This window comes from Streptomyces piniterrae (assembly GCF_005048155.1).
GTDB classification, from domain to species: Bacteria; Actinomycetota; Actinomycetes; order Streptomycetales; family Streptomycetaceae; genus Streptomyces; species Streptomyces piniterrae.
This window is the reverse complement of the sequence record NZ_SUMB01000011.1, coordinates 228084-284791: the sequence shown is the minus strand read 5'-3', so window position 1 is coordinate 284791 and position 56708 is coordinate 228084. Positions and strand designations below refer to the sequence as shown.

Genomic DNA, 56708 nt, shown 5'->3' with positions numbered 1-56708 from the left:
CGGGGAAGTCCTTGACGCGGGTCGATGACGAGCCCTTGCCGGCGCCCGGGGGGTCGGGCAACTGGCGGAGCCGATAGCCCAGTTGGCGCGCGGCTTTGGCCTGGGCGGGGTCGGCGGTGATGACGACCTTCCCGCCGTGCACCTCGTCGATGGAGGCGCCGGTCGCGGCGAGCACGGTGCGCGCGGCGCGGGTGGCGAGGCCGGTCACCTCGTACTGGTGCGGCCGTTCGGTGGCACGGGAGGTGCCGGAGGCGGCCGCCTCGGTGGTGGGGGAGCCCTGTGCCGCCTGTGCGGTGAGGGGGGCGGCCAGTGCGAGGGAGAGGAGTGCGGCGAGGACGGTCCTGCGTCCGCCGGGTATTCGTGGTCGCATGCGGTCTCCTGTGGTGGGGGTGAGAAGAAGCGACGGCGCCAGTTTTGGCGGTTGGCATGGGCGGGTCAAGATGCTTGGTGGCCAAAGATGCCGGGGCGTGGGCAGGTTGGCCGTCCAGAGCGGCCGAATCCGGCAACTTGCCATCGATTTACGGAAATTCATTGCCTGGCGGCGCTCTGGCACTAACAATGCGCACGACAAAACCGGAGGGACACAAAGGACCTTCGGTGACAGAAGCGTGAGAGGACCCCCCACATGAATCGACCTCTCGTCGGCACCCTGGCCACGGCCGTTCTGGGTGCAGCGGCCCTGGTGGGCACCGCCGGCACGGCAGGTGCGACGACCCATCCCGGCAAGGCGGCGCAGACGCAGGAGCAGGCGCAGCAGCAGGCGCACCGGCTCGTGGCCAAGGCTCCGTCCCTGGGCAAGTCCAAGGGCAAGCACAAGACCAAGGCGGTGGACTTCGCCGGCACGGTCGCGTTGAGCAACTGCTCGGGCTCGATCGTCAAGATGCCCACGTCGCAGGAGAACGACCCGGCCCTGGTGATGTCCAACGGCCACTGTCTGGAAGAGGGCATGCCCGGCGCGGGCGAGGTCGTCGTCGACAAGCCGTCCAGCCGCAGCTTCACGGTGCTCGACGCGAACGCCGGTGACCTGGGCACGATCAAGGCCACCAAGATCGCGTACGCCACGATGACCGACACCGACGTGTCGCTGTACGAGACCGGCTCCACCTACGCCGAGATCGAGCAGAAGTACAAGATCAAGCCGCTGGAGCTGGCCACCGAACACCCCGCCCAGGGCGCCGGGATCAGCGTGGTCTCCGGCTACTGGAAGAAGATCTACTCCTGCAACATCGACGGGTTCGTGCACACCCTCAAGGAGGGCGACTGGACCTGGAAGGACTCGGTCCGTTACACCCCGGAGTGCAAGACCATCGGGGGTACGTCCGGGTCGCCGGTGGTCGACACCACCAGCGGCAAGGTCGCGGCCATCAACAACACGGGCAATGAGAGCGGTGAGGAGTGCACCGTCAACAACCCGTGTGAGGTGGACGAGAACGGCAAGGTCACCGTGCGCAAGGGCATCAACTACGCGCAGCAGACCTACGGCATACCGAAGTGCTTCGGCGTCGGCAACAAGCTGGACCTGAGCGCGGAGGGCTGCGAGCTGCCCAAGCCGTCGGCCGCCCGACGCTGACCCAGTAGCAAGTAGCAAGTAGCAAGTAGCAAGTAGCGGGAAGCAGGACGCCAGGTCCCGTGCGACCGTGCACGGGACCTGGCGGTGGGGGGTGGCGCCCGGAGCCGCAGGTGCTGAGGCGGGCCGGCTGTAACGGTGTTACGGAAGGCCGTGGACGTGCGCGCCCACCTGCCCGGCGAACTCGTTGCCGTTCGCGGCGTCCCAGTTCGTGGACCAGGTCATCGCGCCGCGCAGGCCCGGGTAGGTCTTGGACGGCTTGAAGGAGCCGCAGTTGCTGCCCTGGGTGAGGCAGTCCAGGGCGGCGTTGACGACGGACGGGGCGACATAGCCGCTGCCGGCCGCTCGGGAGGAGGCCGGCACGCCGATGCCGACCTGGGACGGGTCGAGACCGCCCGCCAGCTGGATACAGGCGAGCGAGGTCAGGAAGTCGACCGTGCCCTGGGCGTAGACCTTGCCGTCACAGCCGTTCATGGAACCGCTGTTGTAGTACTGCATGTTGACGACGGTCAGGAAGTCCTTGATCCCGAGCGCCGTCTTGAAGTACTCGTTCTGCGGCGACTGCATATCGATGGTCTGCGGGGCCATCGTCACCACTACGTCGCTGTGCGCGGCGTGAACGGCCTTGAGCGCCTGTGTCATGTACGTCGAATTGAGGCCATTTTCGAGGTCGATGTCGACGCCGTCGAAGCCGTATTCGTCCATCAGCTTGTTGATGGAGTCGGCGAAGTTCTTCGCGGAGGCGTCGTCGCCGACGGATATCGAGCCCTTCTCGCCGCCGACGGAGATGATCACCGATTTGCCGGCCGCCTGCTTCGCCTTGATGTCCGCCTTGAAGTCGTCGGCGGAGTCGTATCCCACGGCCGGGTCGAGGTTGAAGGTGACGGCGCCGGGCTCGCCGGTGGCGTCGGCGAAGGACACCGCGATGATGTCGTACGCGTCGTCGACGTCCTTCAGCTTCTGCACCGTGGCGCCGTTGTTGAAGTTCTGCCAGTAGCCGGTGACCGCGTGCTTGGGGACCGCGGCGGTGTGCGCGGCCGGCGCGGCGGGGTGTTCCTGGGACGCGTTGGCGGTGCCGGCGGCGACGATGCCGGCCGACGTCAGCACCGCCGCTGCCAGCCCTGCCAGCAGCCTTCTCTTCACTGTTCCTGATCCTGCGCGAACCACGACTGCCTCCGGGTGGGGGGTAGTTGGGGGGGAGTAATGCGGGTGCGCGCTCAGGGGCCCCTGTGCTTGCGGTACAAGTTGGTCCAGACCATTAGTCCTGTCAAGAGCCTTGCCGGAAGCCGTCGTTCCCACGCCATTCGCCTGGGCGGTATGTGTCATTTCCTCGGCGGGTATATGCCAAATCCCCACGGGGAGACGGTCATGACGAGTAGCCCAGAACGTGTTCTCTTGGGGCGTATCTCGTGGATAAAGTGCTGAACGTATGGCGCCGATGGCGCAGAGCTGTGCCGATCCGCGGTCCCGGGACCTCCGGCGGCCGGAGGGAGTGGGGGAGCGACGTGCCGACCGCGATTGCAGTCACCAGCCCTGACCTCGCGCTGCCTGCCACCGACCGGCAGACCCCGGCCGCCGTCATCCTCCGGTCGCCGCAACTCCAGCCGCTGGACGAGGCCCTGACCGAGACCGGCGCCGTACTGGAGCACCACGGCCATCTCGTCGTCCTCTACTCCGCCGCCTGCCCGCCGGACCACATCCGCCGGCTGCACACCCTGCGCGCCCTCCTGGAGAGCGACCGGATCGCCATCCTGCCGCTGGATCTGCCGCCGCTGGGGGTGGCCGTGGTCGCCCGCCAGCTGCGGCAGTTGTCGCTGTGCGACTTCAGCCCCGGGGTGCTCGCCTGTGCGGCGCGGCTGCTGGCCCATTACGTGCACGCCGGCGCGCTGCTCGGCAGTGTCAGCGGCCTGGACCGGGTCGAGGTGGATCTGCGCTCCCATATGAAGTCCTGGCTGCCGGGCACGCATTTCGCGGTGCTCGCCAACCCCGAACCGCGGCTGCTGCATGTGGACCGGCACAGCTCGGAGGCCGGTCTGCCGGCGCCCGGCTTCGCCACCCGGCTCGCCGTCGCCCGCGGCCAGCTCACCGGTGAATGGGTGGGCGGTGTGCTGGCCCCGGCCTGGCGGACGCAGGGGGTGTACGAGGAGCGGCTGCCCGCCGAGTCCGCCCGCTGGTGGGGCACCCAGAAGCTGGTCGAGTTCGCCGCGGCCATCCCGGACCTCTCGGTCCTCTACCAGCTGGTGTCGTCCGTACGGCGCGAGGACTGCCGCTGGTGCGGCCTGGAACTCATCGGCGACCGGTGCGCGTTCTGCGCCGAGCCGGTGGCGCGGGACGGCGCACCGGGCGGGCAGGCGCGGCGGGGCGCGGGCGGCCCCGCGGCCATAGAGGGCAGGGCGGCGGACGCCTCGTGCCCGACGCCGCCCGCCGCCCCCGCCTCGGCCCCCGTCACACAGGCGCCTGCTCCGCCTCCCCCGCCTCCCCCGCCCGCTCCGCCCGCGCCCCCCGCTCCGCCTGGTCCGGCGTCGTATCCCGTGCCCGACGCACCCCCCGAAGCGCTGCGGCAGCGCGGTCTGTCCCCTGTGGCGCCGTCCGGCGTTCCGGGCGGGCGGGGTGCGCGCGGCGGCCCTGGACGGCTGGACGTACGGGGCCCCGACATGACGGGCGGGCCGTACGCCGCGGGGGCGGGGCAGTCGTACGCGGCGCAGCAGCCGTATGCGCCCGGCGGCCCCGGTGGGTACGGAGCACCGGACGTACCCGCCGCCCCCGGCGCACCCTGTGTGCCCGGCGCCGCCGATATCCCCTCCGACCCGCGGACGGTGGCCCGCGTGCGCTGAGATCCTCCGCCGTCCCCGGAACCCCTCGTCCCTTCCGTTCCTCGGCCCCTCCGTCCCCCCGTCCGTCCTCCCTCCCCGTCCCGATCGAGGTCCCTCCCCCATGAACTCACGCCAGCGCCGCGGAGCGATCCTGCTGCTCCTGTCGGTCCTCTGTGCGGTCGGCGCGTTCGTCGGCGTGCTGTCGGTGATCAAGAACGTCGAGTCCAAGGTCGGTCCGGAGAAGACGGCGTACCGGCTGAAGGCCGATGTCGCGGCCTATAAAGCGCTGGATCCCGGGCAGTTCGAAAAGGTGCGGATGCCGGAGCGGTGGCTGCCGCCCACCGCCGTGACCGACCTGGACGAGGTCAGCGGCAAGATCGCGGTGACCCCGCTGAAGAAGGGGTCGCTGCTCCAGGACGACATGATCGTCGAGCGTCCTGCGCTGAAGGCCGGACAGCAGGAGATCGCCATCATGATCGACGCCGCCACCGGTGTGGCCGGCAAGATCAACCCCGGCGCCCGGGTGAACATCTACGCCACGTTCGAGGGCAAGCGCGCGGAGGACAAACCGGTCTCCAAGGTCATCGTCGCCGGCGCCCAGGTCATCGACGTCGGCAAGCTGACGCCGCTGGAGGCCAAGGACCCCGGCGACACCACACCGGGCCGTCCGGGCGGCGAGGCCGTCCCGATCACCTTCGCGCTGGACACCCGGGACGCCCAACGGGTCGCCTACGCCGAGTCGTTCGCCTCCCACGTACGGCTCGCCCTGCTCGCCCCCGGCGACGCGGCCGCCATCCCGCCCGCCGAGCGCACCTACACGCTCGACGGCGACAAGTGAGCTGGAGGCACAGGTGACCATCCGCATCCTCCCGGCCGTCGGCGACCCCGACGCCGCGCGCACCGTGTCCGCGCTGCTCAGCCAGCTGCCGGACGCCGAGCCCGCGCCCGCCGTCGCCGACTCCACCGCGCTGCTGGGCGCCCTGGCGGCCGCCACCGCGCAGGGCGGCGCCGCGGGCCAGGCCACCCCTCCGGCGCCCGCCGTCGAAGGGCTCCCCGAGGTCGTCCTGGTCCATGAACGGATCGGCCCGGTCCCGGCGTTGGAGCTGATCCGCGAGGTGGCGCTGCGCTTCCCCGCCGTCGGCGTGGTCCTGATCACCGCCGACGCCGGACCGGCGCTGTTCTCCGCGGCGATGGACGCGGGCGCCCGCGGCATCGTCGGCCTGCCGCTGGGTTACGAGGAGCTGGCCGCCCGGGTGCAGGCCGCCGCCCAGTGGTCGGCGGGCGTACGGGTCCACCTGGGGGGCGGCGCCGACGCACCCCCAGGGCCGACCGGCACGCTGGTGACCGTGACCGGCGCGAAGGGCGGCGTCGGCACCACGGTCACCGCCGTCCAGCTGGCGCTGGCCTCGCGCGCCGCGGGCCGCAGCGTCGCGCTGGTGGACATGGACCTCCAGTCCGGCGATGTCGCCTCCTATCTGGACGTCCAGTTCCGCCGCTCCATCGTCGACCTGGCCGGAATCCAGGACATCTCCGTACGGGTCCTCCAGGACGCGGTGCACGACCACCACACCGGCCTCGGCCTGCTGCTGGGGCCTGAGGAGGGCGAGCGCGGCGAGGAGGTCGACGACCGGGCCGCCCGCCAGATCGTCACCGCGCTGCGCTCCCGCTACGAACTGGTGATCGTCGACTGCGGCTCGCAGATGCAGTCCGCGAACGCCGCGGCCGTCGAACTCGCCGATGTGGCGCTGCTGGTGACCACCCCGGACGTGGTGGCCGTACGCGCCGCCAAGCGTCAGGTGCGGCTCTGGGACCGGCTGCAGATCCGTAAGGCGGCGGACACCACGACGGTCGTCAACCGCCTCACCCGCAACACCGAGATCCAGCCTCCGCTGGTCGCGAAGGCCACCGGCACCCAGGTGGCCAGGACGACCGTGCCGGCCGCCTTCAAGGAGCTCCAGCCGTGTGTCGACGCGGGCAGGATGCAGGACCTCGACGGCCGGTCGACGGTCAAGGAGGCGCTGTGGGCGCTGGCCGGGGAGCTGGGGCTGGTCGACTCGCCGGCCGCGCGCCAGGGGCGGGGAGGCCACCGGGCGCGTCCGTCGCTGACGGGGCGTAAGCGCAAGGCGATAACGGCGGGCCTGGCTCCCGGACCGGGTGCGGCGCCCGGGGCCGGGGCGGCACCGGGGGCGGCTTCCGGGCCGGCGCCGGGGTCCGGGCCCGGTCCGCGGTTCGGCGCGCGGCGCGGCGGTGCGGCGGCCAAGAGCCCGGGGCCGTTCGACCCGGCCGGTCCGTACGAGGAGCGCTAGATGGGCGGGTCGGCGGTGCGGCGGCCGCTGGGCGGCAGCGACCGGGGCCAGGTCTCGGTGGAGTTCCTGGGGATGCTCCCGCTGATCGCGCTGGTCCTCATCCTGGTCTGGCAGTTCGTCTTGGTCGGCTACACGTACTCACTGGCCGGCAACTCCGCCGACCGGGGTGCCCGCGCCGCCACCGCGACGCAGGGCGGCGGGCCGGGCGCCTGCCGCTCGGCCGCCGAGGACGATCTGCCCGACTCCTGGCGCGGTGGCGCCTCGACCGCCTGCCACACCGAGGCCGGCCTGTGGAAGGCCACGGTCCGGCTCAAGGTCCCGGTGCTCTTTCCCGGTGCGGGCGATTTCCCCTGGACGGTCACCGGCACGGCCGGCGCCGCGGAGGAGGACAGCGGACGATGACGGTGCCGACGACCAGGCCGCCGACGATGACGACGACGATGCCGACGACCAGGACCAAGCCCTCCCGGCTGCGTGGCCGCGGCCGCGACCGGGGCCAGGTCTCCATCGAGTTCCTCGGCTTTCTGCCGATCCTGCTGGTCGTCGCGCTGGCCGTGATCCAGCTGGGCCTCGGCGCGTACGCCGTCCAGCAGGCCGGGACTGGGGCGCGCGCCGCGGCCCGTACCGCCTCGATGGACGAGGCGGACCGCACGGTCGATCCGCAGGCCGCGGGCCGGGCCGCGATGAGCGGCTGGCTCGGCGACGAAGCCACCATCTCGGTGTCCGGCGGCGGCACTTCGGTCCACGCGACCGCCACCGTCCGCATCCCGTCCCTGATCCCCGGCGTCGACTTCGGCTCCGCCCGCCGCAGCGCCACCATGCCGGCGGCGGGGAAGGGCTCTGCGGACGCCCTTGGTGGCGGCCAGCGGACGTACGAAGGAGCTCCCGGAGCACCAGAAGCAACAGGCGCACGAGAAACCCCAGGAGCACCGCTGCGATGAGTCTGAAAGCCCGGATCGTCGCCCCCGAGCCGGCCGGGGAGGCGCGTCAGGACAACCACCTGGTCGCCGTCTACCGCGCCAAGCTGCTCGAAGAGATCGACCTCGCCGAGATGTCCTCGCTGGCCGCCGACGAACGGCGCTCCCGCCTGGAACGCGTCCTCGGCCACATCATCAGCCGCGAGGGACCGGTGCTCTCCACCGCCGAGCGCTCCCAGCTCATCCGCCGGGTGGTGGACGAGGCGCTCGGCCTGGGCGTCCTGGAACCGCTCCTCGAAGACGCCTCGATCACCGAGATCATGGTCAACGGCCCCGACCAGGTGTATGTCGAGCGGTCCGGCCGGGTCGAGCTGGTCCCCGTCCGCTTCGCCTCGCACGAGCAGCTGATGCAGACCATCGAGCGGATCGTCTCCACCGTCAACCGGCGCGTCGACGAGTCGAATCCGATGGTCGACGCCCGCCTGCCGACCGGCGAACGCGTCAATGTCATCATCCCGCCGCTCGCCCTGAACGGCGCCACTCTCACCATCCGCCGCTTCCCCCGCGCCTACACGCTCGCCGAACTCATCGGCATGGGCACCCTCGACGAGCAGATGCTGATGCTGCTGGCGGGGCTGGTGCGCGCCAAGTTCAACGTGGTGGTCTCCGGTGCCACGGGTGCCGGGAAGACGACCCTGCTCAACGCCCTGTCCGGACTGATCCCCGACGGCGAGCGCATCATCACCGTCGAGGACGCCGCCGAACTCCAGCTCCAGCAGACGCATGTCATCCGGCTGGAGTCACGGCCGCCCAACGTCGAGGGCAAGGGCCGGATCACCATCCGCGACCTGGTGCGCAACTCGCTGCGGATGCGCCCCGACCGCATCATCGTCGGCGAGGTGCGCGGCGGCGAGACCCTCGACATGCTCCAGGCGATGTCCACAGGCCACGACGGCTCGCTCGCCACCGTCCACGCCAACAGCGCCGAGGACGCCCTGATGCGGCTCCAGACCCTCGCCTCCATGTCGGACGTCAAGATCCCGTTCGAGGCGCTGCGGGACCAGATCAACAGCGCCGTCGACTGCATCGTCCAGCTCGGCCGGAACGCCGACGGCTCCCGGAGGATCAGCGAGATCGCCATCCTCGACTCGCGCGGCCACGAGGACTACCGGATCGCCACGGTCTGCCGCTTCGACGCCGAACCGATGGGCGCCGACCGTGTCGTGCACGGCCGGTTCCGCTACTTCCCGCTGCCGCGCCGGGTCGCCGAACGCCTCTTCATGGCCAGCGAACCCACTCCGCCCGCCTTCGGCGTCGCGGCCACCGACGACCAACTCGCCACCCGGAAGGCCACCTCATGACCGGCTGGGCCCTGACCACAGCCTCCGGGGGGCCGATCACGGCCACCGGGAACGTCCTCCCCCTCCTGGCCATCGGGGCCACCCTGCTGTGCGGGGTGCTCGCCGTCGCCGGGGCCCGGACCTATGCGGCCGGGCGCGCCCAGCGGCAGGCCGTCGTCGACCGCCTCGCCGACGAGCGCGGGCTGCCGCCGACGGGCAAGCGCCGCCGCTTCCCGTCCGTCGACCGCACCCTGCGCGGCACCCGCTTCGGCCGCCGCCTCGAACTCCGGCTGGCCGCCACCGGCCTGGACGTCACCCCCGGTGAGTTCTTCGTCTACATGCTCGGCACGGTCGTCGCGCTCTGGCTGATCGCGCAGGCCACCCTCGCCCCGTTCTTCGGCCCGATCGCCGCGCTCACCGCCGTATGGGGCGCGTTCGCCTTCCTCAACTGGCAGCACCAGAAGCGCATCGAGAAGTTCATCAACCAGCTCCCCGAACTCTCCCGGATCCTCGCCAACGCCACCCAGGCCGGGCTGGCGTTGCGTACCGCGCTGGGCATGGCCGCCGAGGAACTGGAGGCCCCCGCGGGCGAGGAACTGGCCAAGGTCTCCGACAAGCTCGCCGTCGGCCACTCCATCGACGAGGCCCTGGGCGAACTCGCCGAACGCCTCCCGTCCCGCGAACTCGTCGTCCTCGTCACCACGTTGGTGCTCTCCCACCGCGCCGGCGGCACCGTCGTCGGCTCGCTCCGCAATCTCACCAAGACGCTGGAGGAGCGCAAGGAGACCCGGCGCGAGGTCCGCACCCAGCTCTCCCAGGTCGTCGTCACGGCCTATGTCGTCCCGCTGCTCGGCATCGGCACCCTGCTGCTGATGAACCGGATCGCACCGGGCGCCATCGACCGGATGACCTCCTCCTTCCTCGGCCAGCTCGCGGTCGTCGTAGCCTTCGGCCTCTACGGGCTCGGCTTCTTCTTCATCCGCCGCCTCGCCAAAATCGACGTCTAGGTGTCAGGTACAGATATGGGAATGGGAACAGGGACAGGGGTCCTTCTGGCCCTCGCCTTCGCACTCTCGGTCGGCGGCATCTTCGGCGGGATCGCCCTCTACCGCCGCGAGGCCAGACTCCCGCCCGACCTCGCGCTGTCCCTGGAGGTCGGCTCGACGCGTACGACGGCCGTCGGCTCGGCGGTGGACCGCACCGGTATGCGCTACGCGCCGCTCGTACTACGGCTGATGGGCGACAAGCGCGTAGCCCGGGTACGGCGCCGGATCGACCTGGCCGGCAACCCCGGCGGTCTGACGGTGGACCGCTACGCCGCCCGGCGTGCCGTCTACGGGGCCCTCGGCTTCTTCGGCGCGCTGGTGATGTTCCTGCGCGATCAGCCGGTACTCGGCGTTCTCATGGTGCTGTTCGGCCTTTTCTGGACCGAGGTCGGGATCTGGGCCGCGATCCGCCAGCGCAAGGACACCATCGAACGCACCCTTCCGGACTTCCTGGACGTGCTGGCCGTCGTCGTCAGCGCGGGCCTCGGATTCCGCCAGGCGCTGGACCGGGTCGCGGAGAAGTACGAAGGCCCCTGGGCCGACGAACTCCGGATCACCCTCCGCCAGATGGACATGGGCGTCAGCCGCCGTATCGCCTTCGAGGAGCTGCGCAAACGCAACGACTCCGAACAGGTCGCCCAGTTCGTGACGGCCCTTCAGCAGGGCGAGGAACTGGGTTCCCCGATCGTCGAGACCCTCATCCAGATCGCCAACGACATGCGGCGCACCGACGCACAGAACGCCCGCCGGCGCGCCGCCCGCGCGGTCCCCAAGGCCACGATGGTGATCACCACCTTTATGGTTCCGGCCACAATGATCCTGCTGATCGCCGGGTTCTTCCTGGGCTCGGGCACCAACTTCGGCTCGCTGATGGGCGACTGACCGATGGCGCCACCCGACACCGCGGTCCCGCCCTCCCCGTCCTGGCGCCGCTGGACCGGCCTCGGCGTGCCCGCCCTGGTCCTCCTGGGCTTCGGAGCCAGCCTCCTGCTCGTCACCGCGTTCGCCTCCGACACCTACCAGGACGGTCACTACCTCGGCCCTTCCTTGCGGATGCACATCACCGCGTGGACCGGTCTGGCCTGCGGTCTCGCGGCGCCCGCGCTGTATGCCGCACTACGCCGCCGGGCGGTCCGCCGCGGCTGGTCGCCGGACGCCTCGCGGGCCTCCGGAATCGCCCTGGCCTGCCTGTCCCTGGGCTTGCTGGCACTGCTCTTCGAGGCCTTCGGGGTCTGGACGCTCTACGCCCCGGACCCGGCCGGCGGCAACGACTTCTCGGGGCTGTCGCACGCCCTCGCCGGCGCGGTACCGTACCCGGCCGGATGAGGACGCTGTGTGCCCCGCTTCTCGCCAACGCCTTCGCAGGAGCAACGAGTTGTGCCACAGTGGGTTCCTGGCGGCCTCTCCCGCACCGCGGTGCGGGCGGGCCGGCCGGTCCGTCGAGGTGTCGGAGTGCTGGATGGTCCCGGAGGGGGAACGGGGGTGGTCGGGGTGCGGCTGAGTGGCCGAAACGTACCGTTGGCCCGACAATTCACTTGCCCGACAGAGGATGAGGTTCGGAATCCCTGTTCCGGGAACCCTGTTCCGGCGTACTTTTCTCGTGTCAAGAGCGCTGACCTACGCGCCGACACCACGGGGGCAGACCAGCCGATCCAGCCGGACCAGAGCGGGACGGCCGCCGATGAAGGGGAAGATGATGGCGAAGCGACGGATTTTGGGGAACGACCGGGGACAGACCTCGATCGAATACCTCGGCATCATCGCGGTGGTCGTGGCGATCGTCCTTGTCCTGTCGACTACGGACTTCGGCAGCCAGATCGCGCATGCGATCTCCGACAAGATCTCCGAAGTCGTCGGCATCTGACCGCCACTACGGCCGTGGCGGTCATCACCGTGCGCCGTGGCCGGCGCGACACCGGGCAGGCCTTTCCGCTCTACATCGTGGCGGTCGGGGGCCTGCTCTTTCTTGCGCTCGCGTTCTTCGCCGTCGGGCAGGCGGCGGCGACCCGCAACGGTGCGCAGACGGCTGCCGACGCGGCCGCGCTCGCCGCGGGCCAGAAGTACCGCGATCTGCTGGGCAAGGGCTTCCTGGACGCCATCCGCGACGGCGATGACACGGGCGACGGCGGCGGAACGAGCTGGGAGGACCTGCTGAACGGGCGCGGTATGCCCTCGGAAGCGGCCTGCGACAACGCGGAGTGGTTCGCCGGGCGCAACGACGCGTCCGTCACGGCCTGCACCCCGGATTCGTGGCCCACCTCCTTCGCTGTCACGATCAGGACCCGTAACACCGTGGGTGATTCGGTGATTCCGGGCACCGAGAACAAGCACGCGTCGGCCGAGGCCAAGGCGGTCGTCGCACCCCGCTGCACCCTCGATCCCGCCCCACCGGACGAGGGCAAGGGCGGCGGAAAGCACGGCACGGAAGGCAAGAGAGGTAAGGAAGGCGGGAGCAGTAAGGGCGGCAAGGACGACGAGGGGGGTAAGGGCAAGGGCGACAAGCCGGCGCCCATCGGGATCACCTGCGACGGTAAGCAGTGGACACTCGACCCCGAGGACCTCCACGATCTTCCCGACGCGGCCGACCTGTTCGCCGTACGCCTCGCACACTGACCGGCCCCATGTCCGACCCCCCACCCGAGCAGTCGACGATCAAAGGAATCGCATCCATGAACATTCGGCGCACCACGAAGGCCGCCAAGGGAGCGGTCGCCATGGCGAGCGCTGTCGGCCTGGCTCTCGTCGTGGCCGGCTGTGGTGGCGGCGACGGCGGGGGGCGGGCGACGGACGGCAAGAAGCCGCCGGCCGCCAGCGGCACCGCCCCGAAGGAGACCGGCCCCGGCACCCCGGCGGCTGACTCCGCCCAGGTCATCGGTGAGATGAAGGGGCCGGACGGGATCGTCGTCACGCTGCACTCCGTCGTCCGTGACACCGGCGGCTTCGTCACGGTGAACGGCACCGTGACCAACCGGGGCAGCCGGGTCTTCAACGCCATCGACTGGCGCTCCAATGAGACGGAGATGCAGTCCCGTTCCTCGATCTCCGGGGCGACTCTCGTCGACAAGGCCGGGAAGAAGCGGTATCTGGTGCTGCGCGACACCAACGGGGAGTGTCTGTGCACCACCGGCCTCAGCGGACTACGGCCGGGAGCCAGCAGCCCCATATTCGCGCAGTTCCCGGCGCCGCCCGCCAAGGTGACCGAGGTCGACTTCCAGTTGCCGACCATGCCGCCGGCCTCCGTGCAGATCACGGATTGAGCGGGCCGATGACCGCGACGCAGATCACCCATGCCATCCGGGCGTCCCGTGCCGCCCGCGCGTCCCGTACGGCCGGCACCGTCGCCGCGGCGCTGCTGCTGACCGCGGCGCTGACCGCCCCCGGGGCCCAGGCCGACCCCTCGGCCCAGGCCGCCGACCCGCCCGGCCTGGTCGAGGACTCCACTCCGCCGGTCCGTATCGACCCGAGCGACCCCGATCTCAGGATGGTGCAGGGCGCCAAGCTCGCCCCGTCCAAGGTGCTCAACATCAAGTCCATCGTCGAGACCGACGACGGTTCCGAGCGGCGCCAGGACACCAACGACAATGTGACCTTCGCGCTCCAGGCCGAGGTGCTCTTCGGCAAGGACAGCGCCAAGCTGTCGTCGGACGCGCTGTCGCGGATCGCCGCCATCGCCGCCGAGGCCAAGAAGCAGAACGCGAACAGCCTGCGGGTCTTCGGCTTCACCGACAATCTCGGCTCGGCCGGGCACGGGCTGGTCCTGTCGAAGGACCGGGCCAATGCCGTGCAGCGGGAGCTGGCCAAGGACCTCGGCTCATCGGTCACGTTCGAGATCCGCGGTTACGGCGAGCAGTACCCGATCGCCGACAACGCCACCGAAGAGGGTCGGAAGAAGAACCGCCGGGTCGAGGTCAGCTTCCCGCGCGCCGGGTAGCGCCAGGACGGCCGCGGTCTCCAGAAACGAAGGGGCCCGCTCGCGACCGGGTGTCGCGAGCGGGCCCCTGCATGTCCCGGGCCGGGCTACTTCTTGAAGCCGTAGTCCATCAGCTTCTTGGCGTCCGCGGTGCGGTTGGCCACCGAGGTGGACGCGAGGACCGTGCCGATGACCGTCTTGCCGTTCCGGGTGGCGGCGAAGACCAGGCAGTACTTGGCCTCCGGGCCGGAACCGGTCTTGACGCCGATGGTGCCGGAGTAGCTGCCGAGCAGGGCGTTGGTGTTGGTCCACTCCATGTAGCGATAGCCACCGTTCTTCGTGGTGACCTTCTGCTTGGTGGACTTCGTCTTCACGACCGAACGGAACGTGGAGTACTTCATCGCGTTGCTGGCGAGCTTGGTCAGATCGCGCGGCGTCGAGTAGTTCGCGCCGTGCCCGATGCCGTCGAACGAGTCGAAGTGCGTGTTCGTCAGGCCGAGGTTCTTGGCGGTGGTGTTCATCTTGCCGATGAACGACTTCACGCGCGCTTCCCGCGTGGAGCCGGTGCCGAACTTGTCGGCCAGCGCGTACGCGGCGTCGCAGCCGGACGGCAGCATCAGGCCGTACAGCAGCTGACGGACCGTGACCTTGTCGCCGACGATGAGCCGGGCCGAGGAGGCCCAGTCGTTGTCGACGATGTAGTCGCTGTACGCCTTCTGGACGGTGACCTTGGAATCCAGGTCGAGGTTCTTCTCGGCGAGCACCACCCGGGCTGTCATGATCTTGGTGGTGGAGCCGGTGGAACGACGGGTGTCGGCGGCCTTGGTGTAGAGGGTCTTCCCGGTGCCGTCGTTCATCACATAGCCGCCCTTGGCGGCGATCGTGGGCGTCGCGGGCGCGGCGGCCTGCGCCGGAGCGGTGAACGCCCCGGCCGTCAGGACGGCTCCCGTGGTGATCGCGACCGCGGTCGCACGACGCATCCCTGTCATGCCGATCATGCCGATCTTCAAAATAAGTACTCCAAACGCCCCTGCGTTGCGGCGACATGAGCGCGCCGCTTGGTCATGAGACGCGTGGGGCGGGCGAATGGATGTGCGTCGGGCGGAGATTTTGGAGATTTTGCGATCCGGAGACGGAACGGGCGGGGCCGGTCGGCCCAGCCCGTCACGGCCCCGCCCGCCACCGTGCGTCCCCCTCACCGCGCCCGTCTCACCGTGTGTCCCCGCCCCGTACCGCCACCACGGCCGCGCCCGCGATCGCGAGGGCGGCGACGGCGAGGCCGAAGACGGTGGCGCCCGCGGAGAGCCCGATGGCGTCGCTGAGGTAGCCGTCGGCCACCGGGAGGGCTCCGGCGAGTGCGTAACCGCCCGCGTTGAGGGCCGCGTTGGCCTCCGCGCGGCGGGTGGCCGCGACCTCCCGGCTCAGCAGGGTCAGGCCGCCCAGCTGGCCCGCGCCCTGGCCCGCGCCGGCCAGCAGGGCGGCCGCGATCAGCGGGCCGAGCGAGGCCGTGTGGACGGCCGCGACCAGGGCCGAGGTGCCGGCCAGGGTGGCCGCGCCGGACACCAGCAGGATCGTGCGGACCGCCAGGCGTCGCACCGCGAACTGCACGCCGGTGGCGGTCAGGAACATCGCCAGCGCCAGCGCGCCCGCCACCGTGCGGTTCGTCGTACCGAGCAGACCGGCCAGCAGGGACGGACCGAGCGAGAGGACGAAGGCCGTGGCGCTGATGCCGGGGGCGAACGCGGCGAGACCGAGGGCGAGATGACGGCGGTTGGCCCGGGGGACGGCCGGCAGCCGCACCCAGGCGCCGGGCTCCCGGCCGGCTGCCGTGCGACGTCGCCGGGGCAGCGGCATCCGGGCCACCACCGCCAGCGCCGTCACCAGCAACACGGCTTCGACGGCGAAGACCGTCACGGTCGGGGCGGGCGCGGTCTCCGACAGCACCCCGGCCAGTACGGGGCCGATGCCGGCGCCCAGGACCATCGCCGTGGACGCCAGCAGCGGGCCGAGCCGGCGTCCGGCCGCGATGTCCGTGACGGCGGCCATTCCGGCCGATACGGCGGCGCCGGTGGCCAGGCCGGTCAGTAACCGGGCGGTGGCGAGGGCGGCCACCGAGGGCGCGGTCGCGTAGATGAGGCAGGCGGCGAGGGCCACGAGCAGCGCCGGGACCAGGACGGGCTTGCGGCCGATGCGGTCCGAGGCGACGCCCGCGAACGTCAGCGCGCCGAGCAGGCCGACCACGTAGGCGGCGTAGATCAGGGTCAGGGTGCCGGAGCCGAAGCCGATCCGGTGCTGCCACACCGCGTAGAGGGGCATGGCCGCGTTCGACAGGATGAAGATCGCGACCACCGGCCAGGCGGCGAACCAGATCTCCCGGACGGGCGGTGTTCCGGTCGGCGGGTCCGGTCGCTGCGCCGCCGGGGCGGGCGTCTGGTCGGTGCCATGGGTCCGGGATACGGGTGGCGCGGTCCGGGCTTCGGGCATAGGGGTCCCCTCCTCCTCCGGCTTGTACGAGTTACTTCGTACAAGCAGTACGAGAAGATTCGTACAGGGACTCGCAGTACGATGCAAGTCGTACTGGTGGTGTCGTCGTCGGGAGGGGTGCTCGGAATGCCGGCCGGAGCGCGATCGAAGGCAGGTGCGCGGCCCCGCTTCGCCGCGCGGTGGGACGTACCGGACGACGCGCCCGAGCCGCTGCCCGAACCGGGGCGTGCGGCGCTGCGCCTGGAAGTCGTCATGGGCGCGCTGAGCGACCCGCTGCGGATGCGGATCGTGCGCACCCTCCTGCTGGAGTCCGAGGCGTTCGACCACACCTGCGGCTGGTTCGGCTTCGACCGCCCCAAGTCGTCGCTCACCCACCACTTCCGCACGCTCCGGGAGGCGGGTCTGATCCGGCAGCGGCAGTACGGCCTGGAACGGCGCAGCCATGTCCGCGTCGACGATCTGGAGGCGCGGTTCCCCGGCCTGCTGGCACTGGTGGCCGACTGGGAGGGGTGAGGGTGGCAGGGGCGTTGGCGGCCCAACTCGCGCTCTGTCAGGGCCCGTTGTTGCCCTTGGTCGCCGCGCGCCCTACGCCACCCTGCATCGCCGCGCGCCCTACCTCACCGGACGCCCGTGGTCACCGTCACCCGCAGCCCCGGGCGCAGGCCCCAGCGCGCCATCGCGCCCGCCTCCGCCTCCAGGACGTGCCGCGCGCGGAGGCGGGGGAGCCCCATCCGTCCGGGTGGCATGGTGCGGACGGCGAGCACGGTGAAGTCGCGGCGCAGGTAGGCCACATCGATGGCGAACCGCATCCGGAAGGTGTGCACGCCGCTCGCCGGCGTCAGCAGCAGCGCGCCCTCGATGCCCTCGCGGCCCAGCAGACCGCGCGTGCGCGCCCCGTAGGAGGCCGCGATCTCCACCGGAATCTCCACATCCGCCCCGTGCAGGACCCCCGGACCGTTCTCCCAACGCGCCATGCGCAGCGTTTTATCAGCTCCCTCGTTCTAGGGTCGACGGGTGTCCCTGCTGCTGATCGTTCTCGCCGCCGCCTACGGGGCCGCGGCCGGGCTGCTCATACCGCGGCCCGCCCACCGGATGGCCGTCGAGCCCGAGGAGGAGTGGCGCGCGGTCTGTCCCGGGGGGCATGCGATCACCGGGGTGGCGCGGGGCTGGCTGGGCCGGGGGCGCTGCCCGGACTGCGGGGCGTTCGGGCCGCGCGCGCTGCCGACGGCCGCGGCCACCTCTCTGGCGTGCGCGGCCCTGGCGGCGGCGACCGGCGCGCGCCCCGAACTCGCCGCCTGGCTGGTGGCGGCGCCGGCCGCGGTGCTGCTGGCGGCCGTCGACTGGCGGGTGCGCCGCCTCCCGGACGAGCTGACGCTGCCGCTCGCGGCCGTACTGGCGGGGGCGCTGGGGCTCGTCGGATGGCTGACGGGGGAGCCGGGCGCGTGGCGGCGGGCGCTGCTGGGCGGCCTCGTCCTCGGCGCGTTCTATCTGCTGCTGTTCGTCGTCAACCCGGCGGGCATCGGCCTGGGGGACGTCAAGCTGGCGGTGGGGCTCGGGGTCGCCCTTGGGTGGTACGGCTGGCGCACGGTCGTCGCCGGCGGCGCGGCCGGGGTGCTGGCCGGGGCCCTGTACGGAGCCGGGCTGCTGCTCACGCGACGCCTGCGGCGAGCGGAGCCGAACACCGCCATGCCGCTCGGACCATTCATGATCATTGGGGCGTTCGGCGGCCTCCTCCTGGGCGCCACGGCCTGACCCGCACCGGCGGACCGTGATCCACCCGCCGCCCGCCGAGAACCCCGCCCCCGCCCCGAGCCACGCCGCGATCCGGCCGATGCACGCAGCACACCGCCCACGGGGTTATGGTGGAAACCCCCCCTCGGGCCGGTCCGTATCCCCCCCACGGACCGGCCCGCTTTTTTGTGCCGTGGGAACGCCGGGGGAACGCCGTGGCACGAGGCCCCTGGGCCCGTCCGGCAAGGCAGGGGCGGAAAGGCCCTGGCCCAGCGGACAGCCGCTACCGCCGCGCCCAGATGTTCACACCCTCCGTCGACTTCGCGAACTCGTCGATCTCGGCCAGCTCGGTATCGGTGATCTTGGGGGCGTCGAGGGCCGCGATATTGGCCTCCAGCTGGGCGACGCTGCTGGCGCCGATCAGGGCGGAGGTCATCCGCTCGTCGCGCAGCACCCAGCCCAGCGCCAGCTGCGCCAGCGACTGGCCGCGCCGGGCGGCGATCTCATTGAGGCCGCGCAGCCGGCGGACGACGTCGTCCGACAGCAGATCCGGGTCCAGCGACTTGCCCTGCGCGGCGCGCGAGCCCTCCGGGACGCCGTTCAGGTACTTGTCGGTGAGCAGCCCCTGCGCCAGCGGCGCGAAGGAGATACAGCCCATGCCCTCCGTTTCGAGGGTGTCCAGCAGCCCGTCGTCCTCGGTCCAGCGGTTGATCATCGAGTACGACGGCTGGTGGATCAGCGCCGGTACGCCCATCCCGCGCAGAATCCGGGCCGCCTCGCGGGTCTGCTCCGAGTTGTACGACGAGACGCCGGCGTACAGCGCCTTGCCCTGCTGGACCGCGGACGCCAGCGCGCCCATCGTCTCCTCCAGCGGGGTGTCCGGGTCGAATCGGTGCGAGTAGAAAATATCGACGTAATCGACGCCCATCCGCTTCAGCGATGCATCCAGCGACGAGAGGAGATATTTCCGCGATCCCCATTCGCCATAGGGACCGGGACGCATCAGATATCCGGCCTTCGTCGACAGAATCATCTCGTCGCGGTAGGGACGGAAGTCCTGCGCGAAGATCTTCCCGAAGTTCAGCTCCGCGGACCCGGGCGGCGGCCCGTAGTTGTTCGCCAGGTCGAAGTGGGTGACGCCCAGGTCGAAGGCGCGACGGAGAATGGCCCGCTGGGAGGCCAGGGTGCGGTCGTCCCCGAAGTTGTGCCACAGTCCCAGGGAGATAGCGGGGAGTTTGAGACCGCTGCGGCCGGTGCGCCGGTACTCCATGGAGTCATAGCGCGAATCCGCGGCGCGGTAGTCAGATGTGCCAGTCATGCTCATCTCCCTATCACGGAGTTGTGACACACCTGATTGGGTCGTTGATACACCCGAGAAGTAAAGTTGCCCACTTCAGGCGACGGGGCTGACCGCCATCAGGCACGGAGGGGCTGGACCACACATGCTGCGATCTTCCGGGGTGCGCATCCCGTATCCGCCTGCGCTGCGCAATCTGGTCTACCGGCTGTATGCGCGCCGGGTGGAGGGCCGTCTGGATCACACCCAGGTGCCCAAGCACATCGGCGTCATCCTGGACGGCAACCGTCGCTGGGCGCGGGCCGACGGGCGGACCACCGAGCAGGGCCACCAGGCGGGTGCGGACAAGATCACCGAGCTGCTGGGCTGGTGCGGCGAGACCGATGTCGAGGTCGTCACACTCTGGATGCTGTCGACGGACAACCTCGACCGGCCCGAGGCCGAGCTGACCCCGCTGCTGGGGATCATCGAGAACACCGTGCGCGGTCTGGCGGCCGACGGACGCTGGCGGGTGCACCACGTCGGCAACCGCGACCTGCTGCCCACACGCACGCAGAAGGTCCTGAAGGAAGCCGAGCAGGACACCGTCGACAACAAGGGCATCCTGGTGAATGTCGCCGTCGGGTACGGCGGCCGGCAGGAGATCGCGGACGCGGTGCGCTCGCTGCTGCTGGAACACGCCGAGCGGGGCACCTCCTTCGAGGAGCTCGCCGAGATCGTCGACGTCGAGCACATCTCCGAGCACCTCTACACGCGCGGCCAGCCCGACCCTGACCTGGTGATCCGGACCAGCGGCGAGCAGCGGCTCTCGGGCTTCATGCTCTGGCAGAGCGCCCACTCGGAGTACTACTTCTGCGAGGTCTTCTGGCCCGCGTTCCGCAAGGTCGACTTCCTGCGGGCGCTGCGCGACTACGCGGCGCGGCATCGGCGTTACGGGGGCTAGTCGCTGCGCTTGGCCTGGGCCGACTCGGGTCCCGCCGTTTTTTTACTGCCCGCCGTGGGGGTTGCTCGCCGTAGCGCCTGCGGCGGGCTGTTGTTTGTCGGGTGCGGGGCCGGACCGCAGGACTCCGTCCGGCAGTCCGGCCCCTCCCGTGGGTGGGTGGAGGGGCTGAGTGGGGGCGGGCGTCGCGTGTCCGGTTTCGGTGTGATGGCGCTCACAGTGGCCCCCTGACGCACCCTCTGGCCGGCGGCTTCCGGGGGCGGAACGATCACACGTAACCCAAGGTTCATCGAGCGTGTGTCATATGCCGTGGCATGGGGGCGGGGGTTCGAGGGAATATCCCTTCCAGGTCGGCGTCCGGAATCAGACAACGGGCGTCGTATCTCAGCGGACGGCATGGGGCCGTCCGCCCGGGAGGCCCTTTGCACAGCACGGACGTCCGTGCGTACCGCACGGAGGACGCGGAGGGCCGGTGTTCGGCCCGCGCATTGTGGCCAGAACCCGGTCCGGTCTCTAGATGGCCGGGGTTCCCGGGACCGGCGGCAAAAGCCGCAGAAGTCACGGTCCCCGGGAGCACACCGCCCCGCGACGCCGTCGCACCCCAACCTCATCCGAGGGGGTTCGTCCACCCGTGGTGAACAGCAACAAGCGCCGTGAGAACGGCCGGCGCACCTATGTCCTCGACACCAGCGTCCTGCTGGCGGATCCAGGCGCCATGGCCCGCTTCGACGAGCACGAAGTCGTGCTGCCGGTCGTCGTGGTCACGGAGCTGGAGGCCAAGCGTCATCATCCGGAGCTCGGCTACTTCGCCCGCCAGGCGCTACGTCTGCTGGACGAGTACCGGGTGCAGTACGGGCGACTGGACGCCCCCATCCCCATCGGAGGCCTCGGCGGGACGCTCAGGGTCGAACTGAACCACTCCGACCCGGGGATCCTGCCGGCCTCCTTCGTGAATGGCCGGGTCGGGGACAACGACTCGCGGATCCTCGCCGTCGCGCGCAACCTCCAGGCCGAGGGATTCGACGTCACCGTCGTCTCCAAAGATCTGCCCATGCGCATCAAGGCCTCCGCGGTCGGGCTGCTGGCCGAGGAGTACCGGGCCGAGCTGGCGATCACCGACTCCGGCTGGACGGGCATGGCGGAACTGACCGTCGCCCCCGAAGAGGTGGACGATCTGTTCGCCGCGGAGATTGCGCAGGTATCGGACGCTGCCGAACTTCCGGTGCATACCGGACTGGTGCTCCAGTCGGAGCGCGGCAAGGCGCTCGGCAGGGTCACCGCGGAGGGCGCGGTACGGCTGGTGCGCGGCGACCGGGAGGCGTTCGGGATCCACGGCCGCAGCGCGGAGCAGCGGATCGCGCTGGATCTGCTGCTGGACCCCGAGGTCGGGATCGTCTCCATGGGCGGCCGGGCGGGCACGGGCAAGTCGGCGCTGGCGCTGTGCGCGGGGCTGGAGGCCGTACTGGAGCGCCAGCAGCACCGCAAGGTGATGGTCTTCCGGCCGCTGTACGCCGTCGGCGGGCAGGAGCTGGGCTATCTGCCGGGCAGCGAGTCGGAGAAGATGAGCCCCTGGGCGCAGGCCGTGTTCGACACGCTGTCCGCGGTGACCACCAAGGACGTCATCGAAGAGGTGGTGGGGCGCGGCATGTTGGAGGTGCTGCCGCTCACGCACATCCGCGGCCGTTCGCTGCATGACGCGTTCGTCATCGTCGACGAGGCCCAGTCACTGGAGCGGAACGTCCTTCTGACGGTTCTGTCCCGTATCGGGGCCAACTCCCGGGTTGTGCTGACCCATGACGTCGCCCAGCGCGACAACCTCCGCGTCGGGCGGCACGACGGCGTGGTCGCGGTCGTCGAGAAGCTCAAGGGGCACCCGCTTTTCGCCCATATCACCCTCAACCGCTCGGAGCGGTCGCCGATCGCGGCGCTGGTGACCGAAATGCTGGAGGACGGCAGGATCTGACCCGTTGTGAACCCGCGCCGCCCGGCAAAGCGAAGGAGCTTAGCCGGGCGGCGCCAGTGTGCGCAGCGGATATCCGAAAATACCCGGGCGTAAACGAGGTGTGAGCTTTCACACGCAACGGAGAATTGATTCCCGGGCTCTCGTTCGGGCAGAGTCTGGGTCCTGTCAGGCCCCGCATACGGCACCAACACCCTCAGGGGTGCTCCCGGACGTCAATCCGGGGGCGTTGGAACACCCGAACTTCATAGCGAGTCGCCGTATGCCGCCCGAGCACCACGCGGACCCCTCAGGGGACGTACCGGGCCAGTGCCTCCCGTGACCAGTCGGCCCCTCTCGCTCAACCGGGGTCGGAACAAGGGGAGACCAGCGCCAGGGGCACGATTGCGCCCGCGAGGTCACCTATGCGGGCGACGCTGGAAGGAAAACGTGTGAGCCGGATTTCGGTCCGGGGATTCGCCGTGGCGTCCGCCACCGCGGTCACCACCGTCGGCGCCGTTGTCGGCGTTGCGTCGGGCAGCCAGGTATCGGGCGACAGCACCGAGGCCGCTGCCGCAGGCGCCACGATCGCCGACATCCCCGCGGGTCAGCAGGCCCAGGTGCAGACGGCGTCCCTGACGCAGCAGGCGGACGAGCAGTCGACCGCCGCCGACGCCGCGGCCCTCAAGTCCGCGCAGGAGTCGGCACGCAAGGCCGCCGCACAGACCGCGCAGGACAAGAAGGACGCCGCGGAGAAGGCCAAGGCGGAGAAGGAGGCGAAGGAGCGCGAGAAGGAGCTCGCCGCATCCCGCTCCGCCACGCGCGACGCCGACGACTTCCTCGTCAAGGGCTCGTACACGATCGCCGAGACACAGGCCATGGCGCGCCAGATGATGGCCAGCGACCAGTTCCAGTGCTTCAGCAACATCGTGGACCACGAGTCCGGCTGGAACTACCGGGCCACCAACGCGTCCTCGGGTGCGTACGGTCTGGTGCAGGCGCTGCCCGGTTCGAAGATGGCCTCGGCCGGCTCCGACTGGCAGACCAACCCGGCCACGCAGATCAAGTGGGGCCTGAACTACATGAACGACCGCTACGGCAGCCCCTGCGGCGCCTGGTCGTTCTGGCAGGCGAACAGCTGGTACTAGGCCGCTGAGGCCGCGCCGCCAGCAGCACGGAGTTTCCGAAACCCCCGACCGCGCCAGGGTCGGGGGTTTCGCGCATCCGGCACAGGTAACGTCGTGCCGTCAGGTGCGGTGTGCGGGAGGGGAAGAGGAAGCGACATGTCCAGATTGCCTCAGTGGGTCGGCGGCCTCGGCGCCGGTCTGACGCGGCTCTCGCAGCGGCTGGAGGACCAGCGCCGCCGTGCGGAGGCCGCTGCGGCCGTCGGCGACCCGGAAGAGCTGAGGCGTACCGGGGCCGCCGAAGCGCCGTACGGCGCCGGCCTCTCCGGTCCGGGCGGGGCCCGGGTGGCGGCCGGTACGGCGGTGGCCGATGGTACGGGCGGCCCACTCACCCTCACCCAGAAGCGGGTACCGGACGTCGTGGACGGCGTGCCGCGCACCGCGACGGAGGACGCCGCGGCCGCCGGCCCCCGGCCGCCGGACTCGGTGCCCGCACCGCCCTCGTACGCGCCGGCCGTCGCGGCCCGCCCGGATCCCGTCGACGCGGTGCCGTGGGGCGTACGGGTCGCCGCCGAGGTCGGCTGGCGGCTGCTGGTGCTGGCCGGGACGCTGTGGGTGCTGGCGCGGGTCATCACCACCATCGAGCTGGTGGTGCTCTCGTTCACCGCGGCGATGCTGATCACCGCGCTGCTCCAGCCGACCGTGGCATGGCTGCGCAACCGCGGGCTGGCGCGCGGGCTGGCGACCGCGCTGACCTTCATCGGCGGGTTCGTCGTCATGGGTCTGGTCGGCTGGTTCGTGGTGTGGCAGGTCCAGGACAACATCGAGTCGGTCTCCAGCCGTATCCAGGAGGGCATCAGCGAGCTCAAGGGCTGGCTGCTGAAGAGCCCGTTCCATGTGACCGAGAGTCAGATCAACCACATCGCCAAGAACCTCCAGGACGCGATCGGCGCCAACACCGAGGCGATCACCTCGGCCGGCCTGGAGGGCGTCGCCGTCATCTTGGAGGTGTTCACCGGCATCCTGCTGGCGATGTTCACCACGCTGTTCCTGCTCTACGACGGCCGCCGTATCTGGAACTGGGTGCTCAAGCTGGTGCCGGGGGCGGCCCGCGAGGGCGTGGCGGGTGCCGGGCCTCGGGCCTGGCGGACGCTGACCGCCTACGTGCGCGGCACGGTCATCGTCGCCCTGATCGACGCCATCTTCATCGGCATCGGGCTCTGGTTCCTGGATGTGCCGCTGGCCGTCCCGCTGGCCGTCTTCATCTTCCTGTTCGCCTTCATCCCGCTGGTCGGCGCGGTGGTCTCGGGCGCGCTGGCGTGTGTGGTCTCGCTGGTCACCCAGGGCGTCTTCACGTCCCTGATGGTGCTGGCGATCGTGCTGGCCGTGCAGCAGATCGAGGGCCACATCCTGCAGCCCTTCATCCTGGGCCGCGCGGTCCGCGTCCACCCGCTCGCGGTGATCCTGTCGGTCGCCGCCGGCGGTCTGATCGCGGGCATCGGCGGGGCGGTCGTCGCGGTCCCGCTGGTGGCCGTCACCAACACCGTCGTCGGCTATCTGCGTTCGTACTCCCGGGAGCAGGCGCTGCGGATGGCGCCGGAGCCGCGCGGGGCCACGGCGATCGGGGTGGCGCCGACGCGGCCCCGGGTGCGGACCGAACGACCTGAGGAATAGGGGAGTAGGGTCCGCCCGCTCGCCCCGTATCGTCTGGTACACCGACGCACGAAACCCCGCAGACGCGACGTCTGCGGGGCTTTGTGTTCTCTGCTCGCTGCTGGACTACTCGGCGAGTGCGGCCTCGGCGTCCAGGGTGGCGCCGACGGCCTGCAGGACGGCCGCGATCTTGACGGCCTCCTGGATCGTCTCGCGGTCCACACCGGCCTTGCGGAGCACCTGCTCGTGCGAGTCCAGGCACATCCCGCAGCCGTTGATGGCCGAGACGGCCAGCGACCACAGCTCGAAGTCGACCTTGTCCACGCCCGGGTTGCCGATGACGTTCATCCGCAGACCGGCGCGCAGGTTGCCGTACTCCGGGTCCGACAGCAGGTGCCGGGTCCGGTAGAAGACGTTGTTCATCGCCATGACGGCGGCGGCCGACTTGGCGGCGGTGTACGCCTCGGGGGAGAGGTTGGCCTTGGCCTCCGGCTCCAGCTCGCGCAGCACCTTCGGTGAGCGCGAGGCGATCGCGCAGGCCAGGACGGTGCCCCACAGCTGCTGCTGCGGCAGCTCGCTGTTGCCGATGACCGAACCGAGGTTCAGCTTGAGGTCCTTGGCGTAGTCCGGGACCGCGGACTTCAGTTCATTGAGAGCCATGTCGGATCAGCTCACTCGCCCGAGAGGAGCGCGACCGGGTCGAGGGTCTCGTCGCCCTTGGACCAGTTGCAGGGGCACAGCTCGTCGGTCTGCAGGGCGTCCAGAACCCGCAGGACCTCCTTGGGGTTACGGCCGACGGAGCCGGCGGTCACCATGGTGAACTGGATCTCGTTGTTCTGGTCGACGATGAAGACGGCGCGCTGCGCGAAGCCGTCCTCGCCCTCGATGCCCAGGTCGCGCATGAGCTCGTGCTTGGAGTCGGCGAGCATCGGGAAGGGCAGGTCGGTCAGGTCCGGGTGGTCCTTGCGCCAGGCGTGGTGCACGAACTCGGAGTCACCGGAGAAGCCGAGGATCTGCGCGTCGCGGTCGGCGAACTCCTCGTTCAGCTTGCCGAAGGCGGCGATCTCGGTCGGGCACACGAAGGTGAAGTCCTTGGGCCACGCGAAGACGACCTTCCACTTGCCCTCGTAGGTCTTGTGGTTGATCTGCTCGAATTCCTTGCCGGACTCGAGCGAGACGCAGGCGGTCAGGTCGAACTCGGGGAACTTGTCACCGACAGTGAGCACGCGCTCTCCTTGTAGCGGGAGGAAATCCCAACGCTAAGTCCCCTTTTGGGGGTTGGGGGGATTTCCGTGGGGCTTGGACGGGTTACACAGTGCCACAGCAGTCATTGATCAGGGAAATAGCTAGACTGGTTGATGTTGATCGGAGGTGGTTATCAGTGGCGTCCCCAGTGACCCCCGGCGGCCGGGCCCGCCAGCCCAGCCTGGCCCAGCTGCGGGCGTTCGCCGCAGTGGCCGAGTATCTGCACTTCCGCGAGGCGGCGGCCGAGATCGGCATGAGCCAGCCCGCACTGTCCGGCGCGGTCTCCGCGCTGGAGGAAACGCTCGGAGTGCAGCTGCTGGAGCGTACGACGCGCAAGGTGCTGCTGTCCCCGGCGGGGGAGCGGGTGGCGGCCCGCGCGCGTGCGGTCCTGGAAGCGGTCGGTGACCTGATGGAGGAGGCGGAGGCGGCGCGCGCACCGTTCACGGGCGTCCTCAGGCTCGGTGTCATCCCGACCGTCGCGCCCTATCTGCTGCCCACCGTGCTGCGGCTGGTGCACGGCTCGTACCCGGACCTGGACCTCCAGGTGCACGAGGAGCAGACCGCCTCCCTCCTGGACGGCCTGGCGCACGGCCGCCTCGACCTGCTGCTGCTCGCGGTCCCGCTCGGCGTCCCCCAGGTCGCCGAACTCCCGTTGTTCGACGAGGACTTCGTCCTGGTCGCGCCCAAGGAACACTGGCTGGGCGGTCGCGGCGACATCCCCCGGCAGGCGCTGAAGGAGCTGGATCTGCTGCTGCTGGACCAGGGGCACTGCCTGCGTGACCAGGCGCTGGACATCTGCCGGGAGGCGGGCCGCGAGGAGGGGGCGCCGGTGACGACCAGCGCGGCCGGACTGTCGACGCTGGTGCAGCTCGTGGCGGGCGGCCTGGGCGTGACGCTGCTGCCGCGTACGGCCCTGCGGGTGGAGACGGCACGCAACGATCAGCTGACGACCGGCTATTTCGCGGATCCGGCGCCGTCGCGGCGGGTCGCGCTGGCGATGCGCAGCGGGACGGCGCGGCAGCGGGAGTTCGAGGAGTTCGCGGGGGCGCTGCGGGAGGCTATGCGGGGGTTGCCGGTGCGGGTGGTGGAGGGGGGCTGAGGGTCAGTTACGGGCGGCATCGAGGAGCGCCTTGACGTCCAGGGTCACCTTCGCGCCGATGGACTCGGGCAGGGTGATCCGCTCGCCGGGGGAGTGGACGCGGTGGTCTCCGTATGCGTCGCCGGATGGATCGGTGAGGACGTGGATGCGGTCGTCCCGCCGGTTCAGGATCACGTAGACCGGGATCTTGGCCTGGGCGTACGCGGCCACCTTTGACCTCAGCTCATTGCCGTAGTTGTTCGCGGTCACCTCCAGGACCAAGCGGAAGATCGCCGGGTCGTAGCAGTTGAACTCGATCATGTGGTCGTCGAAGGGTTCGATGACGGAGAGATCGGGGATGGCGAAGTCGGAGGGGCCGCCGGGCAGCCAGACGGCTACCTTCTGGAGGACTTCCGTCGATTCGTTGTCCAGGCCCGCGTCCATGAAGAGAAGCGTCAGGTCGGTCAGTACGCTCTGGTGAGGCCCGTCCGGGAGCGGAGTCACGCAGATCTCTCCCCCGATCACCTCGAACCGGGCGCCGGGCACCCGGTCCATGAGCCAGTCGACCTGGTCGAGCAGGGTGGGCTTGCGGGCGGGCATGCGGTGCCTCCTGACGTCGGTGTCAGGGCATCGTCACAGGACGTGACACACGTCCGCTCCCCGTACGACCACGTTCACCCATTCGTGGGCCGTCACTCCGTGCGAAGCCCCTCCGGCCGCATCAGGCGCCACAGAAGCGGCAGCGACAGGGCCGTCACGCCCATGATCACGACGGCCGCCGTGCCCGTGAGGGTCAGGATCGTGGGCCAGTCCGGCAGCAGGGGGCGGTCGACCATGTGGAGGAGGAGGGTTCCCAGGCCCAGGCCGCAGCCGACGGCCAGGGTGAGGCCGAGGGCGACCGGGATGGTGGTCTGCCAGAGGACGGAGAGGCCGAGGACGGTGCGCGGGGTGCCGAGGGCGTCGAGTGCGGACAACAGGCGGGCGCGTTCCTGGAGTTGTTCCAGGGTGGTGATCAGCAGGCCGGCGCCGATCAGCAGCAGGACGGCGACCGCGCCGGCGGCCAGGGCGCGGCGCGGGGTGGCGAGGCCCTCGGCGGTGTCGGAGTCGTCGAAGGCGAACAGTTGGGCGCGGATGTCGGCCTGTGCGGCGATGTTGCGGAGGTGCTCGACGGCGTCCGGGCGGTCCGGGGCGAGCCGCAGCATGACGTCCACGGAGGAGTCGTGGAGGTGGGTGGCGTCCAGCGCCTTGGGGGTGGCGAGCAGGCCGTTCGCGCCGAGGCCCGGCGGAAGCTCCCGGCGCGGGACGGTGTGCCGGGCGGTGGCCGGGACCGTCCAGGTGGCGGGCCGGTGGCCGGCCTCCTCGCTGCCAAGCGGGTCGAGCACCAGCCGTTCGCCGGGGCGCGGCGCCCGCAGGCCGTCCGTGGAGTCCTTGACGAGGAAGACGTCGCCGTCGGAGCAGTCGGTGAGGCGGGCCAGTACACGCAGGGCGGCGCAGTCGGCGACGGTCACCGGGTAGGGATCGGGGTCGTCGTCCTGGCCGTAGCCGTGTGCCACGGCCCGCTGGTGCCGGGCGGAGTCCGCATAGCCGGAGATCAGGCCGTGTGCCGCGCGGACGCCCTCGGCCGCGCCCAGGCGGGCCTCCATCCGGTGGGCGCGGGCGGCGGGCGCGGTGGCTTCCCAGGCGTTGGCCACGGCCCACCGGGGGGAGCCCTGGGGCGTACCGGAGAGCCCGCCCGCCGCGCCGGACAGCAGCACCTGTACGGCGATGGCGCCGGCCACCGCCACGGTGATCCCGCTGATCGAGCGGCTGGCCGTACCACTCGTCAACTGGAGCCGCCGTACGGCCAGATGCCAGGACTGGCCGCCGCGGCGGCCGAGGCTGCCGCGGCCCAGCCAGGTCACCACGGCGTCCAGCAGCCACGGCAGGAACGCCGCGACGCCCAGGAGGAGCAGGGACACACCGACGATCACCTGGGCGCCGGCCGCGTCGCCGGACCGCAGCCCGCCGATCACCTGCGGCAGCAGCAGCGCCACCCCGGTGGCCGGCAGCAGCGGCCGCCACCACAGCCGGCGGCGCAGCGGCGGCGCCTTGCGGGTGACACCCAGCGGTTCCACGGTGACCCGCCGCATGGTGAACAGCGCGATGCCGACCGCGCAGACCGGGAGGGCCAGGGCGATGACGGCGGTCAGTGCCGGGTCCGGTACCAGGTCGGACGGGAAGGCGCCGAGGTCGAACAGGGTGAGGGAGCAGAGCGGGATACGGGCGGCGAGGAAGATCGCGGTGCCGGTGAGCAGGCCGAGCAGGGAGCCGGCCAGCGCCTCGCCGGCGGCGATTCGGCGGGTGGTGGCCCGGTCGGCGCCCACCAGCCGCAGTGCGGCGAGCCGCAGATCGCGGCGCTCCCCGCCGAGGCGGACCGCCGTCGCGACGAAGACGGCGACCGGCACCAGCAGCGCCACACAGCCCACCAGGATCGCCAGGACCACCAGGGGCTCCAGCTCGAAGGGGCTGTCGGGGGCGCCGAATTCGGTGACCCGTTCGACGTCGCCCGCGGAATGCCGTAGCGCGTCGCTGCCCTGGTAGTAGAGGAGTTCGCCGGGGTAGGTCAGTCCCTCGTCCCCGATGCGGGCGGTGATCCGCAGATGCGGGAAGCGTTCCTTGAGGAGCGCGCCGTCCGGGGAGGCCAGCAGGTCGGCGAGGGCGGGCGAGACGGCCAGCTCGCCGGGGCCCGGCACCCGGGACAGGCCCGGCGGCACGGGGGCGTGCGGGCCCTCCGCCCGCACCACCCGGCCGCTCACCGTCCGGTCGCGGTACCCGCTGTCCACCGAGGCGACCAGCAGCGTGCGGTCGGTGGGCCGGGAGTCCTCCCCTTCGGACACGATCGTGCGTGCGTCGCTGCGGTGCTTGGCGGCGGTCACGGCGTTCGGCAGCGCGGCCGCGAGCAGCAGCACGGCGACGCCCAGGCCGACGCCGAGCGCCGTCAGCGCGGTGCGGAGCCAGCCGCGGCGGCCGCCGGTGACGGCGAATCGCGCGCCCATGGCGAGGTCGCGGCAGAAGCGGACGGCGGGCCGCCCCCGGGGGTCCGGCATCGGTGTGCTCACGTCTCCCCGTCACTCCGTCCGCAGGCCGTCGGGCCGCATCATGCGCCACAGCGGCGGCAGGCTCAGCGCCGTGACGAAAAGGATCACGCCGCCGCCGATGGCGGTCATCCCCGCCACCACCGGCCAGTCCACCGTAACCGGCGTGTCGATCATGGTCAGCAGCAGCGACCCCAGGCCCAGCCCGCAGCCCACCGCGAGGCCCAGGCCCAGGACGACCGGCACGGCGGTCTGCCAGAGGACCGACCAGCCGAGCGTGGCGCGGCGGGTGCCGTGGGCGTCGAGGGTGGACAGCAGCCGGCGGCGCTCGTGGAGCTGCTCGACGGTGGAGATGATCAGGCCGGCGCCGATCAGCAGCAGGGTGACGACGGCGCCGGTGAACAGGCCGTCGCGGACGCTGCCGAGCTGCTGGTCATGCGGATTGTCGACGGCGGAGAACTCGTTCATCGTCGGGTTGATGTGCGCCGCGGTGTTGCGGAGGTGCTCCACGGCGTCCGGGGTGTCCCGGTCGAAGTCGACCTGGAACTCCACATCGGGGTCCTTGAGGCGGGCGATGTCCAGCACCGACGGCGTGAGCAGCAGGTCGTACGAGAAGAGGCCGGGGCCGTGTCCGGGGGCGCGCAGCGCGGTGGCGCGGGCCGCCTCCGGGATCTTCCAGGGGCGGGGGGTCGCCCGGTCGTCCGTGCCGACCCGGGGGTTGAGGTCGATGGTCGCGCCGGCGCGGACGGGGGAGTCGGGGTCGCGGGCGTCGGTGACGAAGACGTCGCCGTCCCGGCAGGATGTGATCCGGGCCAGGGTGCGCAGCTCGGCGCAGCTGCCGACGGCGACCGTGGCATGGGTGTCGTGGGACGGGGCGTTGCCCGGGCCCGTGAGCCGGCCGATGTTCGCGTCGATCGTGCCGCGGGCCGCGGTCACCCCGGGGGTGGCGCGCAGCGCGGTGAGCGCCTTCTGGGTCCGCGGCCAGCTGTCGGCGCCGCCCCACAGGCCGATCCGCGGGACCTTGCCGGACTCCGCGTACGCCTGGGCGTAGCCGGCCTGCATCCCCGTCAGCAGCATGTGGATGGCGATGGCGCCGGCCACCGCGATGGTGATGCCGCCGACCGCGCGGGTGGCCGAACCGCTGCTCAACTGGAGGCGGCGGATGGCCAGTTGCCAGGGGACCGGGCCGCCGCGCAGCCGCCGTACGACCGCGTCGACCAGCCAGGGCAGCAGTGCCGTGACGCCGAACAGCAGCAGCATGGAGCCGGCCGCGAGCCGGAGGGTGTTGGGTGCGGTGTCGGTCCAGGGCCGTTCCCCGGCCAGCGGAAGCAGCAGCAGGGTGCCCACCGCGGGCAGCGCCACCCGCCACCACAGGCGGCGGCGGATCGCCGGCCGGCCGCGGACGATGCCCAGCGGCTCGACGGTGACGCCGCGCTGGGCGAACAGCGTCACCAGCACCGCCGCGGCCGGCACGAGGACGGCGATCAGTGCCGCGGCGAGCGGGCCCGGTGTCACGTCCGAGGGGAAGACATTGATGCCCCAGAGCGTGATCACCGACGCGAGCTGCCGCCCGCCCAGGAACAGCGCGGCACCTCCGGCCAGCCCCAGCAGCGACCCGAACAGCGTCTCCCCGGAGGCGATCCGGCGGGTGGTGGGCACATCGGAGCCGACCAGCCGGAGCGCGGCCAGACGGCGCTCGCGGCGCTCGTTGCCGAAGCGTACGGACGTCCCGATGAAGACCATCACCGGCATCATCAGCGCCACACACGTCATGATCACCAGGAGTACGGCGGGCGCCCGCATCGGCGTCGGGTCCCAGCTCCTGCCGAAGTGGTCGATGCGGTAGGCGTCGGCCTCGCGCAGGGTGGCGCTCTGTGCGAAGTAGGTGAGCTCCGCCGGGCCGAGGAGTCCCGCGTCGCCGATGACACCGGCGACCTCGTAGTCCAGCCGGTCGCGCAGCAGCGCACCGGCGGGGGAGTCCAGCAGCTCCTTGAGGGCGGGCGAGACCAGCATCCGTCCGGGGCCCGGGAGTCGGCGGACGCCGGGCGGCAGGGGCGGCCGCGCGCCGTCGGGGCGCACCAGACGGCCGCGGACCTGCGCACCGCGGTAGGTGGTGTCGACCGAGGTGTGGAGCAGGGTGTCGTCGGCGGGCTTCGGGTCGTGTTCCTGACCGAGGTTCTCGCGTGCCTTCTCCCGGCCGTGCCAGGCGTCCATCAGGGAGGGGACGGAGGCGCCGAGGAGCAGCACCGCCACCCCGAGGGCGACGCCCGCCGCCGTCAGGGCGGTACGGATCCAGCCCGCGCGTCCGCCGCCCGCCGCGAACCGCATCCCCATCGCGAGATCACGGGCCCAGGTGCGCGGTCCGGTGCGCGGGACGGCGGGCGGTTCCCGGTGCGCGGGCCCGGTGGGCCCGCCCGCACCGCCGTCCCGCCCGCCGGCGGGCGAGCGGAGCGGGCTCATATCAAGCCCGCCAGCATGTCCTTCACTCTGCCGTCGCGGACGACGATCTCGCGGTCGGAGTAGGCGGCGACCCGGGACTCATGGGTGACCAGGACGACGGCGGCGCTGGTGTCGCGGGCCGCGTCGGTCAGCAGGGTCAGCACCCGCTCGCCATTGAGGGAGTCCAGGGCGCCGGTCGGCTCGTCGGCGAAGATGACGCGCGGCCGGGTGGCGAGGGCGCGGGCGACCGCGACCCGCTGGCCCTGGCCGCCGGAGATCTCACCGGGCCGCTGGCCGCCGACGGTGTCGACCTCCAGGCGCTCCAGCCACTCGCGGGCCTGCCGCTCCGCCTCCTTGCGCTTGGTGCCGTTCAGCCGCAGCGGCAGTGCGACGTTCTCCAGGCAGGTCAACTCCGGTACCAGCTGGCCGAATTGGAAGACGAAGCCGAAGTCGGTACGGCGCAGGGCGCTGCGCTGGGCGTCGTTCAGTCCGGTGAGCAGGTGCGGGCCGTAGCGGACGGTGCCGGAGTCCGGGCGGATGATCCCGGCGAGGCAGTGCAGCAGCGTGGACTTGCCGGAGCCGGAGGGGCCCATGACGGCGACCACCTCTCCGGGGTGGATGGAGAAGTCCGCGCCGTCCAGCGCGGGCGTCGCCCCGTACTTCTTGTGCAGCCCCTCGGCCGACAGCAGGGATCCCTCCGGCGTCATGCGCGGACCGTCTCGCCCAGCCGGTCCAGGCGTGCGGAGGTCAGCTCCAGCCAGCGCAGATCGGCCTCCAGGTGGAACAGCGCGTGGTCGCAGATCAGCTGGTCGGCGAGGTCGCCGCCGCGCTTGCGCTCGGTCAGTCCGCGCATCAGCCGCAGATGCTCGGTGCGCTGGGTGTCCAGCAGCTCGGCGGCGTCGCGGCCGGTCAGCAGCGCGAGGACGACCTTGGTGTAGAGCGTCGACTGGAGGTAGGGCTCGGGCTTCTCGGGACGGGCGAGCCACTGGGTGACATCGGTGATGCCGGCGCTGGTGATCGCGTACCGCTTGCGTTCCGGGCCCGCGCCGGCCTCCACGGCGTCCACCTCGACCAGGCCGTTCTTCAGCAGCCGGGACATGGTGGAGTAGACCTGCCCGTAGTGCAGCGGACGGTCCTGGCCGAAGTGTGCGTCGAAGGCCCGCTTGAGGTCGTAGCCATGGCGGGGGCCGGACTCCAGGAGGCCCAGCAGCGTATGACCGATTGACATGCCGACCACCTTACTCGTGGGTGTATCGCAGGTGTATACGCACGCTGTATACGCGCCAGGGGGGCGCGCAGTACCTGTATGCCCACGCGACACAGCGCACAAGGGCGCACCCAATGGCGCCCGGTGGTGCGCGGCACCGGCTCAGTCGTCCCCAGGTGGCTCGGGCGGGGGCTCGGGCCGCTCCTTGGGCGGCCGGCCCCGCCGGGGGATCGCCCCCGCGCCCCGGGGTAGCCGCCCCGCCTCCGACAGTGCCTTGCGGAGCAGGAACTCGATCTGCGCGTTGGCGCTGCGCAGTTCGTCGTTGGCCCAGCGGGAGAGCGCGTCATGGATCAACGGGTCCAGCCGCAGCAGCACCTGCTTGCGCTGCTGCGGCTTTCGCGCGGGGGCCCGCCCGCCTTCGGCGCCGGGCCCCTCGGGAGTGCGGGGACTCACTGGTACAGGGAGCCGGTGTTCAGGACGGGCTGGGCGGCCCGGTCGCCGCACAGCACCACCATCAGATTGCTCACCATGGCCGCCTTGCGCTCCTCGTCCAGCTCGACGATGCCCTGCTCGTTGATCCGCTCCAGTGCCGACTCGACCATGCCGACCGCGCCCTCGACGATCTGCTGGCGGGCCGCGACGACCGCGCCGGCCTGCTGCCGCTGGAGCATCGCGGAGGCGATCTCGGGGGCGTAGGCGAGGTGGCTGAAGCGGGTCTCGATGATCTGGACGCCGGCGGCCTGCACCCGGGCGGTCAGTTCGAGGGCGAGCTTCTCGGTGATCTCCTCGGCGTTGCCGCGCAGCGACAGGGCGTTCTCGTCGTGTGCGTCGTAGGGGTACTCGATCGCGATATGCCGGACGGCCGCCTCGGCCTGGGTGGCGACGAACTCCAGGAAGTCGTCCACCTCGAAGAGCGCGCGGGCGGTGTCGTCGACCTTCCACACCGCGATCGCGGCGAGCTCGATCGGGTTGCCGTAGGCGTCGTTGACCTTCAGCACCGCGGTCTCGTGGTTGCGGACCCGGGTGGAGATCTTCCGGGCGCTGGTCAGCGGGTTGACCCAGCGCAGGCCGTCGGTACGGAGGGTGCCGACGTACCGCCCGAACAGCTGGAGCACCCGGGCCTCGCCGGGCGCGACCATCTTCACGCCGCCCATGCAGAAGAACGAGGTGAGCAGCAGCAGGACGCCGAGGATCACCAGCGGTACGCCGACCGCGTTGTTGCCGCCCGAGCCGACGACGCCGCCGACGATGATCAGGCCGATGCTGAGGAAGACGCCGAGCCAGGTCAGCAGCAGTGCGAGGCCGCCGGGGATGCTGTGTGCCGTGTTCTCGCGGACCTGCGGCTCCGGCATCGCGGGGGCGTCGACGGCGAGCTCGTCGGCTGGATCGGCGGTGAGGTCGGCCGCTATCGGGTCGGACATGGGGTCCCCGTTTCTCGTGCGCGGTGGCGTGCGTGATGTCCACCGCATTGTGTGATGTCGCTGGTCTAGCAAACTGATAGCAGATTAAGGGTCGGGCCCCCGGCTGTCCAGTGCGAACGCGGGCCGACGGTTTACCCCCGGTCCCCGGTTGCCCCCAGGTCGGGTGCTGTTTGTCACGTCGGGAAAAGCCTTGATCGATGAGTATTTGTTGACAGATGCGGTGTTAGCTTCGACAGCTGAGTTTTCTGGGGGCGGAACGACTGGAGTTGCTGAAGCGATGGGCCGAGCGGACGCGAGACGGGCGCGACAGGGGAGCGCTCGCCGAGCCAAACCGAAACAGCAGAAGAGCGTCATACGCCGCCTCTTCACCTGGAAGAAGATCCTCGGGACGTTCCTCGGCGTCATCCTGCTGGGCATGCTCGGCTTCATCGGCCTCTACCTGTACGTCGACGTCCCCGAGGACGGCAACGAGCAGGCCACCAAGCAGGGCAACGTCTACAAGTACGCCGACGGCAAGGTCCTGGCCCGGGCCGGCGTCAACCGCGAGAACGTCCCGCTCAGCCGAATACCGCGGAAGGTCCAGTTCACCTTCGTCGCCGCCGAGAACAAGACCTTCTTCGAGGACTCCGGCGTCGACCTCAAGGGCACCTTCCGCGGCATCCTCAACACCCTCATGGGCGAGGGCAAGCAGGGCGGCTCGACGATCACCCAGCAGTACGTCAAGAACTACTACCTGAGCCAGGAGCAGACGGTCTCCCGCAAGCTCCAGGAGATCGTGATCTCCCTCAAGGTGGACAACAAGTTCTCCAAGGAAGACATCCTCGCCGGCTACATCAACACCAGCTACTACGGCCGCGGCGCGTACGGCATCCAGGCCGCCGCCCAGGCGTACTACGGCGTGGACGTCGAGAAGCTCTCCGTCTCGCAGGGCGCCTATCTCGCCTCGCTGCTCCAGGCGCCGAGCCAGTACGACTACTCCAGCGCGACCGAGGCCGGCAGGAAGCGGGTCAAGGAGCGCTGGGCGTACACCCTCGACAACATGGTCGAGATGCACAAGATCTCCCCGGAGGAGCGCCGGAAGCAGGTCTTCGACAAGCCGCAGGACCCCAAGGCGGCGCCGGGCGTCACCGGCCAGGCCAGCTACCTCGTCGACATGGCCAAGAAGGAACTCTTCGCCCAGGGCGTCGACGAGAAGAAGTTCGCGCTCGGCGGCTGGACCGTCACCCTCGGCATCCAGAAGGACAAGCAGCAGGAGCTGGAAAAGGCCGTCAAGCGCAAGCTCACCGACGAACTCAAGCCCAAGAGCCGCAAGGTCGACGCGGACGCCCAGCTCGGCGCGACGTCGGTGGATCCCAAGACCGGCCACATCGTGGCGATGTACGGCGGCGCGGGCTGGCCGAAGCACTACACGAACAACGCGACGCGCTCCGACTACCAGCCCGCCTCCACCTTCAAGCCGCTGATCCTCGCGGCCGCGATGGAGAACGACGCGAAGACCCAGGACAACCTGCCGATCAACCCGAACACGATCTACGACGGCCGTAACCGCCGCCCGGTCGTCGGCGGCACCATCCCCTTCGCGCCGCCCAACGAGGACGAGGAGCAGTACGGGAAGATCAGCGTCCAGACGGCGACCAACAACTCCGTCAACGCCGTCTTCGCGCAGATGGGCCAGGACGTCGGCCTGGACGAGGTCAAGAAGACCGCGGTCAGGCTGGGCATGGACGGCGACAAGATGGACGTCAAGCCGGCCATGACCCTGGGCACCATGGGCGCCAGCCCGCTCCAGATGGCGGGCGCCTACGCCACGCTCGACAACCACGGCAGGAAGGTCACCCCGACCCTCGTCACCAAGGCCGTGCACAACACCAACGGCGTCGACGAGGCACAGCAGCTGAAGGACCCCATCGGCGACCAGGTCCTCAGCCGCAGGACCGCCGACACCCTCACCTCCGTGCTCACCGGTGTGGTCAACGACGGCACCGCCTCGGAGGCCGTGAAGAACACCGACTACAAGGCGGCGGGCAAGACCGGCACCTCCGACGACAACAAGTCGGCCTGGTTCGTGGGCTACACGCCCAAGCTGGTCACCGCGGTCGGCATGTTCGGCGAGGCCGCCGAGACCAACGGCAAGGTCCGGGCGGGCTCCCAGGTCACGCTGAAGGGCACCGGTGGCGGCGGCCGCGTCAACGGCGGCGGCTACCCGGCCAGGGTGTGGGCGGACTACACGGCGGCCGCGCTCGGCGGCGACACCGGCGCCGACTTCGACCTCGACGCCGAACTCGGCGCGGGCGTGACCCCCACGCCCACCCCGACCCCGACCACACCGGCCACACCGACCCCGACGCCCACCCCGACGGGCCCCAGCGGTACGCCGACGCCCACCCCGACCGGGCCGACCGGCACACCGTCGGGCACCCCGACCGGCCCGCCGACGGGCACGCCCACCACGCCGCCCACCGGCTGGCCGACGGACGGCGGCACCACGGACGGCGGTACGGCCGACGGCGGCACCACCGACGGGGGCACCACCGACGGCCGCGGCGGCGGCAACGGCGGCAAGACCCTGTCCAGCTTCGGGTAGCTCCCTCAACCCCATGCAGCACGGCCCCCGCCTCGCAGCGGGGGCCGTGCTGTTGCCGCGGCCGGTCAGCCGCCGTTGACCTCGGCGGCGATCCCGTCGCCCACGGTCTTGTCGATGTTGCGCCAGTACTGGAGGGCGCGCTCCAGCACCGGGCGGCTCACCCCGTTCCTGAGGTGCCCGGCGACATTGCCCACCAGCCGGTCGCGGGCCGCGTCGTCGAGGACCTCGCGGACCATCGTGCCCGGCTGCCCCCAGTCGTCGTCCTCGCGGTGCAGCGAGTAGGCGTTGCGCACCATCTCGCCACTGGTCTCCCAGCCGGAGGCCGGATCGAACCGCGCGGGGTCGGCGGCCGGCCCGCCGTAGGAGTTCGGCGCGTACGGCCTGCCCGTCCGGGCCGGGTCGAAGCGCATCGAGCCGTCCTTGGCGTACGAGTGCACCGGGACGTGCGGCCGGTTGGGCGGCAGCTGCGCGTAGTTCGGGCCGATGCGGTACCGGTGGGTGTCCGGGTAGGAGAAGATCCGGCCGAGCAGCATCTTGTCGGGCGAGACGCTCACGCCCGGGATCAGATTGCTGGGCTCGAACGCGGCCTGCTCGATGTGGATGAAGTAGTCGTCCGGGTTCCGGTTGAGGGTCATCCGGCCGACCTCGATCAGCGGATAGTCGCCGTGCGGCCACACCTTGGTCAGGTCGAACGGGTTGAAGCGGTAGTCGGGGGCGTCCGCGAACGGCATGACCTGCACATACAGCGTCCACGAGGGAGGGTTGCCGCCCTCGATCGCCTCGTACAGATCACGCCGGTGCACATCGGCGTCCACCCCGGCGAGCCGGTCGGCCTCCTCCTGGGTGAGGAAGTCGACGCCCTGGTCCGTCTTGAAGTGGTACTTGACCCAGAACCGCTGGCCGCTCTCGTTGATCCACATGTAGGTGTGGGAGCCGTAGCCGTTCATGTGGCGGTACGTCTTGGGGATACCGCGGTCGCCCATCAGCCAGGTGACCATGTGCGCGGACTCCGGGGACAGCGTCCAGAAGTCCCACTGCATGTCGTTGTCGCGCAGGCCGCTGTCCGGCCGCCGCTTCTGGGAGCGGATGAAGTCCTGGAACTTGATCGTGTCGCGGACGAAGAAGATCGGCGTGTTGTTGCCGACCAGGTCGTAGTTGCCGACCTCCGTGTAGAACTTGAGCGCGAAGCCGCGCGGGTCGCGCCAGGTGTCGGGGCTGCCCTGTTCACCGGCCACCGTGGAGAAGCGGGCCAGCATGTCGGTCTGCTTGCCGGGCTGGAAGAGGACCGCCTTGGTGAACTGGCTGACGTCGTTGGTGACTTCGAACGTGCCGTACGCGCCCGCTCCCTTGGCGTGCACCACCCGCTCGGGGACCCGCTCGCGGTTGAACTGGGCCATCTTCTCGATCAGGTAATGGTCGTGCAGCAGGATCGGGCCGTCGCGCCCTACGGTGAGCGAGTGCTCGTCGCTCTCCGCCGGGACCCCGGCGTTGTTCGTGGTGCGCGGGACGTCGCGAGCGGTGCTGGTCATGGAGGACTGCCTCCCCTTCGACGAGGATGGGACGGTGAGGGCTGTAGATCCCTTCGGTTCACTTTTGTCCCACTCCAGAGTCAACGCCCCCGACGGCATGTCGGCAAGAGTTGGACCCCGTCCGATCCCAGACGGGGTCCAATATGTGGAACGGTGCTGCGGCGGGCCAGGCCATGATCCACCGGACAGGCCCTAGCCGCGCCCCGCCCCCGACGGCATCGACAGCTCGAACCAGACGACCTTCCCCATGCTCAGCCGGGTCGCACCCCAGCGCCGTGCCATCCGGTTGACCAGATACAGCCCCCGCCCGCCCTCGTCCGACGGCCTGGCCTGCCGCAGCCGCGGCAGCTGCGGAACATCGTCGCCGACCTCGCAGCGCAGTACGTCCGTACGCAGCAGCCGCAGCGTCACCGGCCGCTCCGCATACCGCACCGCATTGGTCACCACCTCGCTGACCAGCAGCTCCACCTGATCGGTCAGCTCCTCCAGACCCCAGCGCGCCAGCGCCCGACGGGCCAGCCGGCGCGCCTGCCCCGCCGTCTGCGCCTTCGGATCCAGATACCAGTACGCGACATCGCTCGGCGCGATCCCGTCGAACCGGGCCGCCAGCAGCGCGATGTCGTCATCGCGGTCGCCGGGCCCCAGCATGTCCAGCACCTCGTCGCACAGCGGCTCCAGCGGCGGCGGATTGGGACCCGTCAGCCGGGCCGTCTCCGTCAGCCGCTCCCGCAGCTGCTCGATGCCCGTCCACACGTCCCGGATCCGCGACTCCACCAGACCGTCGGTGTAGAGCACGAGGGTGGCGCCCGCCGGGGCGTCCAGCTCCACCGCCTCGAAGTCCACCCCGCCGACCCCGATCGGCGCGCCCGACGGCACCCGCAGCACCTCCGCACGGCCGCCGCGGTGCAGCATCACGGGCGGCGGATGCCCGGCGTTGGCGATGGTGATCCGGTGCGCGACCGGGTCGTAGACCGCGTACAGGCAGGTCGCCATCCGGTCCGTGCCCAGCCGCTGCGCCTGCTCGTCGAGATGGTGCAGCACCTCCTGCGGCGGCAGATCCAGCCCGGCGAGGGTCTGCGCCGTCGTCCGCAGCTGTCCCATGATCGCCGCCGACGTCATCGAGTGCCCCATGACATCGCCGACCACCAGCGCCACCCGGCTGCCCGGCAGCGGGATCGCGTCATACCAGTCGCCGCCCACCCGGGCCGTCTCGGCGGCCGGCAGATAGCGGCTGGCCAGCCGCACCCCGGTGGGCTGCGGCAGCGAGTCCGGCAGCATCGTGCGCTGCAACGCGTCGGCGATATACGCCTCGCGGCCGTAGAGCACCGCCTTGTCCACACCCAGCGCGGTGTGCGTCGCCAACTGCGCCGCCACCAGCAGATCGTCGGGCTCGAAGGCCGGACGGTCCGGGCGGCGCAGGAACACCGCCGCCCCGATCACCCGCCGGCGCCCGCGCAGCGGTGCCAGGACCACCCGGTGGCCGGTGGGCAGCCGGGTGTCGGGACCCAGCAGCTCGGGCAGCGCGGTACGCGCCGCCTGCGCCTCGCCGAACAGCGGCCGCACACCCCGCAGCACCTCCGCCAGCGGGCCGCCGGGCCGCACCTCGGCCAGCTCGGCCGCGCTGCCGCCCATCGCGGGCCCCAGGTCCGGCTGCGCGGGCAGCACCGGCAGCCGGGTGCCGTTGGTGTCCGGCTCCTCCGGGATCCGGTCGGTACGGCGCAGCCGCAGCACCACCGGACCGGTCGGCCGCTCGTCGCCCACCGGCAGCGGGTCGCGCAGATACACCAGGATCGCGTCGGCGAACGTCGGCACCGTCGCCCGGCACAGGCCGAGCACGATCTCGTCCAGATCTATGCCCCGGGCGATCCGCCGGGTCGCCGCGCCGATGAACCGCAGCCGGTCGCCGCTGGCCTGCCGGGCCGCCGCCTCGCCCTCGCCGGTCTGCGGCGGATGCGCGGAACGGGCCGGCGGGGACGGTGGGGACGGAGGGGACGCCTGTGGGGGCACCGGCACTCCGGTGGACCGGCCCGCCTCGGCGCCCTCGCGCGGCCGGCCGATGCCCTCGCCGGGCCGTGCCGTCCCGCCAGGACGTGCGTTCTCGTCGAAGGGCGCCTCGCCCGGCTCCGGGGCCTCCGGGCTGCCGAGCGCGGCCCGTGCCACATACCGCCCCGCGTGCTGAGCGGGCGCCGGCCGTCCGGCGCCCTCGCCGTCCTGCGGGCCGCCGGTCGCCGCCTGGACGCCATGGCCGACCGCCCCGGCCGCACCGTGCTCCCGGCCACGGGCCGGGCCCCCATGGGCCGCCGTCTCGCGCCCGGCGGCGCGGTGGCCCCGGGCCGGCTCGTCACCGTCACGGCCGTCCGGGCCCGCGGCGGCAACGACGGCCGAACCGGCGAACCCGGCAGACCCGGCACCGCCGTACGCGCCTGCGCTCACGCCTCCGCTCGCGCCTCCGGTCACAGCTTGGTCCGCGCCGTCGTACGCCTCGCCATGGGCGCCGTCGGCCGGCCCGCCGGCCGCCCCCGTGTCACGACATACGCCGTCGCCGCCGATACCGGCGTCGTCACCGCCGCGCACGGCGAAGCCGGCCGCGGGCACCGGCGCGAAGCCGGACGCCATGGGCTGGTGCAGGGCGCTGCGCGGGTCGGGGACCGCGCCCAGCGGCGCCGCCCCGGCCGGCCCCCGCGAAGGGGACGCCGAGGACGCGGCGGTCGAGGCCGACCGCCGCGATTCGTGGGAGGTGGGGTGCTCCGTCACGCGTGGGATTCCATCCGTCCGGGGCTGCGCGCCCGACGCGCCGCGTTTCAAGCGCGTCGCCGGTGCGGACGCGCCTGACGCTGCGTCTCAGGCGCGTCGCAGGTGCAGAAAGAGCTGGATTTCGGGTGGTACGTCCGTACTCGCCGGGGCATACGCGAACGAGTCCTCCCCGGTGACGTCGAAACCCGCGTCGTGCACGATCCGGCGCAGGTCGTCCCGCAGGTAACCCGATACCCGGATCGAGTTTCCCAGGAACGGAATGGTGAAGTCGTCAACATCCGCCTCGACCATCGACAGGGCGAGCAGCCCGTCAGGTCGTAGCAGATCATGCAGCATGCCCAGTGCGTAAGGGATTTCCGCACGTGGCAGCATCAGCAGTGAGAAAAAAGCGGCAATTCCGTCGAAGGAGCCGGAGCCGCCGAGCCGGCCGTTCCGCAGATCGGCGATGTCCAGGCGGTGGAATTCCGCGGCGGGGACGTTGTCCCGGGCCAGTTTGATCATCGAGGGGGAGAAATCCACCCCCACCACGCGATGCCCGGCATCGGACAGTTGACGGGCGGTCGGCACACCCGTACCGCACCCGAGGTCCAGCACACGCGAACCGGCCGGCAGCGATTCGGCAAGCCAGGCGCCCGCCGCGAGCTGGCCTTCCTTGTGCGGGAAAGCATCGTCGTAGCGGTCGCCGATCGCGTCGAACGCCTCGGCCTGGCCGGCCCGGTCAAGTGCTAACCGGTTCAGGCCCTCATAACTGTCGTAGCTGGCAGCGCTCACGACCTTGCCCCTCCTGCGACCGCGGTCAAGTTCGGTTTCCCGTTCTGGAGTTGCGCCTGTGCAGTCTTGCGGAGGACGATCCTACGTTTGAAGCCCGGGTGCACAGCAAGGGGGCTCGGGAGTGTCTTGTGGAACGTCCTCCGCCAGACCACGGGAAACACCCTTACCCCAACCCTTGTCCATAGGCGCACCTTTCCACGTTCGCTCCCTTCACTCCCCCCGCTTGGCTTTACTTCACCCGCTCACGACCGCAAATGCCCCGGTGCGTGATCCCAGTCCTCCGGAAGCCGCGGCACCGGCCAGGCGGGATCGGGCCGCCAGTTCTCCCAGCCGTCCGGGAACGGCCGGCCCCACGCCCCGATGTGTGCGATCGCGGCCCGCCCGGCGGAGCGCACCTCGGCGGCCTGCGCGGCCGTCATCAGCCCGTCCCGCTGCGCTTGCGCGAACTCGTCCTCGTCCCGCCACTCCCAGTGCCGGTCCGGATAGACGCAGATATCGAGGAAATGGTCCTGCGAGTCGATACCGCCCGCCCAACGGCGCCGCGGCTCCTCCAAATTGACGTACCAGTTCTTGAACTGCCAGCCCCGCTCCCAGAACAGCCACACCGACCACGGGTCGCCGGGCCGGGCCAGCTTCAGCACCCCCGTACCGAACCACTGGTCACGGGCCGTACGGCGCGGCTTCGTATAGCGGGTGGACAGCGGCTCGCGGTGTACGGGCGTCCCGTCGGCGAGCACCGGCCGGATACAGGGCGTACCCGGCGCCATCCACACCGCGAGCAGCTCGTCAGTGTCCTGGACAACGGTCATGGGGCGACAGATGTGGATTCTTCCGGCATCGGCGTTATCCCGGTAACGCCACAAAATGTGGTCGCCCGGCGCCCAGCGCACCCGCTTCGCGCCCCTGGCCGCCTCACGGGTGCCGCTCGCCGTCTCGCCTTCCGTCGTCTCCACCATGTCCGCTGTCATGCGCAGATCCTAGGGGCGCGGCGTTACACCCGCCGTGACCTGAGCCGCACCGCCGTTCACGAAGCCGTCATTCGCAACCGGGGGGCGATCCCCTTGCGCCCGCCGGACCGGCCGGTCCTTTTGCGTCCGCCGGGCTGGCCGGTCCTTTTGCGTCCGCCGGGTCGGCCGGTCCCTTTGCGTCCGCCGGGCTGGCCGGCCCCTTCGCGCCCGCCGGGTCGGCCGATCCCCTCGCCCCGCCGGGGCGGCCGGCCCCATGCGCGCACCCCGGGGCCGGTCCCCATTGCGCACCCTGAGGCCGAAGCCATTCCCGGATCCCGGGGCCGAAGCCGGTTGCGCACCCCGGCCGATCCCGTTCGCGCACGCCGGGGCCGATCCTCATTGGGCCCCCGGGGCCGAAGCTGTTTGCGCACCCCGAGGCCGAAGGCAATTGCCCACCCTGGGCCGAAGCCGTTGCGTATCCCGGCGGATCCCATTCGCGCACCCCGCGCACCCCGCGCACCCCGCGCACCCCGCGCACCCCGCGCACCCCGCGCACCCCGGGAACGCCGGGAATACTGCCCACCGCCCCCACGTTGTGGCCTGCAAGGGGACCTCGCAACCCCTAAGGGTTTTGTTCGACCAACCCCTAGGGGTCCGACCCCGGGGGTACGCCCCCCGGGATCCCACCCTAGGGATGCGTCATCCGCAACACATCCAGCGCCCGGTCGAGTTCCTCCTCGCTCAGCAGCCCGCGCTCGACATATCCCCCCTCGATGACCACCTGACGAATCGTCTTCCGCTCCGCCAGCGACTTCTTCGCGACCTTCGCCGCCTCCTCGTACCCGAGGTATTTGTTCAGCGGCGTCACCACCGACGGCGAGGACTCCGCGTACTCCCGTGCCCGCTCCGCATTCGCGGTGATCCCGTCGATCGTCCGGTCCGCCAGCAATCGCGAGACATTCGCCAGCAGCCGCACCGATTCCAGTACGTTCCTGGCGATCACCGGCAGCATCACATTCAACTCGAAGTTCCCGGACGCGCCGGCCGCCGCGACCGTGGCGTCATTCCCGGTGACCTGCGCCGCCACCATCAGTACCGCCTCCGGAATCACCGGATTCACTTTCCCCGGCATGATCGACGAACCCGGCTGAAGATCCGGCAGCGCAATCTCGGCAAGCCCGGTCCGCGGCCCGGAAGCCATCCACCGCAGATCATTGGAAATCTTCGTCAGCCCCACCCCAATGGTGCGCAACTGGCCGCTGATCTCCACAATCCCGTCCCGCGCGCCCTGCGCCTCGAAATGGTCGCGGGCCTCCGTGAGCGGCAGCCCCGTAGCCCGCGCCACCTCCTCGATCACCGCCGCCGAAAAACCGGGCGGAGTATTGATTCCGGTGCCCACCGCCGTCCCGCCCAACGGCAGTTCGGCCAGCCGCGGCAACGACGCCCGCAACCGCTCCACGCCGTACCGCACCTGCGCCGCATATCCCCCGAACTCCTGACCCAGCGTCACCGGCGTCGCATCCATCAAATGCGTCCGCCCCGACTTCACCACCTCCGCGAATTCCGCCGCCTTACGCTCCAGAGAGGCCGCGAGATGTTCCAGCGCCGGAATCAGATCACGGGTGACGGCCGCCGTCGCCGCGATGTGGATGGAGGACGGGAAGACATCGTTGGACGACTGACTGGCATTCACATGGTCGTTGGGATGGACGTCCCGCCCCAGCCGCTCGCCCGCCAGCGTCGCGATGACCTCATTCGTATTCATATTCGACGACGTGCCGGATCCCGTCTGGAACACGTCCACCGGGAAGTGCTCGTCCCAGCGCCCCTCGGCCACCTCACCGGCCGCCTCCTGGATCGCCCCCGCCACCTCCGCGTCGAGCACCCCCAGCTCGGCGTTCACCTTGGCCGCCGCGGCCTTGATCCGCGCCAGCGCCTCGATATGCGCCCGCTCCAGCCGCTGCCCCGAGATCGGAAAGTTCTCCACCGCGCGTTGGGTCTGCGCCCGCCACTTCGCGCGCGCGGGGACCCGCACCTCGCCCATGGAGTCGTGCTCGATGCGGAAGGCGGGGGTGTCGCTGGGACCGTGGCTGTCGAAGTCGTTGTTGTCGCTCATATCTGTTTCAGTACCGGACGCCGCGATTCTGTTCCCGAATGCGGGCACTGGCTCACCGAGCGACACACGTACGGACGAGGGCCCGGCTCCTGAGAGCCGGGCCTCGCCTGTCCGCACGACCTCGCGCGGCTGCTGAGCCTCAGCGGCGCCGAAGCCGAAGCGGCTCAGCTGGCAGAGCGGGCGCATGCCGATGCCCTGAGGACCCTCGGCCCCGAGCACGGCACCACTGGCAAATGCATCGCAGCGCTGGACAGCGCGCGAGGGTAGACACACGAGGCTAGCGCCCGCAGAGGCCGGCGCCGTTGTGTGTTCAGCCGCTGGCCGGGGGGCCGCCGGCCTTCAGGCTCGCTATGAACGTGCTCCAGGCTTCGCCGGGTATGAGCAGGGCAGGCCTGTGCGGGTCTTTGGAGTCACGTACGGGGACGAGGCGGGGGTAGCCGTCGGCGACCTCGACACACTCGCCCCCCTCGCCGTTGCTGTAGCTGCTCTTGCGCCAGCGGGCAGTGCTCAGGTCTGGGTTGGTCCGCATGGCGTCCAGTCCTCCATTGCTGCTCGAATCATCGCCTCGGATTCGGGAGGCGAGAGGGCGTGGGCCCTGAGCAGATCGTAGGACTCCCGGCGCTTGGCGACGCTGTCCCGGTCTTCCACTATCGTGCTGGACCGGCTGCCTTCTTCGTAGGCCACCAGTGGTTGGTCCGGCATGGTGTAGAGAGTCAGCGAACCACCCGAGATCTCTGGATGCTCGCCCACGGCGTACGGCAGGACCTGCACAGTCACGTGGGACGCTGTCCCAGATTCCAACAGGGACAGCAACTGTTGGCGCATCACTTGCGGTCCACCCACTGGACGGTGCAATACCGCCTCGTCGAGGATGCACCAGTAGCGCGGTGGTTTGGGGGCGCTCAACCTGACCTGACGGTCGATCCGCGCCTTCACCATCGCCTCGATCTCCGCTTGTGGCGCATGTGGTTGTACGACGCGCATCAACCGTTCCGCGTACTCCGGCGTCTGGAGCAGGCCAGGCGCGGTGGCACTCATGTACTGCTCGATGACGGTCGCCCGGCTTTCGATCTCGATTACGCGGCGGTACTTGCCGGGAAACGGCTCCTTCTTCGCGACCTCGTTCAGGGATGCGAAGAGCCCCTCCGTCCCGAAGCAGGCGTCCAGCTTCTGTGGCAGGTCGTCGTACGGCAGCGACTCCGCCCTCTCGATCCGCGCGAGTTGGGATTTGCTGTAGTTGAGGACCTCGGACAGCCGTCTCAGCGACATCCCCGCCTTCTCGCGGTGGTGCCGGAGCCTGGCGCCGAACAGATCGCGCGCCGAGCGGTCCGGTGAGAGTTCATGCGGCTGGAACATCATCGGCATCCCCTCCGAGTCCCGTGAATGAGCTGGGACCGCAACACTCTGTCGATCGTATCCAGCGCAGAGCAACTCTGAGGGCACAGACGGCCACCACCCCGTCATCGTGGCCACTCCGAACCAGGCGGATGCCATCGACAGCCACACCGAGTGGAAGTCGGAGTACGCGACGTCCCAGATGGAGCCTTCGCAGATCCCTTCCGCGGACGCCTCGTTCGCAGCTTCGTACTGCATCGGCCCGACCCTCAACTCCGTCACCCGCATGCTCGTCCAGCGCATTCGGCAGGCCCGGCGCGGTCAGCCGCCGTCCGCGCAGGCGGCGTGAAGCCCAAGGGCCGGAGTCGCCACAGAGCCCCCGGCGGTTGCCGGGGGCTCCACGTACAGGCTCTGGCGGAGTGTCAGCTTCCGGAGCGCACCGGGATGCTGGTGAACGTGGGTGCCGGGGCTGGGTCCTGGAAGAAGTCGTTGCCCTTGTCGTCCACGACGATGAACGCGGGGAAGTCCTCGACCTCGATCTTCCAGACGGCTTCCATGCCGAGCTCCTCGTACTCCAGGACCTCGACCTTCTTGATGCAGTCCTGGGCCAGGCGGGCGGCCGGGCCGCCGATGGAGCCGAGGTAGAAGCCGCCGTGCGCGTGGCACGCGTCGGTGACCTGCTGGGAGCGGTTGCCCTTGGCGAGCATGATCTTGGAGCCGCCGGCCGCCTGGAACTGCTCGACGTAGGCGTCCATACGGCCGGCGGTCGTCGGGCCGAAGGAGCCGGAGGCGTAGCCCTCGGGGGTCTTGGCCGGGCCGGCGTAGTAGACCGGGTGGTTCTTCAGGTACTCCGGCATGCCCTCGCCGGCGTCCAGCCGCTCCTTGATCTTCGCGTGCGCGATGTCGCGGGCGACGACGAGCGTGCCGGTCAGCGACAGCCGGGTCTTGACCGGGTGCTTGGTCAGCTCGGCGAGCATGTCGTCCATCGGGCGGTTGAGGTCGATCGCGACGGCGTCGAGGTCCGGGCCCGCGCCCTCCGTCAGCTCCTCGTCGGTGGTCTCCGGGAGGAAGCGGGCGGGGTCGGTCTCCAGCTGCTCCAGGAAGACGCCCTCGGCGGTGATCTTCGCGACGGCCTGGCGGTCGGCGGAGCAGGAGACGGCGATGGCGACCGGGCAGGACGCGCCGTGCCGGGGGAGGCGGACCACGCGCACGTCGTGGCAGAAGTACTTGCCGCCGAACTGCGCGCCGATGCCGATCTTCTGGGTCAGCTCGAAGACCTTCTCCTCCAGCTCCTTGTCCCGGAAGCCGTGGCCGGTCGGCGAGCCCTCGGTCGGCAGCTCGTCGAGGTAGTGCGCGGAGGCGTACTTGGCGGTCTTCAGGGCGTATTCGGCGCTGGTGCCGCCGACGACGATCGCGAGGTGGTAGGGCGGGCAGGCCGCGGTACCCAGCGAACGGATCTTCTGCTCCAGGAACTTCATCATGGAGGCCTCGTTGAGGACCGCCTTGGTCTCCTGGTACAGGAAGGACTTGTTGGCGCTGCCGCCGCCCTTGGCCATGAACAGGAACTTGTACGCGTCGCCGTCGTTCGCGTACAGCTCGATCTGGGCGGGGAGGTTAGAGCCGGTGTTCTTCTCGTCCCACATTGTCAGCGGGGCCATCTGCGAGTACCGCAGATTGAGCTGGGTGTACGCGTCGTAGATGCCGCGTGAGAGCGCCTTGGCGTCCTCGCCTTCGGTGAGGACGTTCTGGCCGCGCTTGCCCATGACGATCGCGGTGCCGGTGTCCTGGCACATCGGGAGGACGCCCGCCGCCGCGATGTTCGCGTTCTTGAGCAGGTCCAGGGCGACGAACTTGTCGTTGCCGGACGCCTCGGGGTCGTCGATGATCTTCCGGAGCTGGCCGAGGTGCTCGGGCCGCAGGTAGTGCTGGATGTCGTGGATCGCCGCTTCCGCCAGCTTGCGCAGCGCCTCCGGCTCGACCTTGAGGAACGTCCGCCCGTCGGCCTCGAAGGTGCTGACACCTTCCTTCGTGATGAGGCGGTAGGGGGTCTTGTCCTCGCCCGTGGGCAGAAGGTCGGTATAGGCAAATTCGGGTTGGGCTGGGCGGGAGCTAGCGGACATTACGGCCAATCCTCACTCGACGGTGGCTTCGGCTGACATCAACGGCAGCGCCTGAACAGCGTAGAACCCTGGTGTCGCGGTGCCGGTGTGAGGTAAGGCTCAGTTCCCGCCGCGTCTCACTATCGCGATCTATCGCGTTTAGCTACGCTGTCGATGTGGACGCAGCAGAAGCAGATGACCGGGGGCGGCGTTCCCCGAAGCCGATGGACCCACCGGCGGACCCACCGATGGGGCCGGCCAGGACAGCGGATCTGACGAAGATCGTGGAGCGGGCCGAGGCCGTGGAGCGGGCCGAGGCCGCCTCCGGCCCGCCCGCCGAAGCCGCCCTTCGCGCATCCGACGCCGACCGAGACCGGGTCGCCGAGATACTCCGGGAGGCGCTGGCGGAAGGCCGGCTGGACCCGCAGGAGCATGCCGAGCGGATCGATCTGGTCTACCGGGCCAGGACCATGGGGGAGTTGGAGCCCGTCGTGCGGGATCTGCCCGTGGCGGCCGGCGGTCGTCCGCAGGCCGGCCCCGGTGCGTACGCGTCCGCGAGCGGCGGCCCGCTCCCGGATCAGAATCTGGTGGCGATCTTCAGCGCCGCGTCCCGCAAGGGGCGTTGGCGGGTCCCGGCGCGGATCAACGCCGTCGCGGTCTTCGGCAGCGTGGAGATCGATCTGTCCGAGGCGGTCTTTCCGCAGCAGCAGATCCAGATCAACGTCACGTCGATCTTCGGCAGCGTGGAGATCCGGGTCCCGGAGAACGTCACACTGTGCAGCAGCGGCTCCGGTGTGCTGGGCACCTTCGAGGTCGAGACGAACGAAGCGGCCGATGGCAACGCCCCGCAGGTCCAGGTCAACGGCTATGCCGTACTGAGCAGCGTCGAGGCCAAGCCCAGGCGCGGCGCCTGGATCCACGATCTGCGCCACCGGCTGCGCGCGGAGCGGCGCGAGCGCCGGAAGCACCTGGAGCCCTTCCGCGAGTAGTACGGGCAGGGGGTGTGGTGCGGCGTGATTCCTCGATCGCCACCGTGTGCATAAGCGTGCGTACAGCGGGTAGGGCTGGTGCATCGTCTCTCGTACGGCTGCGGGGTGCGAAAAGCCGTGCGCAGCGAGACGGGCAAGGGTGATTTCTTCGCCGAAGCCGTCGTCAGGAGTAGACCGTGCTGCTACCGCATCAGCCCCTGCAGGATGCCGCTGTCGTTCCGTCCCAGCGACTGACCGCTCGCGACGAGGCCGGCCCCTGGCATTCGGAGGCGGTGTGCCGCCGGGATGAAGCCGGGCTGTTCTTCGCCCCGTCCAAGGAGCCGACCGCCGCTCGGCTGGCCAGGGAGGAGGCCGCCAAGCGGGTGTGTGCCCGCTGCCCGGTGATGGTCGAGTGCCGGGAGCATGCGCTGCTCCAGCCGGAGCCGTACGGCGTCTGGGGCGGGCTGACCGCCGCCGAGCGCCGGGTCGTGCTGGCCCGCCGTCGACGGCGGGAGTCCGAGCTCCAGCGCGCCGCCCATATGCCCGCGGCGGGCTGAGCGCGGGACACATGGGCCGCTTCGCCCCCGCCGGAGGTTCTCCGGCGGGGGCGAAGTGTGTCGTGCTCGTCGACCAGGTCGTGCTCGCCGACTAGCTCGGGCGCTCGAAGTCCACCGAGCTGTACGCGCGGAGCTTGGAGAGCCGGTGCTCGGAGTCGATCTGGCGGATGGTGCCGGACTTGGAGCGCATCACGAGCGACTGGGTGTAGGCGGTCTCCGCGCGGTAGCGCACGCCGCGCAGCAGCTCGCCGTCGGTGATGCCGGTGGCGACGAAGAAGACGTTGTCGCCGCGGACCAGGTCGTCGATCTCCAGGACCTTGTCCAGGTCGTGGCCGGCGTCGAGGGCGCGCTGCCGCTCCTCGTCGTCCTTGGGCCACAGCTTGGCCTGGATGGTGCCGCCCATGCACTTGAGGGCGCAGGCGGCGATGATGCCCTCGGGCGTGCCGCCGATGCCGAGCAGCAGGTCGACGCCGGTGCCCTCGCGGGCCGCCATGATCGCGCCGGCGACATCGCCGTCGGAGATGAACTTGATCCGGGCGCCGGCCTCGCGGACCTCCTTGACCAGGCCGTCGTGGCGGGGCCGGTCCAGGATGACGACGGTGACGTCCTCGGGGGCGGACTTCTTCGCCTTGGCGATCCGGCGGATGTTGACGCCCACCGGGGCGGTGATGTCGACGAACTCGGCGGCCTCGGGGCCGGTGGCGAGCTTGTCCATGTAGAAGACGGCGGACGGGTCGAACATCGAACCGCGCTCGGCGACGGCCATCACGGACACCGCGTTGGCCATGCCCTTGGCGGTCAGGGTGGTGCCGTCCACGGGGTCCACGGCCACATCGCACTCGGCGCCGGTGCCGTCGCCGACCCGTTCGCCGTTGTAGAGCATCGGGGCGTTGTCCTTCTCGCCCTCCCCGATGACCACGACGCCGTTCATCGACACGGTGTGGATCAGAGCGCGCATGGCCTTGACCGCCGCGCCGTCCGCGCCGTTCTTGTCACCCCGCCCCACCCAGCGGCCCGAGGCCATGGCGCCGGCCTCGGTCACCCGGACCAGCTCCAGGGCGAGGTTGCGGTCGGGGGCCTCGGGGCTGACCTCAAGGGGGGACGGAAGATGGTGCTCGGTCATCGAGCGCACCTTTCTGTACGGCGACGGCCGGAAGGACGAGGGTGGCTGTGCGGGGCCGGGAAATGTCGGGGGCGCGGTGCTCCCCCAGACCTTCACAGTATCGGTACGTCGCGAAATTGAGCAGGGGGGCCTTCGCATGAGCAGCGTCAAAGAATGCTGTTGACGGGGGCGAATGCGCTGGTGGGGAGGTTGCGGCGGGTGCTGACAATGGCTCGTACGGGCCGTTGGCCGAGGCTTGGCGAGATCCTTGCGAGGCCCGGCGGGGAGCTTCGTACGGCCGGCGGGGCGGGGGCCGCGGTGGGGCCCTGCGGCCGGGCGCCGGGGCGCGGGTGACCGGCGTCACCGGGGGCTCCGTCGGGGGCGCGGCGGGCATGGGGGACGATAAGGGCGTGGCAAGTATGCGAGGCAGGCAGACGGTGCGGGACATGGTCCTGTCCCTGGCGGTGATCGGCGTCCTCGTCGGTGCGATCTATTTCTTCATCCCGCACGACGACAGCCGGAGCGCCGAGAAGAACGCGGTCCAGACGGTCGACTACCGGCTCGAGGCCACCATGGCCCGGCGGGCGGCGCCGTACCCGGTGGCCGTGCCCAAGGGGCTGCCGAAGAGCTGGCGCGCCACCTCCGTCTCGTACAAGGCGACCAAGGACGGCAAGGGCGGCGCCTGGCACCTGGGCCTGCTCGATCCGGAGCAGGAGTACGCGGCGGTCGAGCAGAGCGACGCTCCCGCGCGCGACTTCGTCAAGGACGTGACGCTGGGCGCGGCGAAGGTCGAGGGCAAGCAGGCCGTCGCCAGCAAGAAGTGGGACCGCTACAAGGGCGACACGTACAACGCCCTGGTGCGCGAGGAGCCGGGGGTGACCACGGTCGTCACCGGTACCGCGCCGTTCGGCCGGCTCGCGGAGCTGGCCGCTTCGCTGGAGACGAAGAAGGGCTGAAGCGGGACGGGGGAAGGGCCGAGGGTGCCGGCGTTCAGGTGCCCGTGCTTTCACGGACACCCCTCGTGCTCACGGACACCTTCCGTGCCTACGGACGAGGCCGCCGCACCCGCGAGGGGTGCGGCGGCCTCGTCGTACGACGGCCGGCTCAGACGGTCGTCGCGGCCTCGGTGAACTCCAGGCGCGGCGAGCGCGGGTGGAAGGCCTCGGCGCCGGGCTTGCCGATGTTGATGACGAGGAAGGACTTCTGCTTGCCGTCGCCGAAGAACTCCTTGTCGATGCCGGTGAAGTCGTAGCCGGTCATCGGGCCGGCGGCCAGACCGGCGGCGCGGATGCCGACGATGAAGTAGCCGGCCTGCAGGGTGGCGTTCTGGGTGCCGGAGGCCTCGCGGGCGGCGAGCTCGGAGAAGAAGGCGTCCTTGACGGTCGGCATGGCCGGGAAGAGTCGCGGCAGCTGCTCGTGGAAGTCCAGGTCGGCGGAGAGGATGACGGTCAGCGGCGCGGTCAGCGTCTTCGGGCCGTTGGCACCCATGGCGTGGGTGACCAGGCGCCGGCGGGCCTCCTCGGAGCGGACCAGGGTGATCCGCAGCGGCGACCCGTTGAAGGCGGTCGGCGCGTACTTCACCAGGTCGTAGACGGCCTGGATCTGCTCATCGGTGACCGGCTCGTCCGTGAACGTGTTGGCGGTCTGGGCCTCGCGGAAGAGGAGGTCCTGAGCGGTGGCGTCAAGGGCGAGAGACATAAGGGCACCTCGGTCGGTCGGTGATGGGTGAATCGGATGGGATTCAGGATCTATGAGAACCACCGTAATCGAGGTGTATTAACTTTCAACTAAATCCGGGGTCATTGTGATCCGGTTCACAGGGGAGCTTGGTTCGCGGGGGAGGGGGCCCGCGGGGGAGGGGACCGGCTTCCAGGGGCCCCGCCGGGCATCCGCCCTACGCGTCCGCCCCGTTCGGCGACTCCGTCAGCGCCGCGTCCAGCCGGGCTCGCGCGCCCTCCAGCCAGCGGCGACAGACCTTCGCGAGCTGCTCGCCCCGCTCCCAGAGCGCCAGGGACTCCTCCAGCGTCGTGCCGCCCGCCTCCAGGCTGCGGACGACCTCGATCAGCTCGTCCCGTGCCTGCTCATAGCCGAGCGTGGAGTCCACCGGCGGCACGCCGGGCCCCGCCGTGCCGTCCGGGCCGCTCTCCATCCCCGTCTCCGCCCCGGCCGCCGCCCCGTGCTCCGCGTCCGCCGCGCCGTCCGTCTTCGCCTTCGCCATGCTTCCCACCCTATGAGTCCGTGTACGTCTGCCTGCGTCCGCGTTTGCCTACGCGGGAGGTGGGGCGGCGGCCGGGACGCCGGCCACCCGCACCCGGAATTCGCCCTCCGCCACCCTGGCCCGCAGCTCCTCGTCCGCGCCGACCTCTTCCGGTGAGCGCACCGCCGCCCCGTCCGGCTTCTGGAGCACCGCATAGCCGCGCTCCAGCGTCGCCTTGGGGGACAGCGCGACAACCCGGGCGAGGGTGTGCGTCAGCTCCGAATCGGCCCGGTCGAGCAGATGCCCCAGGCACCGCCGCCCGCGCTCCAGCAGCGCGGCGATCTGCTCCTCGCGCTCCTCGACCATCCGCTGGGGCCGCTGTATGCACGGGCGGTGCAGGGCCGCCGCCAGCCCGCGCTCCTCCCGCTCCACGAAGCCGCTGACCGCGCGCCGCGCCCGCTCCCGCAGCTGCTGGACCCGGACCAGCTCCTCGCCGACGTCCGGCACCACCTTCTTCGCCGCGTCCGTGGGCGTCGAAGCCCGCAGGTCGGCGACGAGATCCAGCAGCGGCGAGTCCGGCTCATGGCCGATCGCGGACACGACGGGCGTCCGCGCCGCGCCGACGGCCCGCACGAGCTGCTCGTCCGAGAACGGCAGCAGATCCTCCACGCTGCCGCCGCCGCGCGCCACGATGATCACGTCCACCTCGGGCAGTGCGTCCAGCTCCTGGACCGCCTCGATCACCTTGGGCACCGCATGCACGCCCTGCACCGGCACATTGCGCACCTCGAAGCGGACGGCCGGCCAGCGGTGCCGGGCGTTCTCCAGGACGTCCCGCTCGGCGGCGCTCGCGCGACCGCAGACCAGGCCGATCAGCTGCGGCAGGAACGGCAGCGGCTTCTTGCGGTCCGCCGCGAACAGCCCCTCGGCCGCCAGCGACTTCTTCAACTGCTCCAGTCTGGCGAGGAGTTCACCGACCCCGACCGGCTTGATCTCGGCGGCCCGCAGCGACAGCTGGCCCCGCGGGGCGTACCACTCCGGCTTGGCGTGCACCACCACCCGGGCGCCCTCGCCGACCACCTCGGAGACCTTGTCGAAGACCTGGCGGTAGCACGTCACGCTCACCGAGATGTCGTACGACGGGTCACGCAGCGTCAGAAAGACGACGCCCGCGCCGGGGCGGCGCGAGAGCTGGGTGATCTGCCCCTCGACCCATACCGCGCCGAGGCGGTCGATCCACCCGCCGATGAGCCGGGACACCTCGCCGACCGGGATCGGCGCTTCCGGGGACGTAGAGACAGCCATACGAGCGAGACTAGCGGCGGGCACTGACAGCGGCCGCCGACCTCACGCCCCCGCCCCCCGCCGGGCCCGAAACTGCGCCACCAGCACCCCCGCCCCCACCACCAGCCACACAGCCGCCACCGCCTGGGCCGCCGCGGACGCCTCCACGATCACCGCCACCACCACAGCGAACCCCAGCACCGGCACCACCAGATGCCGCAGCAGGCTCGGTGCCCCTGACCCCCTGCGGACCCAGAACCAGCCGATCACCGACGCGTGCAGCAGCGCGAACGCGCTCAGCGCCCCGACGTTCACGATCGACGACAGCTGATCGAGACCGTCATCCCGGCGGGCCGCCCACACCGCCGCCACCAGCGTCACCACCGCCGCACCCAGCAGCGCCCGGCGCGGCACCCCGCTCCCCGCGTCCACCTTCGACATCGCCCCGGGCAGCCGCCGGTCCCGGGCCATCGCGAACAGCAGCCGGCCCGCCGCCGCCTGCCCCGCCAGCGCCGCGAACGCCGCACCGACCGCCTTGCTCACCGCCACCAGATCGTGCAGCCAGCCGCCCACCGCGGCGTCGACCGTGACGTAGAACGCGTCGCCCTGCCCACCGGGCCGCGCCGCCAGCTCCGCCGCGCTCATCGGCGCCAGCAGCGCCGCCAGATACGTCTGCACCGCGAACAGCACACCGGCCACCGCCAGACAGGTGAGCACCGCCCGCGCCACCCGGTCAGGGCCGCCCGGCCCCGGGCCCTCCCCGGCGCCCGGTGCCCCCTTCGCCTCCTCCGCGAACGACGCGATGGCGTCGAAGCCCAGATACGACAGCACCGCCACCGACACCGCGGAGAGCACCGCCGTCATCGAGAAGCCGCCCTGGCCGGTCAGCGGGTCCGCCCAGCCGCGCTGCGCACCATGGGCGATCAGCTCGGCG

The 56708-nt window shown here is 70.9% G+C and carries 54 protein-coding genes (2 of these 54 cut by a window edge); 26 read left to right on the top strand and 28 right to left on the bottom strand.

The genetic code is table 11. The annotated features are described in order from the left end of the window. Nucleotides 1–370 carry the start of a M14 family metallopeptidase gene (locus FCH28_RS28905; protein WP_136743099.1) on the bottom strand. 995 nt of this gene lie to the left of the window's left edge, so the window shows 370 of its 1365 coding nt (coding positions 1–370); its start codon is at nt 368–370; its stop codon lies off the left edge, out of view. A gap of 255 nt (nt 371–625) precedes the next feature. On the opposite strand from FCH28_RS28905, the gene FCH28_RS28900 reads away from it, so the two are divergent. Beyond that, complete coding sequence (locus tag FCH28_RS28900; RefSeq protein ID WP_136743098.1) at nt 626–1570, top strand: S1 family peptidase; 945 nt, start codon at nt 626–628, stop codon at nt 1568–1570. Between the two features lie 138 nt (nt 1571–1708). Here the strand turns inward: FCH28_RS28900 and FCH28_RS28895 are convergent, their stop codons facing one another. Beyond that, entirely contained in the window at nt 1709–2710 is a 1002-nt protein-coding gene (locus FCH28_RS28895) for a chitinase (RefSeq protein WP_246103309.1), read from the bottom strand. Between the two features lie 362 nt (nt 2711–3072). On the opposite strand from FCH28_RS28895, the gene FCH28_RS28890 reads away from it, so the two are divergent. The 13 genes from FCH28_RS28890 to FCH28_RS28840 all read left to right on the top strand — a co-directional run bounded on the left by FCH28_RS28890 (nt 3073) and on the right by FCH28_RS28840 (nt 13920). Continuing rightward, nucleotides 3073–4401, top strand: a complete 1329-nt coding sequence (locus tag FCH28_RS28890; protein WP_136743096.1) for a hypothetical protein — start codon at nt 3073–3075, stop codon at nt 4399–4401. 100 nt (nt 4402–4501) lie between these two features. Then, nucleotides 4502–5218, top strand: coding sequence for a Flp pilus assembly protein CpaB (gene cpaB, locus FCH28_RS28885; protein WP_136743095.1), 717 nt, complete (start codon nt 4502–4504; stop codon nt 5216–5218). 13 nt (nt 5219–5231) lie between these two features. After that, on the top strand, nt 5232–6686 hold the full coding sequence (locus tag FCH28_RS28880; protein ID WP_246103307.1) for a CpaE/TadZ family protein: 1455 nt from the start codon (nt 5232–5234) through the stop codon (nt 6684–6686). Then, entirely contained in the window at nt 6687–7088 is a 402-nt protein-coding gene (locus FCH28_RS39445) for a TadE family protein (RefSeq protein WP_246103305.1), read from the top strand. Next, the gene (locus FCH28_RS28875) at nt 7085–7627 is read left to right on the top strand and encodes a TadE/TadG family type IV pilus assembly protein (protein ID WP_342781676.1); all 543 of its coding nucleotides are present in this window, start codon (nt 7085–7087) and stop codon (nt 7625–7627) included. The genes FCH28_RS39445 and FCH28_RS28875 overlap by 4 nt, the downstream gene beginning before the upstream one ends. Continuing rightward, a complete protein-coding gene (locus tag FCH28_RS28870; RefSeq protein WP_136743094.1) occupies nt 7624–8964 on the top strand; it encodes a TadA family conjugal transfer-associated ATPase in 1341 nt (446 codons plus the stop codon). The genes FCH28_RS28875 and FCH28_RS28870 overlap by 4 nt, the downstream gene beginning before the upstream one ends. After that, nucleotides 8961–9950 (top strand): type II secretion system F family protein, encoded by a 990-nt coding sequence (locus FCH28_RS28865; protein ID WP_136743093.1) that lies wholly within the window; start codon nt 8961–8963, stop codon nt 9948–9950. The genes FCH28_RS28870 and FCH28_RS28865 overlap by 4 nt, the downstream gene beginning before the upstream one ends. Nucleotides 9951–9971: 21 nt before the next feature. Beyond that, nucleotides 9972–10871: a DUF5936 domain-containing protein gene (locus tag FCH28_RS28860; protein ID WP_136743092.1), complete on the top strand. Its 900-nt coding sequence runs from the start codon at nt 9972–9974 to the stop codon at nt 10869–10871. Between the two features lie 3 nt (nt 10872–10874). Next, nucleotides 10875–11315 carry a hypothetical protein gene (locus FCH28_RS28855; RefSeq protein ID WP_136743091.1) on the top strand — a complete coding sequence of 147 codons (441 nt, stop codon included), beginning with the start codon at nt 10875–10877 and terminating at the stop codon, nt 11313–11315. Nucleotides 11316–11670: 355 nt separating this feature from the next. Further along, nucleotides 11671–11853, top strand: coding sequence for a hypothetical protein (locus FCH28_RS38310; RefSeq protein ID WP_169314265.1), 183 nt, complete (start codon nt 11671–11673; stop codon nt 11851–11853). Nucleotides 11854–11876: 23 nt separating this feature from the next. After that, nucleotides 11877–12602, top strand: coding sequence for a pilus assembly protein TadG-related protein (locus FCH28_RS28850; protein ID WP_136743176.1), 726 nt, complete (start codon nt 11877–11879; stop codon nt 12600–12602). A gap of 56 nt (nt 12603–12658) precedes the next feature. Continuing rightward, complete coding sequence (locus FCH28_RS28845; protein WP_136743090.1) at nt 12659–13246, top strand: hypothetical protein; 588 nt, start codon at nt 12659–12661, stop codon at nt 13244–13246. 8 nt (nt 13247–13254) lie between these two features. Further along, a complete protein-coding gene (locus FCH28_RS28840; protein WP_136743089.1) occupies nt 13255–13920 on the top strand; it encodes an OmpA family protein in 666 nt (221 codons plus the stop codon). Nucleotides 13921–14006: 86 nt separating this feature from the next. On the opposite strand, the gene FCH28_RS28835 is transcribed toward FCH28_RS28840, so the two are convergent. Both FCH28_RS28835 and FCH28_RS28830 read right to left on the bottom strand, forming a co-directional pair. After that, nucleotides 14007–14897: a D-alanyl-D-alanine carboxypeptidase family protein gene (locus FCH28_RS28835; protein WP_136743088.1), complete on the bottom strand. Its 891-nt coding sequence runs from the start codon at nt 14895–14897 to the stop codon at nt 14007–14009. 211 nt (nt 14898–15108) lie between these two features. Further along, on the bottom strand, nt 15109–16383 hold the full coding sequence (locus FCH28_RS28830; protein WP_136743087.1) for an MFS transporter: 1275 nt from the start codon (nt 16381–16383) through the stop codon (nt 15109–15111). An 81-nt stretch (nt 16384–16464) separates the two neighbouring features. Here FCH28_RS28830 and FCH28_RS28825 point away from each other — a divergent pair, with 81 nt between their 5' ends. Continuing rightward, nucleotides 16465–16896 carry a helix-turn-helix domain-containing protein gene (locus tag FCH28_RS28825; protein WP_246103303.1) on the top strand — a complete coding sequence of 144 codons (432 nt, stop codon included), beginning with the start codon at nt 16465–16467 and terminating at the stop codon, nt 16894–16896. A gap of 104 nt (nt 16897–17000) precedes the next feature. Here the strand turns inward: FCH28_RS28825 and FCH28_RS28820 are convergent, their stop codons facing one another. Continuing rightward, complete coding sequence (locus tag FCH28_RS28820; RefSeq protein WP_136743086.1) at nt 17001–17357, bottom strand: DUF192 domain-containing protein; 357 nt, start codon at nt 17355–17357, stop codon at nt 17001–17003. A 40-nt stretch (nt 17358–17397) separates the two neighbouring features. On the opposite strand from FCH28_RS28820, the gene FCH28_RS28815 reads away from it, so the two are divergent. Beyond that, complete coding sequence (locus FCH28_RS28815; RefSeq protein WP_136743085.1) at nt 17398–18135, top strand: prepilin peptidase; 738 nt, start codon at nt 17398–17400, stop codon at nt 18133–18135. 262 nt (nt 18136–18397) lie between these two features. Here FCH28_RS28815 and mgrA read toward each other — a convergent pair whose 3' ends face one another. Beyond that, complete coding sequence (mgrA, locus tag FCH28_RS28810) at nt 18398–19432, bottom strand: L-glyceraldehyde 3-phosphate reductase (RefSeq protein ID WP_136743084.1); 1035 nt, start codon at nt 19430–19432, stop codon at nt 18398–18400. 124 nt (nt 19433–19556) lie between these two features. Here mgrA and FCH28_RS28805 point away from each other — a divergent pair, with 124 nt between their 5' ends. From FCH28_RS28805 to FCH28_RS28790, 4 genes are all read left to right on the top strand, one after another. Beyond that, entirely contained in the window at nt 19557–20354 is a 798-nt protein-coding gene (locus FCH28_RS28805; RefSeq protein WP_136743083.1) for an isoprenyl transferase, read from the top strand. A gap of 628 nt (nt 20355–20982) precedes the next feature. Further along, nucleotides 20983–22314: an RNA 5'-3' helicase PhoH2 gene (gene phoH2 / locus FCH28_RS28800; protein ID WP_136743082.1), complete on the top strand. Its 1332-nt coding sequence runs from the start codon at nt 20983–20985 to the stop codon at nt 22312–22314. Between the two features lie 428 nt (nt 22315–22742). After that, complete coding sequence (locus FCH28_RS28795; RefSeq protein WP_136743081.1) at nt 22743–23438, top strand: aggregation-promoting factor C-terminal-like domain-containing protein; 696 nt, start codon at nt 22743–22745, stop codon at nt 23436–23438. 135 nt (nt 23439–23573) lie between these two features. Beyond that, a complete protein-coding gene (locus FCH28_RS28790; RefSeq protein ID WP_136743080.1) occupies nt 23574–25088 on the top strand; it encodes an AI-2E family transporter in 1515 nt (504 codons plus the stop codon). A gap of 105 nt (nt 25089–25193) precedes the next feature. On the opposite strand, the gene FCH28_RS28785 is transcribed toward FCH28_RS28790, so the two are convergent. Together FCH28_RS28785 and FCH28_RS28780 are read right to left on the bottom strand one after the other, a co-directional pair. Continuing rightward, a complete protein-coding gene (locus FCH28_RS28785) occupies nt 25194–25727 on the bottom strand; it encodes an alkyl hydroperoxide reductase (RefSeq protein ID WP_136743079.1) in 534 nt (177 codons plus the stop codon). An 11-nt stretch (nt 25728–25738) separates the two neighbouring features. Continuing rightward, nucleotides 25739–26293, bottom strand: a complete 555-nt coding sequence (locus FCH28_RS28780) for a peroxiredoxin (RefSeq protein ID WP_136743078.1) — start codon at nt 26291–26293, stop codon at nt 25739–25741. 155 nt (nt 26294–26448) lie between these two features. Between FCH28_RS28780 and FCH28_RS28775 the strand changes: the two genes are divergently transcribed. Then, nucleotides 26449–27411, top strand: a complete 963-nt coding sequence (locus tag FCH28_RS28775; RefSeq protein WP_136743077.1) for a hydrogen peroxide-inducible genes activator — start codon at nt 26449–26451, stop codon at nt 27409–27411. A 3-nt stretch (nt 27412–27414) separates the two neighbouring features. Here the strand turns inward: FCH28_RS28775 and FCH28_RS28770 are convergent, their stop codons facing one another. The 7 genes from FCH28_RS28770 to FCH28_RS28740 form a co-directional block, all read right to left on the bottom strand. After that, the gene (locus FCH28_RS28770; RefSeq protein ID WP_136743076.1) at nt 27415–27990 is read right to left on the bottom strand and encodes a Uma2 family endonuclease; all 576 of its coding nucleotides are present in this window, start codon (nt 27988–27990) and stop codon (nt 27415–27417) included. A gap of 92 nt (nt 27991–28082) precedes the next feature. Next, nucleotides 28083–30488 (bottom strand): FtsX-like permease family protein, encoded by a 2406-nt coding sequence (locus tag FCH28_RS28765; protein WP_246103301.1) that lies wholly within the window; start codon nt 30486–30488, stop codon nt 28083–28085. A 9-nt stretch (nt 30489–30497) separates the two neighbouring features. Continuing rightward, on the bottom strand, nt 30498–32924 hold the full coding sequence (locus FCH28_RS28760) for an ABC transporter permease (protein WP_136743075.1): 2427 nt from the start codon (nt 32922–32924) through the stop codon (nt 30498–30500). Beyond that, on the bottom strand, nt 32921–33610 hold the full coding sequence (locus FCH28_RS28755) for an ABC transporter ATP-binding protein (RefSeq protein WP_136743074.1): 690 nt from the start codon (nt 33608–33610) through the stop codon (nt 32921–32923). The genes FCH28_RS28760 and FCH28_RS28755 overlap by 4 nt, the downstream gene beginning before the upstream one ends. Beyond that, the gene (locus tag FCH28_RS28750; protein ID WP_136743073.1) at nt 33607–34131 is read right to left on the bottom strand and encodes a PadR family transcriptional regulator; all 525 of its coding nucleotides are present in this window, start codon (nt 34129–34131) and stop codon (nt 33607–33609) included. The genes FCH28_RS28755 and FCH28_RS28750 overlap by 4 nt, the downstream gene beginning before the upstream one ends. Before the next feature lie 141 nt (nt 34132–34272). Next, nucleotides 34273–34563 carry a type II toxin-antitoxin system antitoxin gene (locus FCH28_RS28745; protein WP_136743072.1) on the bottom strand — a complete coding sequence of 97 codons (291 nt, stop codon included), beginning with the start codon at nt 34561–34563 and terminating at the stop codon, nt 34273–34275. Further along, nucleotides 34560–35531, bottom strand: a complete 972-nt coding sequence (locus FCH28_RS28740) for an SPFH domain-containing protein (RefSeq protein ID WP_136743071.1) — start codon at nt 35529–35531, stop codon at nt 34560–34562. The genes FCH28_RS28745 and FCH28_RS28740 overlap by 4 nt, the downstream gene beginning before the upstream one ends. A 277-nt stretch (nt 35532–35808) precedes the next feature. On the opposite strand from FCH28_RS28740, the gene FCH28_RS28735 reads away from it, so the two are divergent. After that, on the top strand, nt 35809–38115 hold the full coding sequence (locus FCH28_RS28735; protein ID WP_136743070.1) for a transglycosylase domain-containing protein: 2307 nt from the start codon (nt 35809–35811) through the stop codon (nt 38113–38115). Between the two features lie 65 nt (nt 38116–38180). On the opposite strand, the gene FCH28_RS28730 is transcribed toward FCH28_RS28735, so the two are convergent. The 7 genes from FCH28_RS28730 to FCH28_RS28700 all read right to left on the bottom strand — a co-directional run bounded on the left by FCH28_RS28730 (nt 38181) and on the right by FCH28_RS28700 (nt 47591). Further along, a complete protein-coding gene (locus FCH28_RS28730; RefSeq protein WP_136743069.1) occupies nt 38181–39644 on the bottom strand; it encodes a catalase in 1464 nt (487 codons plus the stop codon). A 192-nt stretch (nt 39645–39836) separates the two neighbouring features. After that, nucleotides 39837–42398, bottom strand: a complete 2562-nt coding sequence (locus FCH28_RS28725) for a SpoIIE family protein phosphatase (RefSeq protein WP_136743068.1) — start codon at nt 42396–42398, stop codon at nt 39837–39839. Between the two features lie 87 nt (nt 42399–42485). Then, nucleotides 42486–43169, bottom strand: coding sequence for a class I SAM-dependent DNA methyltransferase (locus FCH28_RS28720; RefSeq protein WP_136743067.1), 684 nt, complete (start codon nt 43167–43169; stop codon nt 42486–42488). A 242-nt stretch (nt 43170–43411) separates the two neighbouring features. After that, entirely contained in the window at nt 43412–44137 is a 726-nt protein-coding gene (fomD, locus tag FCH28_RS28715; protein WP_136743066.1) for a cytidylyl-2-hydroxypropylphosphonate hydrolase, read from the bottom strand. Nucleotides 44138–44804: 667 nt separating this feature from the next. Further along, nucleotides 44805–46232, bottom strand: a complete 1428-nt coding sequence (locus tag FCH28_RS28710; protein ID WP_136743173.1) for a class II fumarate hydratase — start codon at nt 46230–46232, stop codon at nt 44805–44807. Nucleotides 46233–46542: 310 nt separating this feature from the next. Beyond that, entirely contained in the window at nt 46543–46761 is a 219-nt protein-coding gene (locus FCH28_RS28705) for a DUF397 domain-containing protein (RefSeq protein WP_136743065.1), read from the bottom strand. After that, complete coding sequence (locus FCH28_RS28700; RefSeq protein WP_136743172.1) at nt 46740–47591, bottom strand: helix-turn-helix domain-containing protein; 852 nt, start codon at nt 47589–47591, stop codon at nt 46740–46742. The genes FCH28_RS28705 and FCH28_RS28700 overlap by 22 nt, the downstream gene beginning before the upstream one ends. Before the next feature lie 106 nt (nt 47592–47697). Between FCH28_RS28700 and FCH28_RS28695 the strand changes: the two genes are divergently transcribed. Further along, on the top strand, nt 47698–47916 hold the full coding sequence (locus tag FCH28_RS28695; protein ID WP_136743064.1) for a hypothetical protein: 219 nt from the start codon (nt 47698–47700) through the stop codon (nt 47914–47916). Between the two features lie 73 nt (nt 47917–47989). Here the strand turns inward: FCH28_RS28695 and FCH28_RS28690 are convergent, their stop codons facing one another. Further along, the gene (locus tag FCH28_RS28690; RefSeq protein ID WP_136743063.1) at nt 47990–49687 is read right to left on the bottom strand and encodes a fumarate hydratase; all 1698 of its coding nucleotides are present in this window, start codon (nt 49685–49687) and stop codon (nt 47990–47992) included. Between the two features lie 227 nt (nt 49688–49914). On the opposite strand from FCH28_RS28690, the gene FCH28_RS28685 reads away from it, so the two are divergent. Both FCH28_RS28685 and FCH28_RS28680 read left to right on the top strand, forming a co-directional pair. Beyond that, nucleotides 49915–50655 (top strand): DUF1707 SHOCT-like domain-containing protein, encoded by a 741-nt coding sequence (locus FCH28_RS28685; RefSeq protein WP_136743171.1) that lies wholly within the window; start codon nt 49915–49917, stop codon nt 50653–50655. Between the two features lie 176 nt (nt 50656–50831). Beyond that, nucleotides 50832–51191 carry a WhiB family transcriptional regulator gene (locus tag FCH28_RS28680; protein ID WP_136743062.1) on the top strand — a complete coding sequence of 120 codons (360 nt, stop codon included), beginning with the start codon at nt 50832–50834 and terminating at the stop codon, nt 51189–51191. Nucleotides 51192–51282: 91 nt separating this feature from the next. On the opposite strand, the gene glpX is transcribed toward FCH28_RS28680, so the two are convergent. Further along, entirely contained in the window at nt 51283–52314 is a 1032-nt protein-coding gene (gene glpX, locus FCH28_RS28675; protein WP_136743061.1) for a class II fructose-bisphosphatase, read from the bottom strand. A gap of 425 nt (nt 52315–52739) precedes the next feature. Between glpX and FCH28_RS28670 the strand changes: the two genes are divergently transcribed. Then, entirely contained in the window at nt 52740–53249 is a 510-nt protein-coding gene (locus FCH28_RS28670; protein WP_246103329.1) for a DUF4245 domain-containing protein, read from the top strand. Nucleotides 53250–53397: 148 nt separating this feature from the next. On the opposite strand, the gene FCH28_RS28665 is transcribed toward FCH28_RS28670, so the two are convergent. The 4 genes from FCH28_RS28665 to FCH28_RS28650 form a co-directional block, all read right to left on the bottom strand. After that, nucleotides 53398–53991, bottom strand: coding sequence for a malonic semialdehyde reductase (locus FCH28_RS28665; protein ID WP_136743060.1), 594 nt, complete (start codon nt 53989–53991; stop codon nt 53398–53400). Between the two features lie 196 nt (nt 53992–54187). Continuing rightward, nucleotides 54188–54511 carry an exodeoxyribonuclease VII small subunit gene (locus FCH28_RS28660; RefSeq protein WP_425472015.1) on the bottom strand — a complete coding sequence of 108 codons (324 nt, stop codon included), beginning with the start codon at nt 54509–54511 and terminating at the stop codon, nt 54188–54190. Between the two features lie 48 nt (nt 54512–54559). Continuing rightward, the gene (gene xseA, locus FCH28_RS28655; protein WP_136743059.1) at nt 54560–55795 is read right to left on the bottom strand and encodes an exodeoxyribonuclease VII large subunit; all 1236 of its coding nucleotides are present in this window, start codon (nt 55793–55795) and stop codon (nt 54560–54562) included. Between the two features lie 42 nt (nt 55796–55837). Continuing rightward, on the bottom strand, nt 55838–56708 hold the 3' portion of the coding sequence (locus FCH28_RS28650; protein ID WP_136743058.1) for an APC family permease. 536 nt of this gene lie beyond the right edge of the window; only the last 871 of its 1407 coding nucleotides appear in the window; the start codon falls outside the window, past its right edge — the gene reads right to left on this strand; the stop codon is at nt 55838–55840.

Coding starts and splice junctions, on each gene's coding strand:
- FCH28_RS28825 (WP_246103303.1), top strand. CDS start 16,465: ATGCAAGTCGTACTGGTGGTGTCGTCGTCGGGAGGGGTGCTCGGAATG.
- FCH28_RS38310 (WP_169314265.1), top strand. CDS start 11,671: ATGAAGGGGAAGATGATGGCGAAGCGACGGATTTTGGGGAACGACCGG.
- mgrA (WP_136743084.1), bottom strand. CDS start 19,432: ATGACTGGCACATCTGACTACCGCGCCGCGGATTCGCGCTATGACTCC.
- xseA (WP_136743059.1), bottom strand. CDS start 55,795: ATGGCTGTCTCTACGTCCCCGGAAGCGCCGATCCCGGTCGGCGAGGTG.
- FCH28_RS28670 (WP_246103329.1), top strand. CDS start 52,740: ATGGTCCTGTCCCTGGCGGTGATCGGCGTCCTCGTCGGTGCGATCTAT.
- FCH28_RS28735 (WP_136743070.1), top strand. CDS start 35,809: ATGGGCCGAGCGGACGCGAGACGGGCGCGACAGGGGAGCGCTCGCCGA.
- FCH28_RS28870 (WP_136743094.1), top strand. CDS start 7,624: ATGAGTCTGAAAGCCCGGATCGTCGCCCCCGAGCCGGCCGGGGAGGCG.
- FCH28_RS28835 (WP_136743088.1), bottom strand. CDS start 14,897: ATGATCGGCATGACAGGGATGCGTCGTGCGACCGCGGTCGCGATCACC.
- FCH28_RS28770 (WP_136743076.1), bottom strand. CDS start 27,990: ATGCCCGCCCGCAAGCCCACCCTGCTCGACCAGGTCGACTGGCTCATG.
- FCH28_RS28790 (WP_136743080.1), top strand. CDS start 23,574: ATGTCCAGATTGCCTCAGTGGGTCGGCGGCCTCGGCGCCGGTCTGACG.
- FCH28_RS28845 (WP_136743090.1), top strand. CDS start 12,659: ATGAACATTCGGCGCACCACGAAGGCCGCCAAGGGAGCGGTCGCCATG.
- FCH28_RS28730 (WP_136743069.1), bottom strand. CDS start 39,644: ATGACCAGCACCGCTCGCGACGTCCCGCGCACCACGAACAACGCCGGG.
- FCH28_RS28760 (WP_136743075.1), bottom strand. CDS start 32,924: ATGAGCCCGCTCCGCTCGCCCGCCGGCGGGCGGGACGGCGGTGCGGGC.
- FCH28_RS28755 (WP_136743074.1), bottom strand. CDS start 33,610: ATGACGCCGGAGGGATCCCTGCTGTCGGCCGAGGGGCTGCACAAGAAG.
- FCH28_RS28700 (WP_136743172.1), bottom strand. CDS start 47,591: ATGATGTTCCAGCCGCATGAACTCTCACCGGACCGCTCGGCGCGCGAT.
- FCH28_RS28710 (WP_136743173.1), bottom strand. CDS start 46,232: ATGAGCGACAACAACGACTTCGACAGCCACGGTCCCAGCGACACCCCC.
- FCH28_RS28900 (WP_136743098.1), top strand. CDS start 626: ATGAATCGACCTCTCGTCGGCACCCTGGCCACGGCCGTTCTGGGTGCA.
- FCH28_RS28875 (WP_342781676.1), top strand. CDS start 7,085: ATGACGGTGCCGACGACCAGGCCGCCGACGATGACGACGACGATGCCG.
- FCH28_RS28805 (WP_136743083.1), top strand. CDS start 19,557: ATGCTGCGATCTTCCGGGGTGCGCATCCCGTATCCGCCTGCGCTGCGC.
- FCH28_RS28840 (WP_136743089.1), top strand. CDS start 13,255: ATGACCGCGACGCAGATCACCCATGCCATCCGGGCGTCCCGTGCCGCC.
- FCH28_RS28705 (WP_136743065.1), bottom strand. CDS start 46,761: ATGCGGACCAACCCAGACCTGAGCACTGCCCGCTGGCGCAAGAGCAGC.
- cpaB (WP_136743095.1), top strand. CDS start 4,502: ATGAACTCACGCCAGCGCCGCGGAGCGATCCTGCTGCTCCTGTCGGTC.
- FCH28_RS28830 (WP_136743087.1), bottom strand. CDS start 16,383: ATGCCCGAAGCCCGGACCGCGCCACCCGTATCCCGGACCCATGGCACC.
- glpX (WP_136743061.1), bottom strand. CDS start 52,314: ATGACCGAGCACCATCTTCCGTCCCCCCTTGAGGTCAGCCCCGAGGCC.
- FCH28_RS28685 (WP_136743171.1), top strand. CDS start 49,915: ATGGGGCCGGCCAGGACAGCGGATCTGACGAAGATCGTGGAGCGGGCC.
- FCH28_RS39445 (WP_246103305.1), top strand. CDS start 6,687: ATGGGCGGGTCGGCGGTGCGGCGGCCGCTGGGCGGCAGCGACCGGGGC.
- FCH28_RS28660 (WP_425472015.1), bottom strand. CDS start 54,511: ATGGCGAAGGCGAAGACGGACGGCGCGGCGGACGCGGAGCACGGGGCG.
- FCH28_RS28750 (WP_136743073.1), bottom strand. CDS start 34,131: ATGTCAATCGGTCATACGCTGCTGGGCCTCCTGGAGTCCGGCCCCCGC.
- FCH28_RS28785 (WP_136743079.1), bottom strand. CDS start 25,727: ATGGCTCTCAATGAACTGAAGTCCGCGGTCCCGGACTACGCCAAGGAC.
- FCH28_RS28860 (WP_136743092.1), top strand. CDS start 9,972: ATGGGAACAGGGACAGGGGTCCTTCTGGCCCTCGCCTTCGCACTCTCG.
- FCH28_RS28690 (WP_136743063.1), bottom strand. CDS start 49,687: ATGTCCGCTAGCTCCCGCCCAGCCCAACCCGAATTTGCCTATACCGAC.
- FCH28_RS28865 (WP_136743093.1), top strand. CDS start 8,961: ATGACCGGCTGGGCCCTGACCACAGCCTCCGGGGGGCCGATCACGGCC.
- FCH28_RS28855 (WP_136743091.1), top strand. CDS start 10,875: ATGGCGCCACCCGACACCGCGGTCCCGCCCTCCCCGTCCTGGCGCCGC.
- fomD (WP_136743066.1), bottom strand. CDS start 44,137: ATGACAGCGGACATGGTGGAGACGACGGAAGGCGAGACGGCGAGCGGC.
- FCH28_RS28665 (WP_136743060.1), bottom strand. CDS start 53,991: ATGTCTCTCGCCCTTGACGCCACCGCTCAGGACCTCCTCTTCCGCGAG.
- FCH28_RS28820 (WP_136743086.1), bottom strand. CDS start 17,357: ATGGCGCGTTGGGAGAACGGTCCGGGGGTCCTGCACGGGGCGGATGTG.
- FCH28_RS28740 (WP_136743071.1), bottom strand. CDS start 35,531: ATGTCCGACCCGATAGCGGCCGACCTCACCGCCGATCCAGCCGACGAG.